Annotated in this window: 49 protein-coding genes, 1 tRNA gene and 3 pseudogenes (1 of these 53 cut by a window edge); 28 read left to right on the forward strand and 25 right to left on the reverse strand. The window is 70.4% G+C overall.

Translation table 11 applies throughout. The annotated features are described in order from the left end of the window. Positions 1-261 precede the first annotated feature (261 nt). From ACIBB8_RS17410 to ACIBB8_RS17420, 3 genes are all read right to left on the reverse strand, one after another. A complete protein-coding gene (locus ACIBB8_RS17410) occupies positions 262-780 on the reverse strand; it encodes a YbaK/EbsC family protein (RefSeq protein WP_398952931.1) in 519 nt (172 codons plus the stop codon). A gap of 81 nt (positions 781-861) precedes the next feature. Further along, complete coding sequence (locus tag ACIBB8_RS17415) at positions 862-2,499, reverse strand: penicillin-binding transpeptidase domain-containing protein (protein ID WP_398952933.1); 1,638 nt, start codon at positions 2,497-2,499, stop codon at positions 862-864. 396 nt (positions 2,500-2,895) lie between these two features. After that, a complete protein-coding gene (locus tag ACIBB8_RS17420; RefSeq protein ID WP_398952935.1) occupies positions 2,896-3,237 on the reverse strand; it encodes a hypothetical protein in 342 nt (113 codons plus the stop codon). 234 nt (positions 3,238-3,471) lie between these two features. Between ACIBB8_RS17420 and ACIBB8_RS17425 the strand changes: the two genes are divergently transcribed. Continuing rightward, entirely contained in the window at positions 3,472-4,221 is a 750-nt protein-coding gene (locus ACIBB8_RS17425; RefSeq protein WP_398952937.1) for a hypothetical protein, read from the forward strand. A 147-nt stretch (positions 4,222-4,368) separates the two neighbouring features. On the opposite strand, the gene ACIBB8_RS17430 is transcribed toward ACIBB8_RS17425, so the two are convergent. Next, on the reverse strand, positions 4,369-4,974 hold the full coding sequence (locus ACIBB8_RS17430; protein WP_398952939.1) for a hypothetical protein: 606 nt from the start codon (positions 4,972-4,974) through the stop codon (positions 4,369-4,371). 564 nt (positions 4,975-5,538) lie between these two features. Here ACIBB8_RS17430 and ACIBB8_RS17435 point away from each other — a divergent pair. After that, on the forward strand, positions 5,539-5,745 hold the full coding sequence (locus ACIBB8_RS17435; RefSeq protein ID WP_398952941.1) for a hypothetical protein: 207 nt from the start codon (positions 5,539-5,541) through the stop codon (positions 5,743-5,745). 195 nt (positions 5,746-5,940) lie between these two features. Then, positions 5,941-7,473, forward strand: coding sequence for an alpha/beta hydrolase (locus ACIBB8_RS17440; protein WP_398952943.1), 1,533 nt, complete (start codon positions 5,941-5,943; stop codon positions 7,471-7,473). A 202-nt stretch (positions 7,474-7,675) separates the two neighbouring features. On the opposite strand, the gene ACIBB8_RS17445 is transcribed toward ACIBB8_RS17440, so the two are convergent. Then, positions 7,676-8,071 (reverse strand): hypothetical protein, encoded by a 396-nt coding sequence (locus ACIBB8_RS17445; RefSeq protein WP_398952945.1) that lies wholly within the window; start codon positions 8,069-8,071, stop codon positions 7,676-7,678. Positions 8,072-8,191: 120 nt separating this feature from the next. Here ACIBB8_RS17445 and ACIBB8_RS17450 point away from each other — a divergent pair, with 120 nt between their 5' ends. Next, positions 8,192-8,362: a hypothetical protein gene (locus ACIBB8_RS17450; protein ID WP_366690884.1), complete on the forward strand. Its 171-nt coding sequence runs from the start codon at positions 8,192-8,194 to the stop codon at positions 8,360-8,362. On the opposite strand, the gene ACIBB8_RS17455 is transcribed toward ACIBB8_RS17450, so the two are convergent. Beyond that, positions 8,359-10,137 carry a dolichyl-phosphate-mannose--protein mannosyltransferase gene (locus tag ACIBB8_RS17455; RefSeq protein WP_398952947.1) on the reverse strand — a complete coding sequence of 593 codons (1,779 nt, stop codon included), beginning with the start codon at positions 10,135-10,137 and terminating at the stop codon, positions 8,359-8,361. The two genes, ACIBB8_RS17450 and ACIBB8_RS17455, sit on opposite strands and share 4 nt — an antisense overlap. A gap of 53 nt (positions 10,138-10,190) precedes the next feature. Between ACIBB8_RS17455 and rsmI the strand changes: the two genes are divergently transcribed. The 6 genes and pseudogenes from rsmI (at position 10,191) to ACIBB8_RS17485 (ending at position 14,759) form a co-directional block, all read left to right on the forward strand. Continuing rightward, positions 10,191-11,084: a 16S rRNA (cytidine(1402)-2'-O)-methyltransferase gene (gene rsmI, locus ACIBB8_RS17460; RefSeq protein ID WP_398952949.1), complete on the forward strand. Its 894-nt coding sequence runs from the start codon at positions 10,191-10,193 to the stop codon at positions 11,082-11,084. 159 nt (positions 11,085-11,243) lie between these two features. Further along, positions 11,244-11,624, forward strand: a complete 381-nt coding sequence (locus ACIBB8_RS17465; protein WP_398952951.1) for a hypothetical protein — start codon at positions 11,244-11,246, stop codon at positions 11,622-11,624. Positions 11,625-11,665: 41 nt separating this feature from the next. Beyond that, complete coding sequence (locus tag ACIBB8_RS17470) at positions 11,666-12,532, forward strand: TatD family hydrolase (RefSeq protein ID WP_366690880.1); 867 nt, start codon at positions 11,666-11,668, stop codon at positions 12,530-12,532. 216 nt (positions 12,533-12,748) lie between these two features. Next, a pseudogene (locus ACIBB8_RS17475) lies at positions 12,749-12,970 on the forward strand (transglycosylase family protein); the annotation flags it as partial. Continuing rightward, complete coding sequence (gene rsmA, locus ACIBB8_RS17480) at positions 12,967-13,869, forward strand: 16S rRNA (adenine(1518)-N(6)/adenine(1519)-N(6))-dimethyltransferase RsmA (protein WP_398952953.1); 903 nt, start codon at positions 12,967-12,969, stop codon at positions 13,867-13,869. The pseudogene ACIBB8_RS17475 and the gene rsmA, both read left to right, overlap by 4 nt. Next, the gene (locus ACIBB8_RS17485) at positions 13,866-14,759 is read left to right on the forward strand and encodes a 4-(cytidine 5'-diphospho)-2-C-methyl-D-erythritol kinase (protein WP_398952955.1); all 894 of its coding nucleotides are present in this window, start codon (positions 13,866-13,868) and stop codon (positions 14,757-14,759) included. Before rsmA ends, ACIBB8_RS17485 begins: the two co-directional genes overlap by 4 nt. A gap of 56 nt (positions 14,760-14,815) precedes the next feature. On the opposite strand, the gene ACIBB8_RS17490 is transcribed toward ACIBB8_RS17485, so the two are convergent. Next, positions 14,816-15,457 carry a lipoprotein gene (locus ACIBB8_RS17490; RefSeq protein WP_398952957.1) on the reverse strand — a complete coding sequence of 214 codons (642 nt, stop codon included), beginning with the start codon at positions 15,455-15,457 and terminating at the stop codon, positions 14,816-14,818. Positions 15,458-15,666: 209 nt separating this feature from the next. On the opposite strand from ACIBB8_RS17490, the gene ACIBB8_RS17495 reads away from it, so the two are divergent. From ACIBB8_RS17495 to ACIBB8_RS17515, 5 genes are all read left to right on the forward strand, one after another. Continuing rightward, positions 15,667-17,484, forward strand: a complete 1,818-nt coding sequence (locus ACIBB8_RS17495) for an ABC-F family ATP-binding cassette domain-containing protein (protein WP_366690876.1) — start codon at positions 15,667-15,669, stop codon at positions 17,482-17,484. A gap of 90 nt (positions 17,485-17,574) precedes the next feature. After that, positions 17,575-19,254, forward strand: a complete 1,680-nt coding sequence (locus tag ACIBB8_RS17500) for a PQQ-binding-like beta-propeller repeat protein (RefSeq protein WP_398952959.1) — start codon at positions 17,575-17,577, stop codon at positions 19,252-19,254. Between the two features lie 438 nt (positions 19,255-19,692). Beyond that, positions 19,693-21,489 (forward strand): PQQ-binding-like beta-propeller repeat protein, encoded by a 1,797-nt coding sequence (locus ACIBB8_RS17505; protein WP_398952961.1) that lies wholly within the window; start codon positions 19,693-19,695, stop codon positions 21,487-21,489. An 85-nt stretch (positions 21,490-21,574) separates the two neighbouring features. After that, positions 21,575-23,485: a PQQ-binding-like beta-propeller repeat protein gene (locus ACIBB8_RS17510; RefSeq protein WP_398952963.1), complete on the forward strand. Its 1,911-nt coding sequence runs from the start codon at positions 21,575-21,577 to the stop codon at positions 23,483-23,485. A 245-nt stretch (positions 23,486-23,730) separates the two neighbouring features. Further along, positions 23,731-24,426: a LuxR C-terminal-related transcriptional regulator gene (locus ACIBB8_RS17515; RefSeq protein WP_398952965.1), complete on the forward strand. Its 696-nt coding sequence runs from the start codon at positions 23,731-23,733 to the stop codon at positions 24,424-24,426. Positions 24,427-24,458: 32 nt separating this feature from the next. On the opposite strand, the gene ACIBB8_RS17520 is transcribed toward ACIBB8_RS17515, so the two are convergent. Beyond that, positions 24,459-24,743: a hypothetical protein gene (locus ACIBB8_RS17520; RefSeq protein WP_398953102.1), complete on the reverse strand. Its 285-nt coding sequence runs from the start codon at positions 24,741-24,743 to the stop codon at positions 24,459-24,461. Between the two features lie 322 nt (positions 24,744-25,065). On the opposite strand from ACIBB8_RS17520, the gene galT reads away from it, so the two are divergent. The 3 genes from galT to galK are packed head-to-tail and all read left to right on the forward strand — an operon-like array spanning position 25,066 to position 28,249. After that, a complete protein-coding gene (gene galT, locus ACIBB8_RS17525) occupies positions 25,066-26,109 on the forward strand; it encodes a galactose-1-phosphate uridylyltransferase (protein WP_398952967.1) in 1,044 nt (347 codons plus the stop codon). Further along, the gene (gene galE, locus ACIBB8_RS17530) at positions 26,106-27,086 is read left to right on the forward strand and encodes a UDP-glucose 4-epimerase GalE (protein ID WP_398952969.1); all 981 of its coding nucleotides are present in this window, start codon (positions 26,106-26,108) and stop codon (positions 27,084-27,086) included. Before galT ends, galE begins: the two co-directional genes overlap by 4 nt. Continuing rightward, positions 27,083-28,249, forward strand: coding sequence for a galactokinase (gene galK / locus ACIBB8_RS17535; protein ID WP_398952971.1), 1,167 nt, complete (start codon positions 27,083-27,085; stop codon positions 28,247-28,249). Before galE ends, galK begins: the two co-directional genes overlap by 4 nt. Before the next feature lie 4 nt (positions 28,250-28,253). Here the strand turns inward: galK and ACIBB8_RS17540 are convergent. Beyond that, positions 28,254-28,685 (reverse strand): annotated as a pseudogene (locus tag ACIBB8_RS17540) (GNAT family N-acetyltransferase); the annotation flags it as partial. A gap of 281 nt (positions 28,686-28,966) precedes the next feature. On the opposite strand from ACIBB8_RS17540, the gene ACIBB8_RS17545 reads away from it, so the two are divergent. Then, positions 28,967-29,752 (forward strand): LuxR C-terminal-related transcriptional regulator, encoded by a 786-nt coding sequence (locus ACIBB8_RS17545; protein WP_398952973.1) that lies wholly within the window; start codon positions 28,967-28,969, stop codon positions 29,750-29,752. Here the strand turns inward: ACIBB8_RS17545 and ACIBB8_RS17550 are convergent. Further along, a complete protein-coding gene (locus tag ACIBB8_RS17550; protein WP_345517702.1) occupies positions 29,711-30,208 on the reverse strand; it encodes a MarR family transcriptional regulator in 498 nt (165 codons plus the stop codon). The genes ACIBB8_RS17545 and ACIBB8_RS17550 overlap by 42 nt on opposite strands. 88 nt (positions 30,209-30,296) lie before the next feature. Here ACIBB8_RS17550 and ACIBB8_RS17555 point away from each other — a divergent pair, with 88 nt between their 5' ends. Then, the gene (locus tag ACIBB8_RS17555; protein ID WP_398952975.1) at positions 30,297-31,094 is read left to right on the forward strand and encodes a trans-aconitate 2-methyltransferase; all 798 of its coding nucleotides are present in this window, start codon (positions 30,297-30,299) and stop codon (positions 31,092-31,094) included. Next, complete coding sequence (locus tag ACIBB8_RS17560) at positions 31,094-31,459, forward strand: VOC family protein (RefSeq protein WP_398952977.1); 366 nt, start codon at positions 31,094-31,096, stop codon at positions 31,457-31,459. The genes ACIBB8_RS17555 and ACIBB8_RS17560 overlap by 1 nt, the downstream gene beginning before the upstream one ends. A 68-nt stretch (positions 31,460-31,527) precedes the next feature. On the opposite strand, the gene ACIBB8_RS17565 is transcribed toward ACIBB8_RS17560, so the two are convergent. From ACIBB8_RS17565 to ACIBB8_RS17580, 4 genes are all read right to left on the reverse strand, one after another. Beyond that, positions 31,528-33,303: an FG-GAP repeat domain-containing protein gene (locus tag ACIBB8_RS17565; RefSeq protein ID WP_398952979.1), complete on the reverse strand. Its 1,776-nt coding sequence runs from the start codon at positions 33,301-33,303 to the stop codon at positions 31,528-31,530. Positions 33,304-33,531: 228 nt separating this feature from the next. After that, a complete protein-coding gene (locus ACIBB8_RS17570) occupies positions 33,532-33,936 on the reverse strand; it encodes a hypothetical protein (RefSeq protein WP_398952981.1) in 405 nt (134 codons plus the stop codon). 103 nt (positions 33,937-34,039) lie between these two features. Continuing rightward, positions 34,040-34,726, reverse strand: coding sequence for a TetR family transcriptional regulator (locus ACIBB8_RS17575; protein ID WP_398952983.1), 687 nt, complete (start codon positions 34,724-34,726; stop codon positions 34,040-34,042). Then, positions 34,723-35,721 (reverse strand): acyl-CoA desaturase, encoded by a 999-nt coding sequence (locus tag ACIBB8_RS17580; protein WP_398952985.1) that lies wholly within the window; start codon positions 35,719-35,721, stop codon positions 34,723-34,725. Before ACIBB8_RS17580 ends, ACIBB8_RS17575 begins: the two co-directional genes overlap by 4 nt. A 314-nt stretch (positions 35,722-36,035) precedes the next feature. Between ACIBB8_RS17580 and ppc the strand changes: the two genes are divergently transcribed. Further along, the gene (gene ppc / locus ACIBB8_RS17585; RefSeq protein WP_398952986.1) at positions 36,036-38,765 is read left to right on the forward strand and encodes a phosphoenolpyruvate carboxylase; all 2,730 of its coding nucleotides are present in this window, start codon (positions 36,036-36,038) and stop codon (positions 38,763-38,765) included. Between the two features lie 69 nt (positions 38,766-38,834). Here ppc and ACIBB8_RS17590 read toward each other — a convergent pair whose 3' ends face one another. The 7 genes from ACIBB8_RS17590 to ACIBB8_RS17620 form a co-directional block, all read right to left on the reverse strand. Next, a complete protein-coding gene (locus ACIBB8_RS17590) occupies positions 38,835-39,602 on the reverse strand; it encodes an LPXTG cell wall anchor domain-containing protein (RefSeq protein WP_398952988.1) in 768 nt (255 codons plus the stop codon). A 239-nt stretch (positions 39,603-39,841) separates the two neighbouring features. Continuing rightward, complete coding sequence (locus tag ACIBB8_RS17595) at positions 39,842-40,312, reverse strand: hypothetical protein (RefSeq protein WP_398952990.1); 471 nt, start codon at positions 40,310-40,312, stop codon at positions 39,842-39,844. An 86-nt stretch (positions 40,313-40,398) separates the two neighbouring features. Then, positions 40,399-40,992 (reverse strand): aminoacyl-tRNA hydrolase, encoded by a 594-nt coding sequence (gene pth, locus ACIBB8_RS17600; protein ID WP_398952992.1) that lies wholly within the window; start codon positions 40,990-40,992, stop codon positions 40,399-40,401. Between the two features lie 127 nt (positions 40,993-41,119). Then, positions 41,120-41,704, reverse strand: coding sequence for a 50S ribosomal protein L25/general stress protein Ctc (locus ACIBB8_RS17605; RefSeq protein ID WP_398952993.1), 585 nt, complete (start codon positions 41,702-41,704; stop codon positions 41,120-41,122). A 183-nt stretch (positions 41,705-41,887) separates the two neighbouring features. Beyond that, complete coding sequence (locus tag ACIBB8_RS17610; protein ID WP_366135762.1) at positions 41,888-42,862, reverse strand: ribose-phosphate diphosphokinase; 975 nt, start codon at positions 42,860-42,862, stop codon at positions 41,888-41,890. Positions 42,863-42,982: 120 nt separating this feature from the next. Beyond that, positions 42,983-44,416 carry a bifunctional UDP-N-acetylglucosamine diphosphorylase/glucosamine-1-phosphate N-acetyltransferase GlmU gene (gene glmU, locus ACIBB8_RS17615; protein ID WP_398952995.1) on the reverse strand — a complete coding sequence of 478 codons (1,434 nt, stop codon included), beginning with the start codon at positions 44,414-44,416 and terminating at the stop codon, positions 42,983-42,985. Positions 44,417-44,579: 163 nt separating this feature from the next. Continuing rightward, positions 44,580-44,650 (reverse strand) — tRNA-Gln (locus ACIBB8_RS17620). Positions 44,651-44,811: 161 nt separating this feature from the next. Between ACIBB8_RS17620 and ACIBB8_RS17625 the strand changes: the two genes are divergently transcribed. After that, positions 44,812-46,128: a sensor histidine kinase gene (locus ACIBB8_RS17625; RefSeq protein WP_398952997.1), complete on the forward strand. Its 1,317-nt coding sequence runs from the start codon at positions 44,812-44,814 to the stop codon at positions 46,126-46,128. Positions 46,129-46,216: 88 nt separating this feature from the next. Here ACIBB8_RS17625 and ACIBB8_RS17630 read toward each other — a convergent pair whose 3' ends face one another. Beyond that, positions 46,217-46,753: an SUKH-3 domain-containing protein gene (locus ACIBB8_RS17630; RefSeq protein WP_398952999.1), complete on the reverse strand. Its 537-nt coding sequence runs from the start codon at positions 46,751-46,753 to the stop codon at positions 46,217-46,219. 10 nt (positions 46,754-46,763) lie between these two features. Next, on the reverse strand, positions 46,764-47,288 hold the full coding sequence (locus ACIBB8_RS17635; protein WP_398953001.1) for a YwqJ-related putative deaminase: 525 nt from the start codon (positions 47,286-47,288) through the stop codon (positions 46,764-46,766). Positions 47,289-47,578: 290 nt separating this feature from the next. Between ACIBB8_RS17635 and ACIBB8_RS17640 the strand changes: the two genes are divergently transcribed. The 3 genes from ACIBB8_RS17640 to ACIBB8_RS17650 all read left to right on the forward strand — a co-directional run bounded on the left by ACIBB8_RS17640 (position 47,579) and on the right by ACIBB8_RS17650 (position 52,281). Then, positions 47,579-48,556 (forward strand): SMI1/KNR4 family protein, encoded by a 978-nt coding sequence (locus ACIBB8_RS17640; RefSeq protein WP_398953003.1) that lies wholly within the window; start codon positions 47,579-47,581, stop codon positions 48,554-48,556. Positions 48,557-48,561: 5 nt separating this feature from the next. Further along, entirely contained in the window at positions 48,562-51,198 is a 2,637-nt protein-coding gene (locus ACIBB8_RS17645) for an SUKH-4 family immunity protein (protein ID WP_398953005.1), read from the forward strand. Between the two features lie 189 nt (positions 51,199-51,387). After that, positions 51,388-52,281: a cellulose-binding protein gene (locus ACIBB8_RS17650; RefSeq protein ID WP_398953007.1), complete on the forward strand. Its 894-nt coding sequence runs from the start codon at positions 51,388-51,390 to the stop codon at positions 52,279-52,281. Positions 52,282-52,296: 15 nt separating this feature from the next. On the opposite strand, the pseudogene ACIBB8_RS17655 reads toward ACIBB8_RS17650, so the two are convergent. Next, positions 52,297-52,731: pseudogene (locus ACIBB8_RS17655) on the reverse strand (hypothetical protein); the annotation flags it as partial. A gap of 463 nt (positions 52,732-53,194) precedes the next feature. Here ACIBB8_RS17655 and ACIBB8_RS17660 point away from each other — a divergent pair. Further along, positions 53,195-53,914: a hypothetical protein gene (locus ACIBB8_RS17660; protein ID WP_398953008.1), complete on the forward strand. Its 720-nt coding sequence runs from the start codon at positions 53,195-53,197 to the stop codon at positions 53,912-53,914. A 266-nt stretch (positions 53,915-54,180) separates the two neighbouring features. Then, entirely contained in the window at positions 54,181-54,597 is a 417-nt protein-coding gene (locus ACIBB8_RS17665) for an ATP-binding protein (RefSeq protein ID WP_398953104.1), read from the forward strand. A gap of 113 nt (positions 54,598-54,710) precedes the next feature. Here ACIBB8_RS17665 and ACIBB8_RS17670 read toward each other — a convergent pair whose 3' ends face one another. Next, a protein-coding gene (locus ACIBB8_RS17670; RefSeq protein ID WP_398953010.1) for a cation acetate symporter crosses the window boundary here: on the reverse strand, positions 54,711-56,255 show its 3' portion. The gene runs 66 nt beyond the window's last position; the window shows 1,545 of its 1,611 coding nt (coding positions 67-1,611); its start codon lies beyond the right edge, outside the window — the gene reads right to left on this strand; it ends in the stop codon at positions 54,711-54,713.

The following is a 56,255-nucleotide window of genomic DNA, read 5'->3' on the forward strand; positions in this document are numbered from 1 at the left end:
CTGTCGGGTGACCTTCGATCAGAGGTCGCCCGACAGGCTCTGCGCCCGTCGGGCGGACCGGCGGGCTGTGCGGGTTGCACCGGCACCGGCGCCTGCTGTCCGCGCCGGTGCTTCTCCGGACGCCGCCGCGTTCAACTCGCCCGCAGCGTCAGCCCGATCCCGACCACCATCAGTCCGGCCGCGGCGATCCTCGGTGCGCCGAACCGTTCCAGCCGGCGTGCGTGATCGCCGCGATCAGAACCGCGCATGCGACCAGTGGCGTCACCTGGACTGCTCGCGCACGTCCACCACGGTGCCGCCGGCATGCCTGATGACTGCCTGGGGATCGAGTGGGAAGACGGTGTGCGGGGTGCCTGCCGCAGCCCACACCACGTCGTGGTCGAGCAGCCCGCGGTCGGCCAGTACCCGGGTCTTCGTACGGTGGCCGAAGGGCGGCACACCGCCGATCGCGTAGCCGGTGGTCTCCCGGACCAGATCGGCCCCGGCGCGCTTGACCTTCCCGGCGCCCAGCTCCCGCCGTACGAGCTCCACGTCGACCCGCGAGGAGCCATCCATCAGGACCAGCACGGGAGCCCCGTCGGCCTCGAAGATCAGGGACTTGACGATGGCGCTGAGCTCGCAGCCGATGGCCGCGGCGGCCTCGGCGGCGGTACGGGTGGCGTCCGGGAAGCGGCGGATCTCGACATCGAGACCCAGCTCGCGCAGGGCCTCGGCAAATCGGGGGTGTGCGGCCGAAACGGTGGCTTCGGTCGCGGGAGCGGTCGCGTCGGGAGTACTCATGCCCCGCACGCTAGCGCCCCTCCCGGCACGAGCGTTCGTGCTGCGGGGCACGCGATCCGGTTTCGGGCACCGGGGTGCGCGTCACGGCCCCGCGCGCAGTACCTGCGCCACCACCGGCCCCGCCGCGTCGCCGCCGTGGCCGCCGGACTGGACGACCGCCGCGGCCGCGAGGTCGTTGCTGAAGCCGGTGAACCAGCTGTTGGACGTGGCCTGTCCGTCGACCTCCGCCGAACCGGTCTTCGCACCCTTGTCGCCGCCGACCGAGGCCATCGCCGCCCTTCCGGTGCCCCAGCTCGCGGTCTGCCGCATCATGGTGGTCACCTGCTGCGAGACCGACCCGGGCAGCGAGCGGGACGCGGTGGCGAGCTGACGGCCGTCCAGGTCCTGGGGTACGAGGACCGGCTGGCGGAAGGTGCCGTTCTTCGCGGTGGCGGTGATCGACGCCATGGTGAGCGCGTTCATCTGGATGGTGCCCTGGCCGATGTACTGCGCGGCGGCCTCACCGCCGGAGGCCTCGGGCACGCTGCCGTCGAAGGACGCGGCGCCGGTTTTCCAGTCGAGGCCGATACCGAAGACGTCGCGGGCCTCCTTGGCCAGTGCGGCGTCGTCCTCGGTGTCGTCGATGAGCTTGATGAACGCGGTGTTGCACGACCGGGCGAAGCTGGTGGTGAGGGTGCCGTCCGGGATGGAGAACCCGTCCAGGTTCTGGAACGTGCGGCCCTGGTACATCGCGGTCTTCGGGCACTCGATCTTCTGGTTCGCGCCGGCGAGTCCCTTCTCGATCAGCATCGACGCGGTCACGATCTTCATCGTCGAACCGGGCGCCTGCTTGCCGAGCATGGCCGCGTTGAACCCGGTCGCAGGGTTGTTGGCGACGGCGCGGATCGAGCCGGTGGACGGCCGGATGGCGACCACCGAGGCCTGGGTGTACCGCTTGACGGCTTGCTCGGCCGCCGCCTGGACCCGCGCGTCCAGCGTGGTCTGCAGTGTGCCCGGCTTCCCCTTGGACAGCGTCAGCAGTGTCTTGTCCGGGGTGTTCTCGTCCGCCGACTCGATCCAGGTCTCGATACCCGCGGTGCCGCCGGCCTTCTGCCCGTACTTCTCGCGCAGCGTGTCCAGGATCGGCCCCAGCGACGGGTACTTCTCCTTCGTCAGCACCCGGCCGTTGTGGTCGAGCGCCTCGATGGACGGGGCCGACGCCTCGCCGGTCTTCAGCGTTTCGCCGTCCGCCAGGTCCGGATGAATCACGGACGGCTTCCAGTCGATCAGCGCCCGGCCGGTGGTCAGGCCGCGCACGACGGTCAGCTCCGAGGAGTACGACCAGGGCTTGGACTTCCCCTCGAAGCTCACCGTCGCCTTCACGGTGAACGGGACCTTCGAGCCGGTCGCCGGGCCCGGGGTGATCACGGCCTCGGTGACGTGGGCCAGTGCGCTGTAGCCGCTGAGGGCCGGTTCGGCCTCGACGGCGTTGTTGGTGAGCTGGGACGCGGCGGACGCCTGGCCGGCCGCCCAGGCCTTGAGGAACTTCGTCGACGTCTCGCTGATCTCCGTCTTGCTCGGCGGCCCGGTCTTCACCTCGGCGGAGGTGGAGCGTCCGTCCGTGCCGCCGCCCCCGCTGCCGCCGAACCCGTCGAGGACGTTGTACGCCCCGTACCCCACCCCGCCGACCACCAGCATGAACACTCCGCCGATGACAGCGACCTTCGCTCCACTGCGCATCTGTGCAGTCACCCTCCCCAGGAGACTCTCTTGAACAGGTTCAAGAGAGCGCTTGTGGGCACCCTACGGGACGGTGGTGACAGCGGGGGCTGTTGTTATCGGAACGCGATCCACAAGGGTGTGAACAGGCCGGTCAAATCCAGGTATCCAGCCACATGTGGTTGCGCCAGGAATTCTCCGGAATGGGCGTTCCCGTATACAGCGGCCAGAAATGGATGAAGCCTCGCGAGTCGCGGAGAGGTAGGTCCCGACCAGTAATTTCCTTGCCGGACGGGGCAGTTTGGGGCCCACTGGGCCGTGATCATGGTTCCTTGCCCCATGTAAACGCGTAGGGGCCCGTTCTACTGGCTAGTGGCAAGCTGGCAGTAGACAGTAGACGTACGTGCTCTCGCCCAGCTAGGGCGTGCCATTGCCCTGCCGATTACCACCCGTGCGATAGCTCAATGCCATCAGGGTGAGGCCGGTCAGCAGAAGCGCGCCGCCTGCCAGGGTCCCCCACTCCCGGATGTTGGGGCCGAGGGTGTCGGGGTCGTTGAGCACCAACCAGAAGACCATCTGCCAGCACAGGGCGAAGGCACCCACCAACTGGCCCCAGCCGTAGAGGCGAGGGCGGTGGACCGGTCGCCGGCTCCCGGGGAGCACCCAGCCACGGGTAACCGCAGCTACGCCGGAGACGGAGAGGAGCAACGCCACCAGAACAGCAGGTATAACAACAAGTATGGCGATGTAGAGCTCCACGGTCCCTCCTTGCGCGCCGGACCCGCGCCGGACGCCCGCGTGATCATGGCATCCGCCGTGCTGCGCGTCCACGCGCTTCCTGAAGACCCTCATGATCGGCCAGACGGGCTCTAGCTAGTGCTGTGACCACATAGGTTCACCGTGCCCGGGATCCGTCTGCCCGTCTCTGCGGGGGCAGAGTCAGTGCTGCGATCATCATGACGCAGGCGGAAGGCGCGGCGGAGGGGGAGCAGGATGATTTCTGAGCCGGAGATGGCGGGGGAGTTCGGTGCGGTTGAAACCCGCGAGGTGATGGGCGACTTCGACGGGAAGTTCGTTGGGGAACGTCGGCCGCGAAGGCCGTGGCTGTGGGCGCTGGGCGGGGGTGTAATGGCGTCGGCCCTCTGGACGGCAGCGCTGTTTCTGTATGGAGTAGGTGATCGGATGCCGGACATGCATGGGTACCGGCTGGTCCAAGACCCTTGCCCATCCATACAGCTGAAGTCGATCGGCGCGGCGATCGCACCGAGAGAGTCCACCACCAAGGTCGAATCAGGGCTGTTGAACCATGCTGCCCTCGACCAGGTCCAGTGCTTCATTCCTCTTCGGTCTCGGGCCAGGGCGGAGCGGCCCGGGAACGGCTGGTCCATCGACTACAGCGTCGGAATCACGGTGGCACTGCACAAGAAGATGGACCCCGGCACTGAATTCGAGGCGCGCCGACGAGTGACCGAATTCGGCGTTGATCCTGAAGCGAAGCTGGAGACGGTTGCGGACCTTGGCGACAAGGCGTATCTGCTGACCCGGGATGACGGTAACGCGGAGCTGCGGGTGCTGGAGGGTGGAGCGGTCCTCTCGCTGAGTCTCTCCGCCTTCACCCAGTACCAGAGCGACGACCACAGCGAAGCCGAGGCCGGTGATGGGTCGGACATCCCTGACCTGTCCCCGTACCAATCGGCCATGATCAGCGACATGCGTGACGTTATGTCAAGCCTCAAGCAGTGAGCTTGAGATTCAACCTCTGCGAACATCGACCGGCGTGTCACCAGACCCGGTGAACATTCTTGGTCACCGCACTGGGCGGGGTGGACTTCGGCGGAGTGAGCGCTGCGGCTGGGACCCGCGCTCTCAGAGAGGGGTCTCATCAACTGGTTACTGTCGCCGCGCCGGCCGTTGGTGACTGCCTGCCTTCCAAGTGGCGAGTGGTGACGGGTCCTGCGACTGCTCGTCACCACCACTCGCAGTAGCGGAGTTTCCAGTTTCCTGGCATCTGACCGGGCCTTCTTCGGGCTCGGGGATGATGCCCACGGCCGCGAGGGCGGGCTTCCACATGAAGTCGTTGAAGTAGCTCACCCTGACGTGACTGCCGGCAGAGTCGGTGAAGAGGAGCGACTTCGTCACGAGGGGCCCGTCCGGCGTTCGCCAGGGCAGCGTGACCCTGATGGGCGGATGTTCCTTCGAGTGCGTCTTGAGAGCGTCAGCCACGGTAGAGGGCAAGGGAACGTCGCGGTCCTTGCCACCCTTCGGGAGCGCGAAGACGAACTTCCCGCGGATGCGCTTGAGCTGGTGCCCGACAGCGAGCCGGCCGCCTTCGTGGTCCAGCTCGTCTTCGGAGAGCCCGAACACCTCGCCCTGTCGGAGACCGCAGCCGCTCGCCACGTCCACGGTCGCCCGCAGATGCTCGGGCAGGGCAGCCCGCACGCCGAAGACCTGGTGAGCGGTCCACGGAATGACGTGAGTGAGGCTCGACTTGGGCACCGGACCGACTTCGCCTTGCAGGGGTTCTTGCTGATCAGCCCGTCGTCCAGGGCCGCACTGAACGCGGCCGAGACCGTGCCGAACACGATCCGGCGATGCCAGGCGGCAGGCACGGCGGTCTCCGACTCGCCCAGCCATGTGCGGATGTGCCCCGGCTGGAACGACGGGAGCGGTCGGGTACCGATGTACGGGTAGGCGAGCAATCGCAGCCGCCGTCTCTTCCGGATCTTGCTGGACGCGCGACGCCGGGCATCCCTCCCCTAACCCCTAGGGGGCAAGGGATCCGCGCGCTGATCCGACAAGCCCGGAAGACAGGGAGGCCGCGCCGAGTGGGCCGACGCGCCGGCCTGGCCCGCCACCGCCGCTCCCGGAGCTCGCCGCCGACAAGAACTTGGCCACCGGTCGGGCGCTCGACCCGCGCCGCTCCACCCGTACCACCGCCCGTGACACGGCCGAACCACTGCATGGGCCGATCACACCGGCCCCTGCTGTCTGCGTGTGGGTGCGGACGGTGGTGGGGCGTCAACTGATTTACACCGCCTTGTCGTTGGCTTCCGTCCGCCGGTGTGGGCGGTCGCGAAGAGCGGCAGCCCGGTCGGCGTGGTGCGCAACAAGGTCGGCGTCGTCACCCACCCCGGCGGATGCCGGAACGCGGCAACCGTGTTCACCCGCTCTTGCCCGGGCGCCGACGACACAGCGATCGGCCGCGCCGTCGGCGCTGCGGCCGCCTGTGCCATCGCCGCGCTGCGGGCCGGGGCGTCCACGGCGTGACGGCCGGCAGGTGGCCGATCGGTCGCCTACCCGGACCGATGAACGACAGGGAGCAGGACTCCAGCAGGACGTCGACGCGTCGTCGTACGCCACAGGTTGGATCACGAGCCCATCCCCGCGTCGTACGAGGTACGAGTGGGGGCGGAACAGAGACTGGAGGCAATCCGAGACACTGATTCTGTACAGGAGACTGGCATGGTTCTACGAGGCGGACGAACGATTTCCGTGCTGACGGTCGGCGCGGTGACGACCGTGATGGCAGCGCTCACCCCCGTGACGGCGTTCGCGGCGGGGGATCCGCTCCAGCAGTACGCGCAGCAGAAACTCCGTTGGGAGCGCTGCGATACGGGCCGGCCGGCGGAGTTCGAGTGCGCGAAGGTCAAGGTGCCGCTGGACTACAGCGACCCCGGGGGCCGGAAGATCGACCTCGCGATATCGCGGATCAAGGCGGGCAGTGCGAAGGAGCGGCACGGCGTGCTGCTGATGAATCCCGGGGGCCCGGGCGTTCCGGGGCTGACCATGCCCGTGGAGATGGAGCCGCTGCTGCCGGCGGAGGTACGAGAGCGGTTCGACCTGGTCGGCTTCGACCCGCGCGGGGTCGGGCAGAGCTCGCCGATCGGCTGCGACCTGACGGGCGACGAACAGACCTTCCAGCACCCCTACACCGCAAGGACGTTCGCGAAGGACGTGGCCCGGGCCCGGACGGTGGCCGACAAATGCTGGGCCAAGGCGGGGGACGTGCTGCCGCACATCACCACCCGCAACACGGCACGGGACATGGACGTCGTCCGGGCGGCACTGGGAGAGAGGAAGATCTCCTACTTCGGGTACTCGTACGGCACGTACCTGGGCGCCGTCTACACGCAGATGTTCCCCCGGCATTCGGACCGGTTCGTGCTCGACAGCGCGCTCGATCCGACGCTCGCGTGGCGAGGGCTGTTCCGGGGGTGGTCGGCGGGGGCCGAACTCGCCTTCACCCGGTGGACCGAGTGGGCCGCCGCGCGCAACGCCACGTACGGGCTGGGCCCGACTCCGGCGGAGGTCCGGAAGACGTACGGGGAGCTCATCGCCCGCGCCGACCGCACGCCCGTCCCGACGACGGGCGGGGCGCTCAACGGCGGCGCCATCCGTTCCGAGTACGGTGCGTTCGTCCACGTCGCGACCGTCACCCCGTGGATCGTCGCGTTGAAGGCCGCGGCCGCGGGCGGACCGCCCGCGCCGGCCACGCCGACCGCGTCGGCGGTGCCCGACTCCGTCCCGGTCCGGTCCGCCGAAGCGGGGGCGGGGGCGTTCGGTGCGGACGTTCCGGCGGACAACCAGTCCGCCGCCGTGTGGGCCGTCTTCTGCGGCGACACCCGCAGTTGGCCGCGCAACCCCGAGCAGTACCGCCGGGACGCGATCCGAGACCGATCCAAGTACCCGCTGGCCGGCGACCTGGGGGCCAACATTCAGCCGTGCGCGTTCTGGAAGTCGGCGGGAAGCGAGCCGGCCACCGTGGTGAGCAACGACGTCAACGCGCTGATCGTGCAGAACCAGTGGGACCCGCAGGCGACGCTGGCCATGGCGCAGGGCATGCGGCGGGCGCTGCACGGTGCGCGGATGGTCACGGTGGCCGGCGGCGAGGGCCACGGCGTGGTGGTGGCCGGCCCGTCCTGTGCGGACGCCGGCGTCACGCGGTACCTGACCACGGGCCGGCTGCCCGCGAAGGACCTGACCTGCGGCGGCTAGTGCCGTGACCGCATTGGTTCACCGGGTTGGTCAGGCTGCGAACTACCGGTCGGCCGGCGCCGCCGAGAGGACCGGGCCCACGGGTGTCAGGGAGTGTCACGCGCAAGTGTCACGCGGGTGTCAGAGCCAGTGTCAGGGCGCGTGACTGACCTGTGACAGTGAAGATTGATCCATTGCCACCGAAGTTTGACCGGTGTCGGTGCTACTCGCTGAGCATGCCGGCATTTCTGCGAGACTTCGATGCTCCGCGGGACAGGTGCGCGAGCAGCTGACCCGCGCCGACGGCCAAGTAGAGCACGACCAGAACCCCGAGTCCGAGGTCGAGCCAGTCATAGGCCGCGCCCCTGAAGAACGAGGCCCACGCCCTGGCCCCCGCGACGGATCCGGCAACCACCAGCAGCACCGACGCCACGGCGTACAGCGCCTTCGCGGCCCTGGGCCGCCGCTCTTTGAGCAGTTCACCACCCGCACCGAGCACGACCAGCGCGGCGAAGGCATCGTGTGGCTCCAGGCGCCCCGTCCCGATCGCGTCCACGATGTTGATCAGAGCGCCGATCGACCCGACGACCAGGACACCTTGGGATATACGGCGGCTCATCGCCCCTCGCCTTGCAGTCAGACTTTGTCGGCAATGTATCAATCTTCGCTGTGAGGTTCCCCCGAGATGCGGGGAGTGGTGACAGCAGGTCAGATGGGTCTCATGAGAGGAGCCCAGACGATGCCTGCCCCGAGGAAGTACCCGCTGGAGTTGCGTGAGCGTGCGGTGCGGATGTCGATGTGGGCCGCCTGTGGGTCGTCCAAGGGCGGCCAACGAACACCAACGATGACCAACAACCACCGAGAGGCCGCAGTCATCGACTGCGGCCTCTCGGTGGTTCTGCCCAGCTAGATCCAGGTGTCCAGCCACATCCGGTCCCGCCACGACCCGTCCGGGATCGGGGTGCCCGTATAGATCGGCCAGAAATAGATGAAATTCCAGAAAATCAGCAGAACCAGAACGCCGGCCGCAATGGCCCCCAAGGTCCGACGCCGCTCACCGGACGGGTCGCCGGACACCAGACCCAGTTCCCGCTTGGTCCCGGTGCCCGCCGCCGGGCCGATCATCGCGCCGATCATCATCGCCACCGCGAGACAGAGGAACGGCACGAAGACGACCGCGTAGAAGAGGAAGATCGTCCGCTCCTGGTAGAGGAACCAGGGCAGCCAGCCCGCCGCCACCCCGCACGCGATCGCACCCGCCCGCCAGTCGCGGCGGAAGAACCAGCGCCACAGCACGTACAGCAGCGCGAAGCACGCGGCCCACCACAGCAGCGGTGTGCCGATCGCCAGGACCTCGCGGGCGCACTTGCCGGTCGCCGAACCCGGGCAGCCGTTCTGCTCCTCGTAGAAGTACGAGACGGGACGGCCCAGGACGATCCAGCTCCAGGGGTTCGACTGGTACGTGTGCCCCGAGGTCAGGCTCACGTGGAACTCGTAGACCTGGTACTCGTAGTGCCACAGGCTGCGCAGCCAGTCCGGCAGCCAGGTCCAGTGGCCGCCCGCTCCGTCGGTCGTCGCCCAGTCCCGGTAGTAGCCGTGGTGCTGGGGGTCGTTCCTGATGATCCAGCCGGTCCAGGACGCGAGGTACGTCAGGATCGCGACCGGCACCGTCGAGACGAACGCCGGCAGCAGATCGCACTTGATCACCGCCTGGTACGGGCGGACCGCACCGGCCGTCCGGCGGGCGCCGACATCCCACAACACCGTCATCAGGCCGAACGCGACCAGGAAGTACAGCCCGTTCCACTTTGTGGCGGACGCCAGGCCCAGCGAGACCCCCGCGGCGATCCGCCACGGCCGCCACCCCAGCCGCAGCGTTTCCGCGACCTGAGCATCCGGGCGCAGCACGCCCTCCGCGTCGACCGGCAGCGCCGCGGCCAGCCTGCGCCGCGCCCAGTCCCGGTCGATCAGCAGGCAGCCGAACGCGCCCAGCACGAAGAACATCAGCACCAGGTCGAGCAGCGCCGTGCGGCTCATCACGAAGTGCAGCCCGTCGACGGCGAGCAGCGCGCCCGCCAGACATCCCAGGAACGTCGACCGGAACAGCCGCCGCCCGATCCGGCACAGCATCAGCACCGACAGCGTGCCGAGCACCGCCACCATGAACCGCCAGCCGAACGGCGTGAACCCGAAGAGCTGCTCACCGAACCCGATGATCCACTTGCCGACCGGCGGATGCACCACGTAACCGGGATCCGTCGGCACCGGCACCAGCGACGGGTCGGCCAGGATCGACTTGTCGACGTCCTTCGGCCAGGACCCCTCGTACCCCTGGTTGATCAGGGCCCAGGCGTCCTTGGCGTAGTACGTCTCATCGAATATCACCGCCTTCGGGCTGCCCAGATGCCAGAACCGCAGCACCCCGGCGACCAGTGCGACCAGTAGTGGCCCGCCCCAGGCCGACCACCGCACCAGCCGGTCGGCCGTCGGCGGGGACACCCCCAGCACGGCCCAGAGCTGCTGTCCCGGCCGGGTGTACGGCGGGACCAGCCGTTCACGCAGCCCGATCACGGACCGGGGCGCATAGCCGTAGCGGCGCAGTCGCTGCTGCCAGGACGACAGCTCTTCACCGTGCTGGTTTCCGGCGTCTTGACCCTGCGGGGTATCGGGCGCAGTACTCGTCACCGCGCCATCGTAGGGAACGCGTCTGTGCGACTGCTGTCGCCCTTGCTGGGAGGATGGCTGATGTGACTGGAACGACTGGAACGCTGGTACTCGCAGGGACCCCCATCGGCGATGTGGCGGACGCCCCGCCACGGCTTGCCGCCGAACTGGAGACGGCCGATGTCGTCGCCGCGGAGGACACCCGTCGGCTGCGCCGTCTGACGCAGGCGCTCGGCATCCACACCACGGGGCGTGTCGTCTCCTACTTCGAGGGCAACGAGTCGGCCCGTACGCCCGAACTCGTCGAGGCGCTGATGGGCGGCGCCCGGGTGCTGCTGGTCACGGACGCCGGGATGCCATCGGTCTCCGACCCCGGCTACCGGCTCGTCGCCGCCGCCGTGGAGAAGGACATCAAGGTCACCGCGGTCCCCGGCCCGTCCGCCGTGCTCACCGCGCTCGCCCTGTCCGGGCTGCCCGTCGACCGGTTCTGCTTCGAGGGCTTCCTGCCGCGCAAGACCGGCGAACGGCTCGGCCGGCTCCGAGAGGTCGCCGACGAGCGCCGCACCATGGTCTTCTTCGAGGCCCCGCACCGGCTCGACGACACCCTTGCCGCGATGGCCGAGGTGTTCGGCAGCGACCGCCGGGCTGCCGTGTGCCGGGAGCTGACCAAGACGTACGAGGAAGTGAAGCGAGGCCCGCTGGGCGATCTCGCGGTCTGGGCGGCCGAAGGCGTACGCGGCGAGATCACCGTCGTCGTCGAGGGCGCTGCGGAATCCGTGGAGGAACTGGACGCCGCCGAGCTGGTACGCAGGGTGCGGGTGCGCGAGGAGGCGGGGGAGCGGCGCAAGGAGGCGATCGCCGCTGTCGCCGCGGCCGCCAGGCTGCCCAAACGCGACGTTTTCGATGCGGTCGTCGCGGCAAAGAACGCGGCTCGGACCGGCCCGGCAGACGGCAAAGGTCTATCGTGAATTGCAAAGCGCGAGCCGCGCACCGGCCACTTTTTCCACGAGAGGGCCAAGACCGCTCCAACACTCGACAGGACCTGGTGCGCTCCCGCCGGTAAAGGCGTCCACTGAATCAGGGACGCATTCTCCGGAGTGCTTGTCCGACGGACAAGAGGAGCAGGCATGAGCGAGATCGCAGCAACCATCGGGCATGAGGCGTATGCCTTCGCCTGCATGAGTTGCGGACACGGTTGGGAACAGGTCTACGACATCGAGCACCACACGGACGGCCGCGGTCAGCCCTTCGTCGTGTACCGCGTGCAGGGGGAGCTCGTTCCCTCACCGCTGAACCGGCTCACCTGCCTCAACTGCGACGGGCACAAAGTCCGCATCATGCGCGCCGGGCAGGTTTCCTCCATCGCGGAAACCCTGCGACGCCTGAATTTCGCGACGCCGACCGGCGCCACCGCCGGGCCCATACCGTCCTCGGAGAGCGCGTCGGAGCGCGCCCCGCACCAGTGGCGTTTCGTGCATGCGTTCCGCGCGTGGCAGCGCCGTAAGTGAGGTCCGGGCCCGGTGACACCGGGCTCTCATAGGATCGCCCTATGAGCTCCAAGGACGCCCCGCCGCTGCCCGAACCCCTTCGGGTACCGGTCGCCGATTCGCATACCCATCTGGACATGCAGGACGCCACCGTCGAGGAGGGCCTGGCCAGGGCCGCGGCGGTGAACGTCACCACCGTGATCCAGGTGGGCTGCGACGTGAAGGGCTCGCGCTGGGCCGCCGAGACCGCCGCCGCGCACCCGAGTGTGTACGCGGCGGTGGCGCTCCACCCCAACGAGGCGCCTCGCATTGTGCACGGGGACCCGGAAGGCTGGTCGCGGCAGGGTGGCCGCGAACCCGGCGGGAAGGCGGCACTCGACGAGGCGCTCGCCGAGATCGACCGGCTTGCCGCCCTCGACCAGGTCCGCGGCGTCGGTGAGACCGGGCTCGACTACTTCCGCACGGGCCCCGAGGGCATGGCCGCCCAGGAGGAATCCTTCCGGGCCCACATCGAGATCGCCAAACGGCACGGCAAGGCGCTCGTCATCCACGACCGCGAGGCGCACGCCGATGTGCTGCGCGTCCTCGCCGACGCGGGCGCCCCCGAGCGGACCGTGTTCCACTGCTACTCCGGTGACGCCGAGATGGCCCGGATCTGCGCGGACGCCGGGTACTTCATGTCGTTCGCGGGCAATGTGACGTTCAAGAACGCCCAGCCGCTGCGGGACGCGCTGTCCGTGGCGCCGGTCGAGCTGGTCCTGGTGGAGACGGACGCGCCGTTCCTCACCCCCGCCCCGTACCGCGGACGCCCCAACGCGCCGTATCTCATTCCCGTCACGCTCCGTGCCATGGCGGAGGTGAAGGGCGTCGACGAGGACACCCTGGCGTCGGCGATCAACGAGAACACGGCTCGCGCGTTCGATTACTGACGCATCGTGCCGTGACGGTGCGCGGTCGCGCCGCTTTGGAGGGTGACGGAAGGATCATCGCCCCCCGCGTGGCAGTGAGCTCGAACACGGCGACGAGGTCACCGTCCGGCACGGCCGCCCGGTGACCCTCACCCTCGACGGGGTCCGGCGCAGGGTGTTGGACCACCGCCGGCACGGTCGACGGCGCCCTGCGCCGGCTCGGGGTGCGCGCCGAGGGGGCTCGCGGCCTGCGAGTCCGGCGGCCGGCCCGGGGCGGTCGATGCCAGCGGCACGTACGGCGGGCTGTACCAGTTCGACGCCCAGACCTGGCATGCCCTCGGCGGCAGAGGGCGCCCGCAGGACGCACCGGCGTCCGAGCAGACGTTCCGGGCGAAGAAGCTCTACGTGCAACGGGGGGCGAGCCCGTGGCCGCACTGCGGCCGTAGGCTTACCGGGTGAGCAGCACAGAGCCCGACGCCCTCCTGGGGCCCGCAGACATCCGCGACCTGGCCGCGAAACTGGGCGTACGCCCCACGAAGCAGCGCGGTCAGAACTTCGTCATCGACGCCAATACGGTCCGCAGGATCGTACGGACCGCGGAGGTCCGCCCGGACGACGTGGTGGTGGAAATCGGGCCGGGGCTGGGTTCGCTGACCCTGGCGCTGCTGGAGGCGGCGGACCGGGTCGTCGCCGTCGAGATCGACGACGTGCTCGCGGCGGCGCTGCCCGCCACGGTCGAGGCCCGGATGCCGGGACGCGCCGACCGGTTCTCGCTCGTCCACTCCGACGCGATGCTGGTCACGGAGCTGCCGGGCCCGGCGCCCACCGCCCTCGTCGCCAACCTGCCGTACAACGTCGCCGTGCCGGTCCTGCTGACGATGCTGGAGCGGTTCCCGACCATCGAGCGGACCCTGGTCATGGTGCAGGCCGAGGTCGCCGACCGGCTGGCCGCCCGGCCGGGCAACAAGGTCTACGGCGTGCCCTCGGTGAAGGCCAACTGGTACGCGGACGTCAAGCGGGCCGGGTCCATCGGCCGCACCGTCTTCTGGCCGGCCCCCAACGTCGACTCCGGTCTGGTCTCGCTGGTCCGGCGCACCGAGCCGATCACGACGACCGCGAGCCGCGCCGAGGTCTTCGCCGTCGTCGACGCGGCGTTCGCCCAGCGCCGCAAGACGCTCCGGGCGGCCCTGGCCGGCTGGGCGGGTTCCGCGCCCGCCGCCGAGGCGGCCCTGGTCGCGGCCGGGATCTCGCCGCAGGCCCGGGGCGAAGCGCTGACGATCGAGGAGTTCGCGGCCATCGCCGAGAACAAGCCCGCCCTGAAGACCGATGAGGACCAGCCCGCCGGGAGCAACGAGTGAGCGTCACCGTCCGCGTCCCCGCCAAGGTCAACGTCCAGCTCGCGGTGGGTGCCGCGCGCCCCGACGGTTTCCATGACCTGGCCAACGTCTTCCTCGCCGTCGGCCTGTACGACGAGGTGACCGTCACCCCCGCCGACGAGCTGACGGTCACCTGCTCGGGCCCGGACGCCGCCCAGGTCCCGCTGGACGCCTCCAACCTCGCAGCCCGCGCCGCGATCGCGCTCGCCGAGCGCCACGGCATCGCGCCCCACGTGCACATCCACATCGCCAAGGACATCCCCGTCGCGGGCGGCATGGCGGGCGGCAGCGCCGACGGCGCGGCAGCGCTGCTCGCCTGCGACGCCCTCTGGTCCACCGGCGCCACCCGGGACGAGCTGCTCGCCATCTGCGCGGAACTCGGCAGCGACGTGCCGTTCTCCCTGGTCGGCGGCGCCGCCCTCGGGGTCGGCCGCGGTGAACAACTGACCACGATCGACGTCGGCGGCACCTTCCACTGGGTCTTCGCAGTCGCCGACGGCGGGCTCTCCACCCCGGCCGTCTACGGCGAGTTCGACCGGCTCGCCGCGGACACCGACGTCCCCGCACCGGCGGCCTCCCCGGCGCTCCTCGACGCCCTGCGCACCGGCGACACCCACGCGCTCGCCGGTGCGCTCTCCAACGACCTGCAGCCCGCCGCGCTGTCCCTGCGGCCCTCGCTCGCCGACACGCTCGCCGCGGGCACCGGGGCGGGCGCCCTGGCCGCCCTGGTCTCGGGCTCCGGGCCGACCACCGCGTTCCTGGTGGCGGACGCCGGGTCGGCACGGAAGGTCGCGGACGCGCTGCTGACGTCGGGGACTTGCCGGACCGCGCGCGTCGCGGTGTCCCCGGCGCCGGGCGCCACGGTGCTCTGACCGCGGGCGCCGCCGGCCGGGTCGCGACCCGGCCGGGGCCCGCGCCCGACAGGCGCTCAGCCGAGCCGCACGCTCTTCTTCGCCAGCTCGTACGCCGGAAGCATCTCCTGCTGCTCCTGGGAGTCCAGCCCGCCGAGGTGCACCACGACCGGTCCGCTCGGGGTGGAGACGGCGAAGGCCCGCTCCTCCTTGGGCTCGTCCAGGAGCTCGCTGCTGACGGTGTAGCCGACCTCGGCCGCGGTCAGGGAGCCGGCCTTCAGGTCGGTGTACGTGGCCCGGCCGGCGTTCGGATCGGCGGCCAGGAACGCCTTCAGGATCTGGCGCGGGGTGCTGTCGGTACGGTCCCCCGTCCACACCCGCAGGAAGCCGATGTTCCCGGCGGGCTTCGCGTCGATCTCGCAGACGAGCGCGACCGGGCCCTGCTCGGCCAGTCCGCCCAGTGCGTCGTCCTCGACGGCCTGGACGGCCGCCGGCTTCCAGGAGGCCGCGAGGTCGAAGGTGACGGGCAAGGCGCAGGCAGAACCGGGGCCTCCGATACTGCCGCCCTTCACCGCGCTCTTCGCCGCGGTCCTCAGCTTCGGCGCCGTCCTCTCGCCGGTCCCGCCGTCGTCCGGGGCGGACGACGTGCAGCCGGTCACCGCCACCGACACCGCCGCCAGTACGGCCGTGACCGTGCCCCGTACCGAATTGCGCACCATGGAAGTCCCCTGTCCCCGCCCTTGATCGATCGCCGCACGACAACGGCCTGCCCCACGATAGAGAGTGGGCGCGCGACGCCCTGCGACTGCGTGTGCGGCGTTGCCGCATGACGCCGCTCGCTGATCCGCTCCCCATCGTGGGCGAGGCCGTCACCCGCCCGCGTGGCGATTACCCTGGGAGGTCGATCGATCCCCCAGTCAGGAGTGAAATGGCCGTCAATCTGGTCAATGTCGAGCAGGTCAGCAAGGTGTACGGCACCCGTGCCCTGCTCGATGGTGTGTCCCTCGGTGTGTCCGAGGGGGACCGGATCGGTGTCGTGGGCCGTAACGGCGACGGCAAGACGACCCTCATCCGGATGCTCGCCAGGCTGGAGGAGGCGGACAGCGGCCGGGTCACCCACAGCGGCGGGCTGCGCCTCGGCGTCCTCACCCAGCACGACTCGCTCGACCCCGGGGCGACCATCCGCCACGAGGTGATCGGCGACCTCGCCGACCACGAGTGGGCGGGCAGCGCAAAGATCCGCGATGTGCTCACCGGACTCTTCGGCGGGCTCGCCCTGCCGGGCTTCGAGCACGGCCTGGACACCGTCATCGCCCCGCTCTCCGGCGGCGAGCGGCGCCGGATCGCGCTGGCCAAGCTGCTCATCGCCGAACAGGACCTGATCGTCCTCGACGAGCCGACCAACCACCTCGACGTCGAGGGCATCTCCTGGCTGGCCGGCCATCTGCGGGCACGCCGCTCGGCGCTCGTCTGCGTCACCCACGACCGCTGGTTCCTCGACCAGGTCTGTACGCGCATGTGGGACGTTCAGCGTGGCACGGTCCACGAGTACGAGGGCGGCTACAGCGACTACGTCTTCGCGCGTGCCGAGCGGGAGCGGATCGCCGCGACGGAGGAGTCCAAGCGGCAGAACCTGATGCGCAAGGAGCTGGCCTGGCTGCGCCGCGGCGCCCCCGCCCGTACCTCCAAGCCGCGCTACCGCATCGAGGCGGCCAATGAACTGATCGCCGACGTGCCGCCGCCGCGCGACACCAGCGAGCTGATGAAGTTCGCCAACGCCCGGCTGGGCAAGACTGTCTTCGACCTGGAGGACGTGACCGTCCAGGCAGGCCCCAAGACGCTGCTCACCCACCTCACCTGGCAGCTCGGCCCCGGTGACCGGATCGGTCTGGTCGGCGTCAACGGCGCGGGCAAGACCTCACTGCTGCGGGCGCTCGCCGAGGCGGCCCGCACTCAGGGCGACGCGCAGCCCGCCGCCGGGAAGGTCGTCGTCGGCAAGACCGTCAAGCTGGCCTACCTTTCCCAGGAGGTCCACGAGCTCAACCCGAATCTGCGGGTGCTCGAAGCGGTTCAGCAGGTACGGGACCGGGTCGACCTGGGCAAGGGCCGGGAGATGACCGCGGGCCAGCTCTGCGAGCAGTTCGGCTTCTCGAAGGAGAAGCAGTGGACCCCGGTCGGCGACCTCTCGGGCGGTGAGCGGCGCCGGCTCCAGATTCTGCGCCTGCTGATGGACGAGCCGAACGTCCTCTTCCTCGACGAGCCCACCAACGACCTCGACATCGAGACCCTGACCCAGCTGGAGGACCTCCTCGACGGCTGGCCCGGATCGATGATCGTGATCTCCCACGACCGGTTCTTCATCGAGCGGACCACGGACCGGGTGATGGCACTGCTCGGCGACCGAACGCTGCGGATGCTGCCGCGCGGGATCGACGAGTACCTGGAGCGCAGGCAGCGGATGGAGGAGGCGGCCACCCCCTCCGCCGCACCCGCGACGACGAAGGAGAAGACGGCGCCGGCCGCGAGCGTCTCCCCGCAGGCCGCACGTGCGGCGAAGAAGGAACTGCAGAAGGTGGAGCGGCAGCTCGACAAGATGTCGACGCGGGAAACCGCGCTGCACGCACAGATCGCGGAGAACGCCACGGACTTCGAGAAGGTGGCGAAACTGGACGCGGAGCTGCGGGAACTGGTGGCGGAGCGCGACGAGTTGGAGATGCGCTGGCTGGAACTCGCCGAGGACGCCTGACAGCTGGCCAGTGGCCGGTGGCGCTGATGGCGTGTTCGATACGGGTGGTACAAAGGAGGCCCGTTCGACCGCACCAAGGGGGACGTCCCGATGACCTGGCCGCCCGGCCCGCAGCCACAGCAGCCGCAGCCGCCGCAGGGGGAGTTCGGGGCTCCGTTCGAGCCGGTGGAACCCATGCGGCCGACCCAGGGGTACGGCCCGCAGGCCCCGCCCCCGGCGCAGCCCCAGCCCGGTCCGTACGGATACGGATATGCGCCTCAGCAACCGCCGCACTCCGCCGGGCCGCCGGCCGGCGGCCCGGGAGGGCGCACCCCCTCCCGGCGCCGCCGCACCGCGTTCGTCGCCGCGGTGATCGCCGTGGTCCTGGTGGCCGGGGGCGGCGTCTGGTTCGCCGTCCGCGGGGGTGACGACGGCGGCAAGCCCGCCGCACACGGCAGCGCCGACGCCAAGCCGCCCGCCGCCTCGCAGCCCGCCCCGCCCGCCGAGGAGGCCGATGCCGTCGACACCTCCGCACCGGTCGGCAAGCTCAACGCCGGGCGCAAGCCGGGCGAGGCCAAGGTCCTCTGGATGCGTGACAATGGCATCGACGTACCCCGGCTCGGCGCCGACGTGTATGGCCCGTGGCTGACCGGGGACACCCTCGCCAAGGGCATGTACCGCACGGTCTCCGGCTACTCCGCCGCCGACGGCACCCGGAAGTGGAAGCTGGACCTTCCCGCCCCCCTGTGCGCCGCGCCGACGCTGCCCACCACCGACGGCAAGACGGTCGTCGCCCTCAACGACAGCATGGCGTCGGACGCGGACTGTGCCGTGCTGCAGATGATCGACCTCACCACCGGCAAGGCGGGCTGGAAGAAGACGGTCGAGCGCAAGGGCGTCGTCGACCTGCTCTCGGACGTCGCCATGGGCATCAGCGGAGACCTGGTCACCTTCGGGCGGGCCGGTAACTCGGTGGGATACCGGGTCAGTGACGGCACGGAGGTGTTCGGTAAGCGGGAGGGCCTCTGCCAGCCGTTCGCGTTCACCAGCGGTCCCCGGCTGATCGCCGCGACCAACTGCCGCACCGACGCCGACACCCAGGACAAGGAGCGGGTCGAGGGGATCGACCCGGCCACCGGCAAGCCGAAGTGGACGTATCGGGTCAAGACCGGCTGGCGGGTCGCGCAGGTCTACTCGACGGATCCGCTGGTGATTTCGCTGAAGAAGGGCATGGGCGAGAGCGGGGCGTGGGCCATCGTCACGCTGCGGGACAACGGCACGTACCGCTCCCAGATGATCGGCGGCACGAACGAGAACTACGCCGTCACCTGCGACGTGGACCTTGCGGTGAGCGGCAGGAACCTCGACGGCTGCTCCGGGGTCGCGGCCGACGACGACACGTTCTACCTGGCGACCAAACCCGTGACCGTGGACTCCGCTCTCACGAACAAGGTCGTCGCGTTCGACCTGAACACCGGCAAGGCCAAGTGGAGGGCCGCCGCCCCGGCCGGGCAGATCATGCAGCCGCTTCGGATGGACGGCCGGAACGTGATCGTCCGGGTGGAGGGCACGTACCGGAAGGGCGGAGCCGTCGCCACCCTCGCACCGACGGGCGGCGCCCCGACGATGCTGCTGCGGCATCCGGCGTCGGCGTCCAAGGTCGAGAGCTCCTTCGGCGATGCGAGGCTGGTCTATGCCGACGGCCGCTCCATCCTGGTGTGCGCACGCGTCAGCGCGATCAACGACAAGGAGGAGAAGAAGGTGAAGACCATCATGGCCTTCGGTCCCTGACGGTCCGCGGGTCCACGAGGTCTCTGATGGTTTGTTACGGATTCTTGCGGTCCTGACGGTCCGTCCAGGTTCCTGGCGATACGTGATGATGCGCGACGGTCCTTGATGCGCCGGACGCCCGCCGCCCGAAGTGATGGCAGTGTGCGAAGAGTTGGCACCCGCACATCGAGTGGCGCCCGGTGCGGCGCACCGGCCGTAGTCGTCCGGGGCTCGTTCCGGCTGCGTAACGGCGGCATCACGAGGCGGTTCTCCCTTGGGAACAGGGGGTGAACCGACCCGGTGTTCGAACACGTGCGGGTGGTACAAAGAAGCCCCGCTCGACTGTCGTGACGCCGCGGGAACCATGCCTGATTCGCTCCTTTCCGAAGGGAATTCAGTCCTGCGGAATCGCGGGGGAGACCGGAACGGGCACCGGACCGCACGAAGGGGGACGTGCTGATGACCCAGCCGCCCAGCCAGCAACCGCCGCAGGGGAGTCCTCAGCCGCCCGCGCAGCCGCCGCAGATGCCGGCCGCGCCGCCTGCTGCCCAGCCGGGGTACGGCTCTCCGCAGGCACCGGGCCAGGAGCCCGGCCAGGCACCCGGCTACGGCTACCCGCAGCAGCCCGGCCCGTACGGCCAGCCGGGCCCGTACGGCCAGCAGCCCGGACCGTACGGCCAGCAGCCCGGACCCTACGGTCAACAGTCCGGCCCGTACGGTCAGCCGCCGCAGCCCGGTTACGGCTACCCGCAGCAGCAGTACCCCGGTGCCCCGGTTCCCGGCGCCCCGGCGGGTCCCGGCGGCGGCAACCCCTTCAAGGGCAAGCCCGCAGTGATCATCGGTGCCGCGGTCGCCGCGCTGCTGGTCATCGGCGGTGGCGTGTTCCTCGCCACCAGCGGCGGTGACGACGACAAGAAGCCCGTCGCGCACGGGAGCGCCGACGACCAGCAGGCGAGCGCCTCGCCCTCCGTCAACGAGGGCGACGGCAACGGCGACGGCCGTGACGCCGTCGACGACCTCAACGCCGGGCGCAAGGCAGGCGAGGCGAAAGTCCTCTGGTTGCAGAAGAACGACGTCGACCTGCCGCGCAACGGCTCCGACGTGTACGGTCCGTGGTTCGTCGGCGACACCGTCGTCAAGGGCATGTACCGGGCGATATCCGGCTACTCCGCCGCCGGCGGCAAGCAGAAGTGGACGCTGAAGCTGCCCGCGGACCTGTGCGCCGCGCCTGCCCAGGCCACCACGGACGGCAAGATCGTCATCGGGGTCAAGAACGGCACGACCGACAAGGCCGACTGCGCGGACCTGCAGATGATCGACCTCAACACCGGCAAGGCCGGCTGGAAGAAGCCGATCAAGCAGAACGGCATCTGGGACATGATGTCGGACATCTCCCTCGCCATCAGCGGCGACACCGTGACCGTCGGACGCACCGGCAACTCCAACGCCTACCGCGTCAGCGACGGCAAGGATCTGTTCGGCAAGCAGCCGGGCAACTGCCAGCCGTACGCCTTCGCCGGCGGTACGAAGCTGATCGCCGCCTCCAGTTGCCGCACTGCCGACATCGAGAAGCCCCAGAACCAGATCCAGGAGCTCGACCCGGTCACCGGCAAGCCCAAGTGGACGTACCGCCCCGCCGTGGGCTGGGAGGTCGACCGGGTCTACTCGGTGAGCCCGCTCGTCGTCTCGCTGACCCAGAGGGAGAAGAAGAAGTGGAGCATCCTCGCCATCAAGGAGAACGGCACGCTCCGTTCCCAGCTGGTCGGCGACAAGGGTGACAAGTTCGCGCCGGACTGCGGCAGCGCGTTCGCCATTTTCGGCAAGTCGCTGGAAGGATGCGTCGGCGTCGCCGCCGACGCCAACACCTTCTACATGGCGACCACGGCCGACTCCAGCGGCACCGCCCGTACGAACAAGGTCGTGGCGTTCGACCTCAACACCGGCAAGCCCAAGTGGAAGGCCGCAGCCCCCCCAGAGCGGATGATGACGCCGCTGCGGATGGAGGGCGGCAACGTGCTGCTCTACCTGGAGGCCTCGTACAACAAGGGCGGCGGGATCGCCACTTTGGCGCCGACCGGTGGTACCCCACGGGTGCTGCTGCAGCACCCGGCGTCGACGTCCCAGATCGAGAGTTCGTTCTACAACCCGAAGATCGTCTACGCGGACGGCCGTTCCTTCATCGCGAGCGGGCGGGTCAGCGCGGCCAACGACAAGGCAGAGCTGGAGACGAAGACCATGATGGCCTTCGGCAAGTGACGGCTCACACAGGCACCCGACGGACCATGACCGACCACGCCAGGTCCCGACCGACCGGCTCCCTTTCCCCCGAGGTACGTACGCCATGACACAGCCGCCCCAGCCGCCCAACGAACCGCACCAGGGCGGGTTCGGCGCCCCGCAGGACCCACCGCCCGGAGGGTTCGGGGCACCGACCCCGCCGCCCGCCGACGCGTTCGGCAAGCAGTCGGCCCCGCAGCCCGCGTCGCCGCAGACGCCTCCCGCCGGTGGGTTCGGCGCTCCGCAGGCGCCTCCCGCCGGTGGGTTCGGCGCTCCACAGGCGCCTCCCGCGGGCGGGTTCGGCGCTCCGCAGACGCCGCCCGCGGGTCCGTCGCAGCAGCCCGGCTACGGCTACCCGCAGACCCCGCAGCAACAGCCCGGCTACGGCTACCCGCAGACACCTCCGGGCGGCGGGTACGGAATGCCGCCCGGTCAGCCGCCGCAGCAGGGGTACGGCTACCCGACCGCTCCGATGCAGCCGCAGTATGTGCCCCCGCAGCAGGGCGGGAACGGCGGCAAGAAATTCGGCACCCAGACGCAGATCATCGTCGCCGCGGTGGCCGCTGTGGCGCTGATCGTCGGCGGTGGCGTCTGGTTCTCCTCCAGCGGGGGCGACGGCGGCAAGAAGAAGGAGGCGTCCAACTCCACCGGCACCACCGGTGAGGACAAGGGCGGCTCGGGCGGCGGTCTCGGCGGCGGCAAGGAGAAGGCCCCGGCGAACACCAAGGCCACGGCCGCCTTCCAGCTCCCGGAACCGAAGGTCACCGACGTCACGTCGGTCGACGGTTCCTGGCTGACCGACAAGGCGTTCGTGAAGACCGGCGTGAACGAGATCGTCGCCTACGACAAGGTCAAGGGCACCAAGCTCTGGTCCATTCCGCTGGACGGCCAGCTCTGCGCCGCCTCCCAGCACATGTCCAAGGACTTCAAGACCGCCATCGCCTTCCAGGCGGGCAAGGCGACGAAGGCGAACAAGTACCCGCCGTGCACCCAGGTCGGTGCGCTCGACCTGACCACCGGCAAGCTGATGTGGAGCAAGTCGGTGACCGCCGCCAGCGGCGGTGACGATCCGATCCGGTTCGATGAGATCACGCTCAGCGGCACCACGGTCGCTGCGGGCGGCACCGAGGGCGGCGCCGCATTCGACCTGGCGACCGGCGCCGAACGCTGGAAGCCGAAGGTCAGCGCCGACGGGTGCTACGACAAGGGGTACAGCGGTGGCGACGCGCTCGCCGTGGTCCGCAAGTGCGGTACGTACGACTCCCCGCAGCTCGTCATCCAGGCACTGAACCCGACCACCGGAGCCCCGCTCTCCTCGTACAAGATGCCGCCCGGCGTCGAGTACGCGAGCATCGTCTCCACCAAGCCGCTGGTCGTCGCCGCCGACGTCGGCAACACCGCCGGTGACGGCAGCGGGATCTCGGACTTCTTCTCGATCGACGCGTCGACCGGCAAGCTGCTCACCAAGATCGCCGCGGACGGCGCGAAGTACGCCGCCCGCTGCGGCTCCACCGAGGTCGAGACCTGCCAGCATCTCGCGGTCGGCAACAACCGCATCTACCTGCCGACCGAGCAGCACGAGGGGAGCACGGGCGAATACGGCGACACCAACGAGATCGTCTCGTTCGACCTGACCACCGGCAAGCCGACCAGCGACAAGGCCGACGCGGGTGACCGGTACACGATGTTCCCGATCCGTATGGACGGGTCCAACATCATCGCGTACAAGGAGCCCCCGTACGACAAGGGCGGCCAGATCGTCTCCATCGACGGCTCCACCTTCAAGCAGACCGTGCTGCTGGAGAACCCGGCCGACGAGGCCAACCGGAACGCGGAGACCAGCTTCTCCGCGGACTACGCCGAGTTCCTCTACTCGAGCGGCCGGCTGTTCATCTCCGAGACGATGGTGAGCAAGCGGGGCAACAGCTCGCTCGATGCCGATCGGCACCTCGCGGTCTCGTTCGGCGCCGGCTGACGCCGTCACGGGAAGCACCACGCACCACAGCCCTGCCGGTCGATCGTCCGACCGGCAGGGCTGTTCGTTTGCCGCCCGGTTCCTGCTACCTTCTGCCCGCTCGGCATCGGCCAAGTGCCCCTGAATGGCGCATGATTCGGCATTCCGGGGGGCTTCTGCCTGGTAAGGGGCACACGAGGTCGAACAAGCGTGTAGCTTGCCGGGTCAAGAGGGCCGGGGGGCCTGGGTCCTGAAGGGGGTTCTCGATGGGCGTGCGGCTCATGGTGGTCGATGACCACCGACTGCTCGCCGAGGCACTCGCCTCGGCGCTGAAATTGCGGGGCCACCGGGTGCTGGCGGCGGCCGCGCCCACCGCCGGCGCGGCGGACATCGTGGTGAGCCGCGCCCCGGAGGTCTGCTTGTTCGGTACCGCGACGCCCGCCGACCCGGGCGCCTTCGACCCGATCGTCCGGATCAAACGGGAGCGCCCGCAGGTGGCGGTCGTGGTGCTCGGACCGGTGCCCAGCCCGCGCGGGATCGCGGCCGCTTTCGCCGCCGGCGCCGCCGGATACGTCAGGCACGACGAGCGGATAGAGGGCGTCGAGCGGGCGATGGTCAAGGCGCGCGCCGGGGAGACGGCGGTCGCGCCGCAACTGCTCCAGGGCGCCTTCGCCGAGCTGCTCAACCCGGCCGTCCAGCCGGACGACGAAGGACAGCGGCTCCTGCAGATGCTCACCCCCCGCGAGATCGAGGTCCTGGTGCGGGTCGCGGAAGGCGAGGACACCCGGCTGATCGCGGCCGGGATGCGGATCGCGCCGAGCACCGCCCGTACACATGTGCAGCGGGTGCTGATGAAGCTGGGCGTCGGCTCCCGGCTGGAGGCCGCGGCGCTCGCGGCCCGCACCGGGCTGCTGGAACGGGCGGCGGCAGACACAGGGCAGAAGGGGCCGGACCCTGTGTGACATCCGGTCCCCGTGGGCAGTGCGCCGACTGCTCAGGAATCGGTGCCGGAGCCGCCCGGAGCCTCGGCCGCGCGCAGCTTCTGCCACACCGCGAAGAACAGCACGAGGACCAGGGTCGGCCCTGTCCAGAGGTTGATGTGGACGCCCTCGGCCTTCTTCGGGTCGACGCCGGACGGGTTGATGCCGGCGATCGTGACGATCACCCCGTAGACCACGAAGAGGCCGCCGGAGATCCGCTGGATGTCGAAGAGGCGGACCGCGGTCGCGGATGCGCGCTCCGGTTCGGAGACTTCCGTGTGCCGGCCGGAGAGGGTGATGCCTCCGTTCGGACCGAGTGGGGCAGGCAGCAGAGAGCGGCGAGGCGTCCTCGCCCCCGTTCGTGGGGAGCCGGAGCCCTTCGGCCGGGTAGCGCATGTGGGGGTACTCGCTTCGTTGCGCGAACTGAACCCGAAGCAACCGCGTTCTTACGCAAACAAAGATTCTTCCTGGGGTTCCTTGTTTGATGGTGATCGAATGAGAGGGAAGGTCCAGATTCAACCGCACGCGACCTCGCAAGAAGTGCAGGAGCGATGGTGCCGCATCATTGACGCACATGTTGACTTGTGGTTTGTTGTGGTTGGTTATGTTTGGAGGAATCTCGTGAAGAAGACGGTTACCACGCTCGCCGACGGCCGGGAGCTGCTCTATTACGACAGTCGCGACGACGTGGTCCGGGGCGCTGTCGACCGGCGGCCGCTCGATGCCGTCTCGACCTCATCGGAAGTCCGCCGCGACCCCCTTCTCGGGGACAGCGTCGCCATCGCCTCGCACCGCCAGGGGCGCACGTACCACCCGCCGGCCGACGAGTGCCCGCTCTGCCCGTCCCGGGACGGGCGGCTCAGCGAGATCCCCGACGACAGTTACGACGTGGCCGTCTTCGAGAACCGCTTCCCCTCGCTCGCCGGGGACTCCGGCCGCTGCGAGGTCGTCTGCTTCACCTCCGACCACGAGGCGTCCTTCGCCGACCTCACCGAGGAGCAGGCCGGCCTGGTCCTGGAGGCATGGACCGACCGCACGGCCGAACTCGCCGAGCTTCCGCAGGTCAAGCAGGTGTTCTGCTTCGAGAACCGGGGCGCCGAGATCGGTGTGACGCTCGGCCATCCGCACGGGCAGATCTACGCGTACCCGTTCGTCACCCCGCGCACCGAGCTGATGCTCCGCTCGATGGAGGCGCACCGCGGGCGGACCGGCCGCAACCTCTTCGACGACGTCGTGGCCCGCGAGCTGACCGACGGCGAGCGGATCGTGCTGACCGGTGAGCACTGGGTGGCGTTCGTGCCCTACGCGGCCCACTGGCCGTACGAGATCCACCTCCACCCGCGCCGGCGCGTCCCCGACCTGCGCGAACTCGACGATGCCGCGCGCACGGAGTTCGCGCAGATCTATCTGGAACTCTTGAGGCGATTCGACCGGATCTTCGGCCCCGGTGAGCCGCCGACGCCGTACATCTCGGCCTGGCACCAGGCGCCGTTCGGGGTGCCGGGGCGGGAGGAGTTCGGGCTCCACCTCGAGCTTTTCACCATCCGACGTACTTCCGGCAAGCTGAAGTTCCTCGCGGGTTCCGAGTCCGGCATGAATGTGTTCATCAACGATGTGCCGCCGGAGGCCGCGGCACAGCGACTGCGAGAGGTAGCGAGCGAGTGAGCAAGCCCCAGAAGAAGTACCTGGTCACGGGTGGCGCGGGATATGTCGGCAGCGTGGTGGCCGCGCATCTTCTGGAGGCCGGTCACGCGGTGACCGTCCTCGACGACCTGTCGACCGGGTTCCGGGAGGGTATCCCGGCCGGGGCCGAGTTCATCGAGGGCCGTATCCAGGAAGCCGCCCGCTGGCTGGACTCCTCCTACGACGGGGTGCTGCACTTCGCCGCGTACTCCCAGGTCGGCGAGTCCGTCACCGACCCGGAGAAGTACTGGGTGAACAACGTCGGCGGATCCGTCGCGCTGCTCGCCGCGATGCGTGACGCGGGGGTCCGCACCCTGGTCTTCTCCTCCACCGCCGCGACCTACGGCGAACCGGTCTCCAGCCTCATCACGGAGTCCGACCCGACCGCTCCCACCAGCCCGTACGGCGCCACGAAGCTGGCCGTCGACCACATGATCACCGGCGAGGCGGCCGCGCACGGACTGGCCGCGGTCTCGCTGCGGTACTTCAACGTGGCGGGTGCGTACGGCAGTTGCGGCGAACGCCACAGCCCGGAATCGCACCTCATCCCGCTCGTGCTTCAGGTCGCGCTCGGGCAGCGCGAGTCGATCTCCGTGTACGGCGACGACTACCCGACCCCCGACGGGTCCTGCGTACGCGACTACATCCACGTCGCCGATCTTGCCGAGGCCCACCTCCTCGCCCTGGACGCGGCCACCGCGGGCGAGCACCTGATCTGCAACCTGGGCAACGGAAACGGTTTCTCGGTGCGCGAGGTCATCGAGACCGTCCGCAAGGTCACCGGCCACCCGGTCCCCGAGACCATGGCCCCGCGCCGCGCCGGCGACCCCGCGGTGCTGGTCGCCTCCGCCACCACCGCCAGGGAGCGGCTCGGCTGGCAGCCGTCCCGCGCCGACCTGGCCGGAATCGTCTCCGACGCCTGGACGTTCGCCCGCCGAGAGGAGCCCACCGCCCCATGACCGACAACGCAGAGCTGATCACCGCTTTCACCGAGCTGTACGGCACCGCCCCCGAAGGAGTCTGGGCGGCCCCCGGCCGGGTCAACCTGATCGGCGAGTACACCGACTTCAACGACGGCTTCGTGATGCCGCTCGCGCTGCCGCACACCGCGCGCGCGGCCGTCGCCCGCCGCACCGACGGCGAGCTGCGGCTGCACTCCACCGACGTGCCGGGCGGTGTCGTCCAGCTGCGGGTCGACGAACTCGTACCGCACGAGGGCCACGGCTGGGCGGCGTACCCGGCCGGTGTCGTCTGGGCCCTGCGCGAGGCGGGCCACCAGGTCACCGGCGCGGACATCCAGCTGACCTCGACCGTCCCGACCGGCGCCGGGCTCTCCTCGTCGGCCGCCCTCGAAGTGGTCACGGCGCTCGCGCTGAACGACCTCTTCGAACTCGGCCTGTCCGCTGCCGAGCTGGCGGTGCTGGCGCAGCGTGCCGAGAACGCGTTCGTCGGCGTGCCGTGCGGGGTCATGGACCAGATGGCGTCGGCGTGCTGCGTCGAGGGCCACGCCCTGCACCTCGACACCCGCGACCTCACTCAGCGCCAGGTCCCGTTCGACCTGGCCGCGCACGGTCTGCAGCTGCTGGTGGTCGACACCCGGGTCAAGCACGCGCTGGGCGACGGCGCGTACGCGGAGCGGCGGGCCGGCTGCGAGGCGGGCGCCCGGGCGCTGGGCACAGGGACGCTGCGCGACCTTCCGTACGAGGGTCTGGGTGCCGCGCTCAAGACGCTCGCCGAGTCCGGCGCGGACGAGTCGGTCGTGCGGTACGTACGCCATGTGGTCAGCGACAACGCGCGGGTGGAGCAGGTCATCTCACTGCTCGACGCGGGCGAGGTGCGGGCCGCGGGACCGGTGCTCACCGCGGGGCATGTCTCGCTCCGAGACGATCTGCGGGTCTCCTGCCCGGAACTGGACCTGGTGGTCTCGACGGCGAACGCGTCCGGGGCGCTCGGTGCGCGGATGACCGGCGGTGGCTTCGGTGGTTCGGCGATCGTGCTGGTGGACGAGGCGGACGCGGACGCGGTCACCAAGTCGGTGCTGGAGGCGTTCACCTCGGCCGGGTACGCGACGCCCGGCGTCTTCCCGGCGGTCCCGTCGGCAGGCGCCCGTCGCATCGGGTGAAGGTCTTCGTCAGGATGAACTCGGTGACGCCGGGCGGGTAGTTGTCGACCTGCCCGATCACCTCGTAGCCCCGTTTCCGGTAGAAGTCCGGAGCCTGGAAACCCCAGGTCTCCAGCCGGGAGCGGGCGCAGCCGCGGTCCGTCATGGCCACCCGTTCCGCCTCGGCGAGCAGGCGCGAGCCGAGACCGGAACCGCGGTGGAGCGGGTCGACCCAGAGCAGATCCACATGGAGCCAGCAGGCCCAGGTGCGCCCGGCCAGTCCACCCGCCAGCGCACCTTCGCCGTCCATCGCCCAGACCTCCAGCGGGAGTTCGCGCTGGGCGGGCGTGGCGCACAGCGCGCGGAGCTCCGGGGAACTTTCCGTATTGCTGTGGTGCAGCCGCTCACCCAGCAGAAGGCGACGATCTTTGTCTACTTCTGTCTCAAGACGAAACATGAACCACACCCTAAACACCGAGGTTCATCAGTTCTGTGAATTGCCTTCCGCTCCGGGCCTCCGGCCGTACGCTGATGCTCAGCACCGGTGGGGGCCGGTGCTGATTCAGGGGTACGAGACAGTCGGGCACGACGCCCGGGGCGGGGTGGCAGTCGGCACACGGCGGCGGCCGTGGAACTGCGGTTCATCCTCATCGCTCCGGGCGTCGTGCCCGCACTGGTCCGTCCCGTTCGGGGGGGTCCTGGGGTGGCCCCGGAACTGATGCAGTGTGGGGGGTCCCTGTGGTTCGTATCCGGGTTCTCGTGGTGGACGACCACCGCATTTTCGCCGAGTCGCTCGCGGCTGCACTCGCGGCGGAACCGGACGTCGAGGTGGCGGCGGCGGGCAGCGGCCCGGCCGCGCTCCGGTGTCTGGAGCGGGCGGCCGCCGAAGGCCGTAGGTACGACGTGATCCTCGTCGATGCCGAACTGGGCATCCTGGCGACGGCCGCGGGACGCACCGTCCCCGGCCCGGTCCCGGTCCCCGCCCCGAGAAGTGGGGAACACGCCCCGGTCGACGGGATCTCGCTGGTCGCCGGGGTCCGCGCGGGCCAGCCGTCCGTGCGTACGGTGGTGCTCGCCGAGAAGGACGACCCGCGCCGGGCCGCGCTGGCGCTGCAGGCCGGGGCCTCCGGCTGGGTCGCCAAGGACTGCTCGCTGCAACGGCTGCTCGCGGTCATCCGGGGGGTGCTCCGCGACGAGACGCATCTGCCTCCGGCGCTGCTCACCGGTGTGCTGCGCGAACTGACGGCAGCCCGCAAGCACCGCACCGAGAGCGAGCAGCTGGTCGAGTCGCTGACCCCGCGCGAGCGCGAGGTGCTGCGCTGCATGGTGGCGGGGCTGGGCCGCAAGGCGGTGGCGGAGCGGCTGTACCTCTCCCCGCACACGGTGCGTACGCATATGCAGAACGTGCTGGGGAAGCTGGGTGTGCACTCGACGCTGGCCGCGGTGGCGCTGGCCCGACGCGCCGGTGTCGGACCGGCCGAGCTATCCGGGGATGTTGTCGAACGGGGCGGTCAACTGGCGTAGCAGGCCGGCCAGTTCGCCGCGTTGGTGGCGGGAGAGCTCGCCGAGGATGGCGCGCTCCTGGGCGAGCAGTCCGGCCAGCGACTGGTCGGCCTTGTCGCGCCCCTCCGCGGTGAGCCGGACCAGCACGCCGCGCCGGTCGCTGGGGTCGGGGAGCCGCTCGACGAGGTTCTTCTTGGTCAGCCGGTCGATGCGGTTGGTCATCGTGCCCGAGGTGACCAGCGTCTGGGTGAGCAGCTGACCGGGGGAGAGCTGGTACGGGGCCCCGGCGCGGCGCAGCGACGTCAGTACGTCGAACTCCCACGGCTCGAGATCGTGCTCGGAGAAGGCGATCCGGCGGGCCCGGTCGAGGTGACGGGCCAGGCGTGAGACGCGGCTGAGCACCTCAAGCGGTTCCACGTCGAGGTCGGGGCGCTCGCGACGCCATGCAGCGACCAGCCGGTCAACCTCGTCCTCCATGTGGATCAGTGTAATGGGTCTGTCGACATGAAGTCTCTTGAATCCGAGTGTCTTGACATCAAGATAACTTCCGCTGATCATGGCTGCCATGACGACACCGGCCTGGGATCCGCAGCAGTACCTGCGCCACGCGGACCACCGCACCCGCCCGTTCCAGGATCTCCTGTCCCGCATTCCGGAGCCCCCGGCCGCCCCTGCGCCCCGTATCGCGGACCTGGGCTGCGGCGCGGGAAACGTCACGGCACTCCTCGCGGCCCGCTGGCCGGCAGCCCGGATCACCGGGTACGACAACTCCCCCCAGATGCTGGAACAGGCCCGTGCCCACGCCACACCCCTCCTGGACTTCGCCGAGGCCGACGCGACGACCTGGACGCCGGTGGAACCGTACGACCTGATCGTCTCCAATGCCCTGCTCCAGTGGGTCCCCGGCCACGCCGGCCGCTTCCCCGACTGGCTGGACGGCATCACCCCGGGCGGCACGTTCGCCTTCCAGGTCCCCGGCAACTTCGACCAGCCGACCCACACCCTGATGCGCGAACTGGCGGAGTCCCCGCGCTGGCGCTCCCGCCTGACCGGCGTCCTGCGCCACGCCGACGCGGTCCTCAGCCCCACCGCCTATCTGGACGCTCTGACGGCCCCCGGCATCACGGCGGACGTCTGGGAGACCACGTACCTCCACCTCCTCCAGGGCGAGGACGCCGCCCTCGACTGGGTGAAGGGCACGGCTCTGCGCCCCGTCCTGACGGCGCTCGCGGACGACCCGGAGGCGCACGAGGCGTTCCTCACCGAATACCGGGACCTGCTGCGCACCGCGTACCCGAAGGGTCCGCACGGCACCGTTTTCCCGTTCCGCCGCATCTTCGCCGTCGCCCACAAGGAGAAGTGATGATCGCCGCCCTGGACCACGTCCAACTGGCCGCCCCGGCAGGCTCGGAGCCCGCCCTGCGCACGTACTACGTGGACGTCCTGGGAATGACCGAACTTCCCAAGCCCCCGGTCCTGGCGGCCCGCGGCGGCTGCTGGTTCCAGGCGGGCCCGGTCCAGCTCCATCTGGGCATCGAGAAGGATTTCCGCCCGGCGAGGAAGGCCCATCCCGGTTTGCGCGTCACGGACATCGAGGCGTACGCGTCCCGACTGGAGGCCCATGACGCGGAGGTCCGCTGGGACACCGGCCTGCCGGGCCACTTGCGCTTCTTCTCCCATGACCCGGTGGGCAACCGGCTGGAGTTCCTGGAGCCGGTGGGGGCCTGAACGCGCGAGGGCCCCGCCACCGGGTCTACCGGTGACAGGGCCCCGCCCGTGCGATGACGCGCCGCTGATCAGTTCAGGATGGAGTACGTTCCCCAGCCGCCGCCGATCCTGACCGGGGCGGTGAACTGGCCGCTGCCGTTCGAGGTGTAGAGGTAGAGGCTGCCGTTGCGGTCGACACCGACGAGGTCGGCCTTGCCGTCCCCGTTGAGGTCGCCGGGCGTGGCCAGCTTCGTGTACGTGTTCCAGCCCTTGCCGACGGGGAACGGCGACTGGAAGGGCCGGTACTTGTCGCCGGTGCCCCGGTACATTTTGAGGACCCCCGCGGAGTCGCGGGCCAGCAGGTCGGCACGGCCGTCACCGGTGAAGTCACCGGAGCCGATGATCACGTTGTACGTGTTCCAGCCGCCGCCGACCTTGATCCGGGCACCGAAACCGCTGCCCGTGCCGTTGCCGGGGTGGACGTACAGGTAGCCGCTGCTGTCGCGGGTCAGCAGGTCACCCTTGCCGTCGCCGGTCAGGTCGCCGGGGCCGACCGTGATGTTGTAGCTGCCCCAGCTGCTGCTGATCTTGGGAACGTCGTTCGGCGAGTAGCTGTAGTTGTAGACCCCGCCGTCGAACACCTCCAGCAGATCGACCAGGGTGTTCTCGTTGAGCGAGGAGACGTAGAGGGGCTTGGCACCCTTCCAGCTGCCGTCGTCGCTCGTCTTGTAGCGCGGGCTGAGGGTGCCGTTGTTCAGCGACCAGTAGGACCAGAGCGTGCCCTTGGTGTCGAGCCCGAGAAGGTCGTTCTTGCCGAAGTCCGGGTTGCCACCGGCACCGGCGAGGAGCGACGCCACGTTCAGGCCGGTGCCGCTCGCGACACGGGTCGCGAGTTCGCCGCCGTCGCCGGTGGCGAGATAGACGAAGACGTCACCGTTCACCGCGCGGGCGAGCAGGTCACCGCGGCCGTCACCGTTCAGGTCGTCGGCGCCGATGACCTGGTTGTAGATCTTCCAGCCGTGACCGACCCGGACGCGTTCCGCGAACGGGGCGGCCTTGGAGCCGGTGCCCGTGTAGAAGTACAGGTCGCCGGAGACGGTCCGCCCGTAGAGGTCGGCGATGCCGTCCCCGTTGACGTCGTTCGCCCCGATGAGCTGGTCGTACGTGCCCCAGCCCTTGCCGATCAGGACCCGCGCGGAGAACGGGGCGGTGGTCGTGTTGCCGGTGGCCGCGTACAGGTACAGCTCGCCCGCGGGCGTGCGGGCCAGCAGGTCGGACCGTCCGTCGCCGGTCAGGTCACCGGGGGAGAGGACCTTGTTGTAGATCTGCCAGCCCTTGCCGGTCCAGGCCACGTTGCCGGTGCCCGCCGCCGACATGCCCGCCCGGAACGAGAGCGAGCCGTACGGCGACAGGGTCAGGACGTCCGCGACCCCGTCACCCGTCTGGTCGCCGACCGGAATGATGTCCTTGTGCGCCGACGGAACCTTGCCGGGGATCTCGAACGCATACGCCTGATCGGCGGTGCTCGGCGAGATGGAGAGTTCGGCGTCGTACGTCCGGTAGATCAGGTCGGAGTAGCCGTCATCGTCGAAGTCCGCACGGGGCTTCGCCGCAACGACCGCGCCGCCCGCACCCTCCGCCGCTGCTGCCTTCTGCTTCTGGGCGGTGTGCTTCGGCAGGGCCAGGGTCGGCCGCAGGCCCGCCGAGGACGTGGGCCGCTCGGTCACGGTGCGGTGCGGTGCGGGAGCGTCATCGGCCGAAGCCGGGGCGGCCAGCAGCATGCCGGCCGAGAGAACAAGAGCGGTGCAGGCCGCGATCCGGCGCGCGCGCTTCGGGCGCGCCGGGACGGACCGGGTGGGTTCCACAGAAGACAAAGCCCCCCCAGGGGTAAGTGGTGGAACAGGGTCGAACGAGTTCACGGATGTGTTACATGCGTAGCGAACTGTTCCCGGGATGTTCACCGACTCTATAGCTGTCACGCACAGGATTGAAGTGGTTTAACGATGAGCAATCAGCGGGGTTTCTGCTGCTCGGAGCGGTAGGGCGGCAGTACAGAAGCCGCGGAGGCCGCAGCGGTGCGGCGTCACGGTGGGCTATGCGCCGCTCACGGCCTCGGTCACCAGCTCCAGATCCACCGGCATGACCGCGATCAGGACAGTCCCGTCCGATGACGCGCACTCCACGATCCGGGAACCCGGATTGATGACCAGACCCTCACGTGTCGATGCCGCGCGCACCGCGGTCCGGTGCAGATCCTCGGGGAGGACGACCACCGACCTGCCGTAGGCGGGGCGCCAGGTCAGGGGCTTCGCGTTGATCAGCAGCTGCCCGGGGCGCCAGCGGTTGCCGTGGGACGCCCGCTTGATCATGCACGGGATCCCGGTCGGTGCTCCGTCGGCCGCCCGGGCCGACCTCCGCCGGTGTCTGCGGCGGATCAGCATGCCGACGAGAGAACCGACGACGCCGAGCACCACACAATCGATCACGAATTCGATCACACCTGTATTGAAACAGGTGGGGACGCCGAGGGGATGAGCTCAGGCCGGCTCGCCGCTCGCCCGTCCGGCGCCGGCGTACCGCGTGCGGCCGGCTCCCGTCGGGTCAGTTCTTCCGGTGACCCATCAGGCGCGGCTTCGACTCCAGGTTCTCCAGGCCGTGCCAGGCCAGGTTCACCAGATGCGCCGCCACCTCCGCCTTCTTCGGCTTGCGGACGTTCAGCCACCACTGGCCCGTCAGCGCCACCATGCCGACCAGCGCCTGCGCGTACAGCGGGGCGAGTTTCGGGTCGAAGCCGCGGGCCTTGAACTCCAGCCCCAGGATGTCCTCGACCTGGGTGGCGATGTCGCTGATCAGGGAGGCGAACGTGCCGGTCGACTGGGCGACCGGGGAGTCACGGACCAGGATGCGGAAGCCGTCCGTGTACGTCTCGATGTAGTCGAGCAGCGCGAACGCCGCCTGTTCCAGGAGTTCGCGCGGGTGGCCGGCGGTCAGGGCGCTGGTGACCATGTCGAGGAGCTGGCGCATCTCGCGGTCGACCACGACGGCGTACAGGCCCTCCTTGCCGCCGAAGTGTTCGTAGACAACCGGCTTGGAGACGCCGGCGCGGGCCGCGATCTCCTCCACCGAGGTGCCTTCGAAACCCTTGTCGGCGAAGAGGGTGCGGCCGATGTCCAGCAACTGTTCGCGGCGTTCCTTGCCGGTCATCCTCACGCGGCGGGTACGCCGGGTGGAGGAGGGACGGTTCTTCTCATTGCTCGTGCTGCCGTCGGTCGCCACGTCGTCAATCATGCCGCGTCGGCGTGCGCGGACTCGCGCCGGGAGCCGATCCGGCGGGACTCGATCCGGGCGGAGTCCGGCCAGCGCACGTCGTACGCCCAGCCGAGCTTCTCGAACCAGCGGATCAGCCGGGCACTGGAATCGACCTGGCCCCTCATCACCCCGTGCCGGGCACTCGTCGGATCCGCGTGGTGCAGGTTGTGCCACGACTCGCCGCAGGAGAGGACCGACAGCCACCACACATTCCCGGACCGGTCACGGGACTTGAACGGGCGCTTGCCGACCGCGTGGCAGATGGAGTTGATCGACCAGGTGACGTGGTGCAGCAGCGCCACCCGTACGAGAGAGCCCCAGAAGAACGCCGTCGCCGCTCCCCACCACGACATCGTCACCAGACCGCCGACCAGCGGCGGGATCGCCAGCGACACGATCGTGAGGGTGAGGAAGTGGCGGGAGATCCCGCGGATCGCCGGGTCCTTGATCAGGTCCGGGGCGTATTTCTGCTGCGGGGTCTGCTCCTCGTCGAACATCCAGCCGATGTGCGCCCACCACAGCCCCTTCATCAGGGCAGGGAGCGTCTCGCCGAACCGCCACGGTGAGTGCGGGTCGCCCTCGGCGTCGGAGAAGCGGTGGTGCTTGCGGTGGTCGGCCACCCAGCGCACCAGCGGGCCCTCCACGGCCAGCGATCCGGCAACGGCCAGGGCGATACGGAGCGGGCGCTTCGCCTTGAAGGAGCCATGGGTGAAGTAGCGGTGGAAGCCGATCGTGATGCCGTGGCAGCCGATGAAGTACATCGCGACCAGCAGACCGAGATCGAGCCAGCTCACACCGCGGCCCCAGGCCAGCGGCACCGCCGCGACCAGGGCCATGAACGGCACCACGATGAACAGCAGCAGGGCGATCTGTTCGATCGACCGCTTGTTGTCGTTGCCGAGCGTGGCGGAAGGGAGGGCCGGACCGTCGGCCGCCGCCGGGGCGTCGTCGATCACATCGGGGCTGGTGTTCATGGGGAGTCCCCTGGAGGGTGAGGAGTACGAGGACAACTCTGGCTACGCATCCGTAACCTACGGTTTCGTAAGTATGGCAGCGCGGAGGCCCGCAGCACGAGAGCTGAGCCGACGGAGCCACCGCTCCACCGCGCCGACGAGGGCTGCGGGCAGCGCCGGCGGCACGGCACCTATCCTGGAAGCGTCGGACAGCGCGGTCCGCACTCTGCTTTCCCGGGGCGGCGACAGCACCGCTGTGCCCGCGGTCCCCGGACCCCCTTGTGGGGAGACGCTTCGCGACGCACCTCCTCAATCACTGCAAGGAGCCGCACACAGTGAGCAGTGCCGACCAGACCCCCGCCGCCAGCCCGGAGCTGCGCGCCGACATCCGACGCCTCGGCGATCTGCTGGGCGAGACCCTCGTACGTCAGGAGAGCCAGGAACTCCTCGACCTCGTCGAGCGTGTCCGCGCCCTGACCCGTACCGACGGTGAGGCAGCCGCCGAACTCCTCGGCGACACGGACCTGGAGACCGCCGCGCAGCTGGTGCGCGCCTTCTCCACCTACTTCCACCTCGCCAACGTCACCGAGCAGGTCCACCGCGCCCACGAGATGCGCGACCGGCGCGCCGCCGAGGGCGGTCTGCTGGCCCGTACCGCCGACCGGCTGAAGGACGCGGACCCCGAGCACCTGCGCGCGACCGTCAAGAACCTCAACGTACGGCCCGTCTTCACCGCGCACCCGACCGAGGCCGCGCGGCGCTCCGTGCTGAACAAGCTCCGCCGCATCGCCGAGCTGCTGGAGACCCCCGTCATCGAGGCCGACCGGCGCCGCCACGACCTGCGGCTCGCCGAGAACATCGACCTCATCTGGCAGACCGACGAGCTGCGCGTCGTCCGCCCGGAACCGGCCGACGAGGCCCGTAACGCCATCTACTACCTCGACGAGCTGCACGCCGACGCCGTCGGGGACGTACTCGAGGACCTCGCCGCCGAGCTGGAGCGGGTCGGCGTCGAACTGCCCGCGGGCACCCGCCCGCTGACCTTCGGCACCTGGATCGGCGGCGACCGCGACGGCAACCCCAACGTGACGCCCGCCGTCACCTGGGACGTGCTGATCCTGCAGCACGAGCACGGCATCACCGACGCGCTGGAGCTCATCGACAATCTGCGCGGACTGCTCTCCAACTCCATCCGCTACACGGGCGCCACCGACGAGCTGCTCACCTCCCTCCAGGCCGACCTGGAGCGGCTCCCCGAGATCAGCCCGCGCTACAAGCGACTGAACTCCGAGGAGCCGTACCGCCTCAAGGCCACCTGCATCCGGCAGAAGCTCCTCAACACCCGCGAGCGGCTGGCCAAGGGCACCCCGCACCGACCCGGCTGCGACTACCTCGGCACCGCCGAGCTCATCGAGGACCTGGTGCTCATCCAGACCTCGCTGCGCGAGCACCGCGGCGGTCTCTTCGCCGACGGCCGGATGAACCGCACGATCCGCACGCTCTCCGCGTTCGGTCTGCAGCTCGCCACCATGGACGTACGTGAGCACGCGGACGCCCACCACCACGCCCTCGGCCAGCTCTTCGACCGGCTCGGCGAGGAGTCCTGGCGGTACGCCGACATGCCGCGCGACTACCGGCAGAAGCTGCTCGCCAAGGAGCTCCGCTCGCGCCGCCCGCTCGCCCCGACCCCGGCCCCGCTGGACGCCGCGGGCGCGAAGACCCTCGGTGTCTTCCTCACCGTCAAGGAGGCGTTCGAGCGGTTCGGCCCCGAGGTCATCGAGTCGTACATCATCTCGATGTGCCAGGGCGCCGACGACGTCTTCGCCGCCGCCGTCCTCGCCCGCGAGGCCGGTCTGATCGATCTGCACAGCGGCTGGGCCAAGATCGGCATCGTTCCGCTCCTGGAGACCACCGACGAGCTGCGCGCCGCCGATGTGATCCTCGACGAGATGCTCGCCGACCCCTCGTACCGGCGGCTCGTCTCGCTCCGTGGCGACGTCCAGGAGGTCATGCTCGGGTACTCCGACTCCTCCAAGTTCGGCGGCATCACCACCTCGCAGTGGGAGATCCACCGGGCGCAGCGCCGGCTGCGTGACGTCGCACACCGCTACGGCGTTCGGCTGCGGCTCTTCCACGGCCGCGGCGGCACCGTCGGCCGTGGTGGCGGCCCTTCGCACGACGCGATCCTCGCGCAGCCGTGGGGCACGCTGGAGGGCGAGATCAAGGTGACCGAGCAGGGCGAGGTCATCTCCGACAAGTACCTCATCCCGGCGCTCGCCCGGGAGAACCTGGAGCTGACCGTCGCGGCCACCCTCCAGGCCTCCGCGCTGCACACCGCGCCCCGCCAGTCCGACGAGGCCCTGGCCCGCTGGGACGCGGCGATGGACACCGTCTCCGACGCCGCGCACGATGCCTACCGCAAGCTGGTCGAGGACCCGGACCTGCCGGCGTACTTCTTCGCGTCCACCCCGGTCGACCAGCTCGCCGAGCTGCACCTGGGTTCCCGCCCGTCGCGGCGCCCGGATTCCGGCGCCGGTCTCGACGGCCTGCGGGCCATCCCGTGGGTCTTCGGCTGGACCCAGTCGCGGCAGATCGTGCCGGGCTGGTACGGCGTCGGCTCGGGGCTCAAGGCGCTGCGCGAGGCCGGCCTGGACAGCGTTCTGGACGAGATGCACGAGCACTGGCACTTCTTCCGGAACTTCATCTCGAACGTGGAGATGACGCTCGCCAAGACCGACCTGCGGATCGCCCGCCACTATGTCGACACGCTCGTCCCCGACGAGCTGAAGCACGTCTTCGCCGACATCGAGGCCGAGCATGCGCTCACGGTGGAGGAAGTCCTGAAGGTCACCGGTGGGACCGAGCTGCTCGGCACCAGCCCCGTGCTCCAGCAGACGTTCGCCATCCGGGACGCCTACCTGGACCCGATCTCGTACCTCCAGGTCTCGCTGCTGGCCCGCCAGCGCCGTGCCGCCGAGCGCGGCGAGGAAGCCGACCCGCTGCTCGCCCGGGCGCTGCTGCTCACGGTGAACGGGGTCGCCGCGGGTCTGCGCAACACCGGCTGACCCTCTCACCCGCAGTACGACAGTGCCCCCACCGGACGTTTCCGGTGGGGGCACTGTGCTGCGCGGACGTCAGTGCTGCTGGGCCTTGCGGCGACGCATCACCAGGAAGCCGCCGGCCGCGGCGAGCACCGCGGCGACCGCCGCCATCGTGCCGACCGGGGCACTGCTTCCGGTCTCGGCGAGGTTGCCGGACGCGCCGCCCTGGGTGGCCGGGGCACCGGCCGGGGTGCTTTCCGAGGGGGACGGGGCGCCGGACGGCTGCTCGCCGCCGGGAGCGGACGGACTGGTGGACGGCGTGGCCGAGGGCTCCTCGCCGGGCTTCGTGGGCTCTTCGCCGGGCTTGGTCGGTTCCTCGCCGGGCTTGGTGGGCTCTTCGCCGGGCTTCGTGGGTTCTTCGCCGGGCTTGGTGGGTTCTTCGCCGGGCTTGCCCGGCTCGCAGTCGGTCTTGAAGACCTTGTGCTTGGCCTTGCCGTTCTCGCCCTCGAAGTTCCAGAACAGCTTGTACTGGCCGTTGGGCAGGGTCATGTCGGAGGTACGGCCGTGGCCGGAACCATCGAGCGCGAAGGCGCCCGTCTTGACCGTTTCGCCCTTGTCCAGGTCATTGTTGGCCCAGGCCTCGATGTGCCACTGGACCTTCTGGGCGGCGTCGAAGCCGAAGGCGTCGAGGTAGAAGGAGCAGACCTTCGGCTCGTTCCTGCGAAGCTCCTCGCCGGTCTTGGCGTCGTGGATCTTCACCGTGCCGTTGTCGCCCTTGGGCGTCGCGAGGGCGGAAGGTGCCAGCAGCAGCGAGGCGGTCACCGCGGTGACCAGAGCGCCGGCGGGAATGAATATGCGCATGGGCAGTCCAACGTAGGAGATGAGGGATGCCGTGGGGGGGTGGGGTCGGTCAAGCCTCTTGTGGTTGCTTCCGCCCGTCAAGGTTGATGTGTTCACATCCGTCCCTTGTGTAGCGCTCTGCCTCAATGGTTCCGGATAACGATCGGGCGACATCCGGTTCCGGTACGGGAGTCCACGCCTCGGGGCGTCCCGGGGGAAGGGCTCGGAGCGCGCGGTCCGGGAGCCGCTCAGAGCGAGGCTCAGAGGGCGACGAACGTCGCCACCAGCAGGGCCGCGCCCGCGATCCCGGTTCCCCACGCGGTCCGGGTGAGCCGCAGGCCGCCGCCGATGATCAGGGCGGCGAGCAGCAGTGCGCCGCCGAGCGGCACCCAGGAGTGCAGGAAGCCCGGCACCCCGGTGCGTACGGCCTCGTCGGTGCCGGGCTTCACGACGACCGGGAACCTGCCGCCCTTCTGCACAGCGACGGACCGCTCGATCGTCACACGCGAGCGCGCGGTGGCGTGCTCGGCGGGGGCGAACGGTCCCGTGCAGACGTCGGCGCCGCAGCCGGTGACGTTCATCGTGCCGTGCTCACGGCCCTTGGCGAGGACGATGTGCTGCGCCGAGGACCAGGACGACAGGACGCCCGCGACGAGCAACAGCAGGACGACGCAGCCCAGGGCGGCGCTGCGGCCGTAGAACAGTGCGCGGTGGGAGGTGCTCCGCTTCATGGGGAGCGATCCTTGGGCAGACGAACGCTGTCGGTCAACTTCCCGTCCGGCCCTGGTCGGAAATGGTCCGGGATCGCCCTGCTATCTCATGAGTTGTACGCGCTCTGTGCGCGCTCAAGACCCTCTGCGAGCAGGCACTCCACCGAGTCCGCCGCCCGGTCCACGAAATAGCCGAGCTCCTTGCGCTCGGTGGACGAGAAGTCCTTCAGGACGAAGTCGGCGACCTGCATCCGGCCCGGCGGGCGGCCGATCCCGAACCGGATCCGGTGGTAGTCGGACCCCATTGACTTGGTCATCGACTTGAGCCCGTTGTGCCCGTTGTCGCCGCCGCCCAGCTTCAGCCGGAGCGTCCCGTAGTCGATGTCCAGCTCGTCGTGGATCGCCACGATGTGATCGGTCGGCACCTTGTAGAAGTCGCGGAGCGCGGTGACGGGGCCGCCGGAGAGGTTCATGTACGACATCGGCTTGGCCAGGATCACGCGGCGGTTGGCCGGTCCGGGCGGGCCCATGCGGCCCTCGACGACCTGCGCCTGCGCCTTCTGGGCCCGCTTGAACTTCCCGCCGATCCGCTCGGCGAGGAGGTCGGCGACCATGAAGCCGACGTTGTGCCGCTGTGCCGCGTGCTCGGGGCCGGGGTTGCCGAGGCCCACGATGAGCCAGGGGTCGGTGGCGTCGGACATCTGCGCTCGGTCTCCTTCGCGTACGGATGGTTCCGGATGGCCCGGATACAGGCGGACGGGGCGGCGGGTCCCTGGGGAAGGAACCGCCGCCCCGTCAGTGAAGCAGGTGAAGCGGGGAGAACGAGGCTCAGGCCTCGGCGCCCTCGGCCTCGGCCTCGGCGGTCGGCTCCTCGGCCTGCGCGGTGACGACCTGCAGCACGACGGCGTCCTCGTCGCCGGCCAGCACGGAGCCGGCGGGCAGCGGGATGTCCTTGGCGACGATGGAGTCACCGGCGTCGAGGCCCGCGATGGAGACCGTGACGGACTCGGGGATGTGGGTGGCCTCGGCCTCGACGAGCAGGGTGCTCTGCACGTACTCGAGGAGGTTGCCGCCCGGGGCCAGCTCGCCCTCGACGTGCACGGCGACCTCGACGTTGACCTTCTCGCCGCGCTTGACGGTCAGCAGGTCGACGTGCTCGATGTCGCCCTTGAGCGGGTTGCGCTGCACGGCCTTCGGGATGACCAGCGTGTCCTTGCCGTCGAGCTCGAGGCCGATCAGGACGTTGGCGGTGCGGAGCGCAAGGAGCAGCTCGTGGGCCGGGAGGGTGACGTGGACCGGCTCGGCACCGTGGCCGTAGACGACCGCGGGGACCTGGTTGTCACGACGGGCGCGGCGGGCGGCGCCCTTGCCGAACTCGGTACGGGGCTGGGCGGCGAGCTTGATCTCGGCCATGACTGCACTCCTCGTGGGGTGACGAAAACTGGATGGTCACCCGGCCCACGACAGGCCTGCTACGAAGAGCGCGTCGATAACGGACCACCGTACCCATGAGTACGGCCTCCCTCGCCGAGCAACTCGCTGAGTCTACCCGGCGGGGAGGCCGCACCCAAAGTGGATCTTCTGGGTCAGGTGTTTCTACTGCTCCTCGAAGAGGCTCGTGACCGAGCCGTCCTCGAAGACCTCGCGCACCGCGCGCGCGATCGTCGGCGCGATCGAGAGCACCGTGATCTTGTCGAGCTCCAGCTCACCCGGGGTCGGCAGGGTGTCCGTGAAGACGAACTCGCTGACCTTGGAGTTCTTCAGCCGGTCCGCGGCCGGGCCGGAGAGCACACCGTGCGTCGCCGTCACTATGACGTCCTCGGCGCCGTGCGCGAACAGGGCGTCGGCGGCGGCGCAGATGGTGCCACCGGTGTCGATCATGTCGTCGACCAGGACGCAGACCCGGCCCTTGACGTTGCCGACGACCTCGTGGACGGTCACCTGGTTGGCGACGTCCTTGTCGCGGCGCTTGTGGACGATCGCCAGCGGGGCGTCCAGGCGGTCGCACCAGCGGTCGGCGACGCGCACGCGGCCGGCGTCCGGGGAGACGATCGTCAGCTTCGAGCGGTCGACCTTGGCGCCGACGTAGTCGGCGAGGATCGGCAGCGCGAAGAGGTGGTCGACCGGGCCGTCGAAGAAGCCCTGGATCTGGTCGGTGTGCAGGTCGATCGTGAGGATGCGGTCGGCACCCGCGGTCTTCATCAGGTCGGCGACCAGGCGGGCCGAGATCGGCTCGCGGCCACGGTGCTTCTTGTCCTGGCGGGCGTAGCCGTAGAACGGCACGATCACCGTGATGGAGCGGGCCGACGCGCGCTTCAGCGCGTCCAGCATGATCAGCTGCTCCATGATCCACTTGTTGATCGGAGCCGTGTGGCTCTGGATCAGGAAGCAGTCGGCGCCGCGTGCGGACTCCTGGAAGCGGACGTAGATCTCACCGTTGGCGAAATCGAAGGCCTTCGTCGGCACGAGGCCGACACCCAGTTGGTGCGCGACCTCCTCGGCCAGCTCGGGGTGGGCGCGGCCGGAGAAGAGCATCAGTTTCTTCTCGCCGGTCGTCTTGATCCCGGTCACAGCACAGTCTCCTCAGACGTGTTCCTGGCGCTGCACGCATGTGTCCCGATGTGCAACGAGCCAGCCGAAATGGGGTGAGCATCTATCACGGTACGCCGTGCGCGGCGTACCCGTTTCCGGTCAGCTTTCGCTGTCGGTCTCCTCCGCGGCGGCCTGAGCCGCCTGCGCGGCGGCGCTGCCCGGACGCTTACGGGCCACCCAACCGTCGATATTCCTTTGCTGGCCGCGGGCGACGGCCAGTGAGCCGGGCGGTACGTCCTTGGTGATGACCGAGCCGGCGGCAGTGTAGACGCCGTCCCCGACCGTGACAGGAGCCACAAACATATTGTCCGACCCGGTGCGGCAGTGTGACCCGATCGTCGTGTGGTGCTTCGACACCCCGTCGTAGTTCACGAAGACGCTGGCGGCACCGATGTTGGTGTGGTCGCCGATGGTCGCGTCGCCGACATAGCTCAGGTGCGGCACCTTCGTGCCCTCGCCGATCGTGGCGTTCTTCATCTCCACGTACGTACCCGCCTTGGCCTTCGGGCCGAGCGTGGTGCCGGGGCGCAGATACGCGTACGGGCCGACCGTCGCGCCCGGGCCGATCTCCGCCCCGACCGCGACCGTGTTGTCCACGCGGGCGCCCGCGTGGACGGTGGTGTCCGTCAGCCGGCTGTTCGGGCCGACCTCGGTGTCCTCGGCGAGGTGCGTGGTGCCGAGCAACTGGGTGCCGGGGTGCACGATCGCGTCCTGCTCGTACGTCACCGTGGCGTCGATCAGCGTCGTCGCCGGGTCCACGACGGTCACGCCGGCGAGCATCGCCCGCTCCAGCAGCCGCTCGTTGAGCAGGGTGCGGGCCTGGGCGAGCTGGACGCGGTTGTTGATCCCGAGGATCTCGCGGTGGTCGGCAGCGACGGAGGCGCCGACGCGGTGCCCGGCCTCACGCAGGATGGACAGCACGTCGGTGAGGTACTCCTCGCCCTGGCTGTTGTCGGCGCGGACCTTGTCGAGGGCGTCCGTGAGCAGCCGTCCGTCGAACGCGAAGACCCCGGAATTGATCTCGCGGATGGCGCGCTGCGCGTCGGTGGCGTCCTTGTGCTCGACGATCTCGGTGACCGCGCCGCTTGCGGCGTCGCGGACGATCCTGCCGTAGCCGGTGGCGTCCGGGACCTCGGCGGTCAGCACGGTGACGGCGTTCGCATCGGCGGTATGGACGGCGGCGAGCGCGGTGAGTGTCGCGCCGGAGAGCAGCGGGGTGTCGCCGCAGACGACGATCACGGTGCCCTCGACGGTGCCGCCGAGTTCTTCGAGCGCGGTGCGCACGGCGTGGCCGGTCCCGCCCTGGACGGCCTGGTAGGCGGTCCGCACCTGGTTGTCGACGGTGGCGAGGTGTGCGGTGACCTGCTCGCTCGCATGGCCGACGACCACGACGAGGTGCTCGGGGTTCAGCTCGCGTGCGGCGGTGACGACATGCCCGACGAGTGAGCGCCCGGAGATCTCGTGCAGAACCTTCGGGGTCTTCGACTTCATGCGGGTGCCCTCACCCGCTGCGAGGACGATGACGGTTGCCATGGGGGCCTCCCCTGATCGAGCGGCGCCGGGGGCCTGAGGAGGTCCGGCGCACACGGATGTGCCCTTCGGCTTCGGATGGTGGACATCCGCAGGATACCGGGGGAGCTACGGGCAGAAACGGGCGCGGGCCCCGACCGTCATGGTCGGGGCCCGCGCGTGCATGCTCCCCTGCCAGGATTCGAACCCGGACAAATGGCACCAAAAGCCACTGTGCTGCCGTTACACCACAGGGGACAGCGAAGCCGATCGACTGGACAGACCGTCAGGTCGTCGACCGGGCAGACAACACTATGCCGTACCACCGGCCTTCGACGCGACGGTTCAGTGTGCCCGGCGAGGCGCGCTGTGTCCGCGTAGTCCGAAAATGAGGTGCGCCCGCCCGTAGGCTGGGTGCCATGACCGTAACGGGGGCATACCGGGAAGGCGCAGGAACAACTACTCGCGGCTATGGGTGGTGGGAACGGCGGCGCAGTGTCGCCCTGGATGTGGGGCTGGCGCTCCTGTCGGCGCTGGAGTGCGCGCTGGAAGGTGTGGCGTTCGCGGGGGACACCGGGCTGCCGGTGCCCGTCGGGGTGGTGTTCGGCCTGCTCGCCGGGGCCGTTCTGGTGGTGCGGCGGCGCTGGCCGATTGCCGTGGTGCTGGTCGCGATCGCGACGACGCCCGCCGAGATGGGCTTCCTGATGGGCCTGGTCGGCCTCTACACGCTGGCCGCGTCCGACGTACCGCGCCGGATCACCGTGGTGCTGATGGGAATGTCGCTGGCCGGGACGTTCATCGTCACGTACGTAGGGCTGCGGCAGAGCGTCTCCGTGCAGTCCGGGGACTTCGGGCCGGGCGACTGGTACGTACCGCTGACGTCCCTCTTCATGTCGCTGGGCCTCACGGCTCCGCCCGTGCTGTTCGGCCTCTACATAGGGGCGCGGCGCCGGCTGATGGAGAGCCTGCGGGAGCGGGCGGACTCACTGGAACGGGAACTGTCGCTGCTCGCCGACCGGGCCGAGGAACGGGCGGAGTGGGCGCGCACGGAGGAACGGACCCGGATCGCGCGCGAGATGCACGACGTGGTCGCGCACCGGGTCAGTCTGATGGTGGTGCATGCGGCCGCCCTGCAGGCCGTCGCTCCGAAGGACCCGGCGAAGGCGGTACGGAACGCGGCGCTGGTCGGCGACATGGGCCGGCAGGCCCTGACCGAACTGCGGGAGATGCTCGGCGTGCTGCGGACGGGGGATCCGGCGGTGAGCCGGGGCGCGAAGGTTCCGCTGGCCGCGGTGGGCGAGGCGGCAGCCGCTGCGGCCGCCGCCGCCACCGAGGACGGGCCGCGGCTGCACGAGGTGGAGACGCTGGTCGGGCAGTCACGGGCGGCCGGGATGACGGTGGAGCTGTCGGTGGACGGCGAGGCGTGCACGTACGCCCCCGAGGTGGAACAGACGGCGTACCGGGTGGTGCAGGAGGCCCTGACGAACGTCCACAAGCACGCGGCGGGCGCGAAGACGTGGGTACGGCTGGCGCACCGGGGCTCGGAAGTCGCGATGCAGGTGGAGAACGGCCCGTCGGACGGCGCCGCGACGGACGCGGGGCTGCCGAGCGGCGGCAACGGCCTGGTGGGGATGCGGGAGCGGGTGCTGGGCCTGGGCGGCGTATTCGTCTCGGGGCCGACGGACGCGGGGGGCTTCCGGGTGTCGGCGGTACTTCCGGCCCGCGGGGCCGCGTAATCCGCCTGCGGTCCCGCCCCGTCCGGCGATGAGGACGCGGCGCTCACCCCGCGCGGGAGGCCGTTACCGCCCCCGCCCCGGAGCCCGCTCAGCCCGGCGTCAGACGCTCCGGCTGGAACCCGCCGACCAGCATCGCCAGGGCCTCGTCGATGTCCGCGCCCAGGAACCAGTCCCCGGTGTGGTCGATGCTGTACACCCGCCCCTCGGCGTCGATCGCGAGGACCGCCTGCCCGTCCCCCTCCTCGCCCAGCGGGCTGACCTCGGTCTGCAGCGCCCGCCCGAGGTCACCGAGGGTGCGGGCCAGGTGCAGTCCGCTCATCGGGTCGATCCGCACCGACGCCGGTGCGATCTGCCGGCCCGGCGCGGGCGCCGTGATGTGCAGGCCGCCGAACTCCGCCCACGCCTCCACCGCCGCCGGGAACACTGCGTGCTGGTGTCCGGCCGGCGATGTGTGGGCGCACAGCGCGTCCGCCCACTCCTCCGCCTGCCGGATGTCCCAGCGTCCCGGCTGCCAGCCCGCGGTCCGTAGGGCGGCGTCGACAGCGATGGGAAAGCGGGTGGCGGAGGCGCGGTCCGCACGGGTCGCGCGGTCGCTCTGCTGGGGAAGGTCGGTTCGGTCGTGCATCGGCGCGCGATCAGCCCTTCTCGGCGGTGGTCACCGCGCTGGTGGTGGTGAGGTCGACGGGACGGACGCCGAAATGGGCGAGCATCGCCGTGCAGGAGCGGCACGGTGGCGCGTAACTGCCGTGCAGCGGGTCGCCGTCCTCGCGGATCCGACGCGCGGTCAGCCGCGAGTGCTTCAGCGCGCGCCGCGCCTCCCCGCTGGTCAGCGGCTTGCGCTGGGCCCGCTTGGACCGGCTGGTCTCCGCGGCGGTGAGCTGCCGCGAGAGCAGGATCGCCTCGGGGCAGCGGCCGGTGAAGCGTTCGCGCTGCCCGCTGGTGAGCGTGTCGAGGAAGTCCTGGACCAACGGGTGCAGTACGGGCGGCTGGTCACCCTTGCCCGCCGTGCAGGTCAGCGTCTCACCGCGGACGGACAGCGCCGCGGCCACGGCCGGCAGGATGCCGTCGCGGCGTTGGTGGAGACGAGGTGTGCTGCTCGTTTTGGTGCTGCTCCAGTTGAGGCGCGGATCACCGGATGTGACTGACTGTGCTGTATGCATGGTGCGAATGTCCCTCCCGTGCAATCCCCCCGAGTTGCGGTGACAGCCTGCCAAATGTGCCAGTCGGTGGGGAAGCTGGGTCGGTGAAACGTGTCTGCGTGTCGCGGACAGTGGCCTGACCGACGCTCGTCCGTCACCCAGTTGTGACGGTTCGTGACCGAGGGGGAGGGGATGGCGGAAGGGAAGCGGAGGGGCGAGACCCCCTGTTGCGCCACCGCATAGGCTGTGCCCGGACCGTCCCCATGGGCAGGTCGGTCCTCACCAGACAGACGCAGCAGGGGGCAACCGCCATGACGACAGGTCGGCTCGGGCAGCAAGCCGCGCCACCGAACGCGGCCTACGCCGGGCAGGTCGTGCACTTCCCGGATCCGGTCCGGGCGTCCCGCCACCCCAGAGGTGTGCGCGTGGACGAGAACGGCTGCCCGGTATTCGCGCCGTACGCGCGCGCCGCCGCCGAGATTGCCGAGCCTCCGCAGGGTTTCGGCGTCGATGAGCTGCGGCTCACCGACTACGTCTCGGCCAACGCGGCGCTGGCCGCGAGCGGCCACGAACTGTGGGACACGATTCCGGCGGTCGCCACCCCGCACGGCTGGACCTGGCACCACGTGGCGGGCGGCCGGCGGATGGAGCTCGTCCCGGTCGAGGTCAAGGCACTGCTCCGGCACCACGGTGGTCTCGCGACCACCGCGGTCGACCAGAACAAGCGGGGCACGCGTCCGCTGCAGGAGACCCGGCCCGCGCACTTCCGGCTCCCGAAGGGCGCGGTCGCGGTCAGTGAGCAGCAGATCCAGGGCGTCGAGGAGGACCTCGGCTACCGGCTGCCGGGCGCGTACCGCTCGTTCCTGAAGGCGGCCGGCGGCTCGGCCCCGGTCGGTGCGGCGCTCGACGCGGAGCTCGGTCTCCTGGTCGATCAGCCGTTCTTCACGGTGCGTGACGAGGCCGCGGTGAACGACCTGGTGTACGTCAACAAGTGTCTGCGTGACCACCTCACCAAGGACTACCTGGGCGTCGGCTTCGTCCAGGGCGGCCTGCTTGCGGTGAAGGTCCGGGGCGACGGCGTCGGCTCGGTCTGGTTCTGCGCGTACGACGATGCCCGGGACCAGGACGGCTGGAGCGTGCAGGTGCGCGTGGACCGCCTGTTGCTGCCCTGTGGTGCCGACTTCGACGCCTTCCTGCAGCGGCTGGCGGGCAACCCGCCGGAGCTGGAGACCGTGGCGAACCTGATGGTGGACGGCGGCTTCGCGCGGGCCGTCCCGGTGGAGGGGTGAGCGCAATGGTGACCTTTGCGCAGGCGCAGGAGCGCGCGGAAGAGTGGGTCAACGCAGACGTGCCCGCGTACCAGCACCGCGAGGTGCGGGTCCGCGAGTTCGAGCTGGGCTTCGTGGTGTGGGCCGAGGACCGCGCGGAGGGCCCTGTCTCGGACGGCGGCCGGCAGCGGCTGGTGATCGCCCGCGACAGCGGTGAGGCGACGCTCTGGCCCGGACTGCCGGTGGGCGAGGTCATCCGGCGGTACGAGGAGGAGTACGGCACGGTTGCCGCGGCCCCGGCCCCGGCGCCGTCGGCGCGCGTCGACCTGAATCAGACGTCATTCCTGCTGAGCCCGCCGGAGTGGCTTCAGGAAGCGGCGGACAAGCTCGGGATACCGGACCGGCGGGCGGAGCGCGACGGGAACCCTTCTCCCGCGCCTTCTCCTCCTTCGGCTCCTTCTGTTCCCGCGCAGGCGGCCCCTTCCGGGACGCCGTCCGGCGAGCCGCCCTGGCAGGGCGCCGAGGCGCAGGACGAGCACGAGCCCACCGCCCCCGACGGCGTTCCGGCCTCGTCGCCGAGCGTGCCCACCGGGGCCACCCCGTGGACCGGGACCGACACCAACGCGGACTCCGACGACGGGGCGGTCGCGCTGCCGGCCACCGTGTTCGCGCCGCCGCTCTCGGGCGCCGATGACGACGGCACCCCGCCGCCGGTGGTCTCCGCGGAAGCGCCGACCGCGCTGATGTCGGGCGGCAGCCGGCTGCCCCGGACGGCGATCGTCCCCGGCCTGAACCCACAGGGCCCGGGTGCGCCCGGTCCCGGCGCCCCCGTGCCGGGTGCCCCCGGGGCTCCCGACAGCGGTGACATCGCCGACGCCACCACCAGCAAGGCCGCGATGCCGCCGCGCGGTGCGCGCGCCGGCGGGTCGGCCACTCCGCCGCCGCCCGGCGCCCCCGGCACGCCGGGCGCCAGGCCGGGTGCGCCCGTGCCGCCGCCCTCGGGTCCGGGCGCGCCCGGCGCCCCGGCGGGCGGATATCTGCCGACACAGCTCGTCTCGCAGGCCGGCCCGCCCGGTGCACCTCAGCCCCCCGGGCCTCCCGGACAGCCCGCGCCTTCCGGACCTCCCGGACCTCCCGCGCCTCCTGGACCTCCCGCGCTTCCCGGACAGCCCGCGCCCCCCGGACCTCCCGGACAGCCCGCGCCTCCTGGACCTCCCGCGCCTCCCGGACCTCCTGGGGCGACGCCGCCGCCCGGTGGCGGTTTCGACCACGCCGCGACCATGCTCGCCGACCCGGGCATGGGTGGCCCGAGCGCGCCCAGGCCCCCTGGCCCGCCCGGATCTCCCGGCTCCACCCCAGCCCCGCCCGGTGGCGGAGTGCATCAGGCAGCGACGATGTTCGCCGACCCGGGCATGGGTGGCCCGAGCGCGCCCAGGCCCCCTGGCCCGCCCGGCGCCCCCGGCGCCCCGCAGCCTCCCGCCCCGCCCGGACCTCCCGGGTCGACTCCGCCCCCGCCCGGTGGTGGCGCGCACCATGCCGCCACGATGCTCGCGGGACCTGCCCAGGTCGGCCCGCCCGGCCCGCCCGGGGCCCCCGGCATGCCGCCGGGGGGCGCCCCCGGTCCCGTGCCGCCGAATCCGCACACCCCGCCGCCCCCGGCGTACGGCTATCCGCAGGCGCCGACGGGTCAGCCGACCGTCGGCCCCGGCTACCAGGCCGTGCTGCGCTTCCGTGCGCCCGACGGCAGCGAGCAGCAGCTGATCCGCCGCTCGGCGCCCGGCACCCCGCACCCCGAGTGGCAGATGCTGCACGAGCTACGGGCCATGAACGTGCCACCGCAGCAGGTCATCGAGCTCCACACCGAGCTGGAGTCCTGCGAGCTGCCGGGTGGCTACTGTGCGCGGATGATCCGGGAGACGTGGCCGCAGGTGCGGATCACCAGCGTCGCCCCGTATGGGACCGATCACGCCAGCCGCCAGCAGGGCATGCAGCATCTGCTCACCCATCAGGGTGAGCTGCACCAGGTCGCGGACGGGCCGGCGCGCCCGGCGCCGGTGCGGGCCCCGCTGCCGCAGATGCCGCCTGCGATGCCGATCCCGCCGGAGGCCATCGCGGAGGAGCTGATGCAGGCCTTCGGGCCGCAGGGCGTGCTCCGTTTCGACCAGCGCGCGGTGTCCCGCCAGGGCGTGCCCGAGATCGTGGCGCGGACGCTGGTGTGGGCGGGTCTGCCCGCCGACTTCGGGCCGTTCTTCTGGGCGCAGCCGGGTCAGCCGGTGGTGCCGACGCTGGCCGAGCTGGCTGCGCAGCGGCAGGTGCAGCCGGCCACCGACGCGGGGTCGTACCTCGTCGTGGGGTCCGACTTCGGGCGGGCGATCTGTGTCCAGTACGGCACGGCGAACATCGTGGCCGTGCCGGTGGAGGCGGGTCCCGGCGGGCAGCCGGTGCCGCCGCAGTTCGTGAACACCGGCCTGCCGGAGTTCACACGCTCGATGGCGCTCCTCGGTCGGATGTGGCGGCTCCGCTTCGGCCTCAACCCGGAGCAGGCGGGCCGCTGGACGGTCGACTTCCAGGCGCAGCTGGTGGCACTGGACCCGGCGGCGCTCGCGTCGCCGGAGAGCTGGTGGTCGGTGCTGCTGGAGCAGATGTGGGACGGCCTGATCTGACCTGATCCGACCCGACCCGCCGAGCACGAGGCGCCCGGACTCCCCGCCAGGGGATCCGGGCGCCTCGTTGCATGTGACACCTGTCGCTTCCCCCCGGGAAACCACCGAATGGATTCGGACTTCTCTGCCAATTGCCGCATCCTTGACGTCATTGCTTGGTGGTCGGAGAGTCGGAGAGAGGCTTCAAGGATGAGTGCTGCACCGGTGTCCGCGCACGGCTTCGTCGTGGTGCGAGGACGTGGCTACCGCCCGGAGCAGGTGGACGGGAGAGTGGCCGATCTGTCGGCGGACCGGGACGAGGCGTGGGAGAAGGCGTCCCGGCTGACCGCGCTGGCGGAGGAGCTGGAGGCCGAGTCGGCACGGCTGACCGAGGTCGTCGCCACGCTCGCCCCGCAGACGTACGCCTCGCTCGGCGACCGGGCCCAGGAGATCCTGGCGCTCGCCTACGAGGAGGCGCAGGCCGTACGCAGCACTGCGCAGGAGGAGGGGCGGGCGCTGCGGGACGCGGCGGACGCGGCGGCCCGAATGCTCCGCGACAATGCTCGCGCGGACTCCGACGCCCTCCGGTCGGCAGCCGGGTCGCACGCCGACGAGACGGTGGCCGCGGCGCAGCAGAGCGCCGACTCCATGCTTGCCGCCGCCCGCACGGAAGCCGAGGAGGAGCGCGACCAGGCGGAGGCCGCGATGGCGGAGACCCGCAGCCGTACCGCGAGCGTGCTGGCCAGCCAGGAGCACGAGCACACCGAGCGCTGGAAGACCGCCGAACGTCAACTGGCGGATGCCGAAGCAGCCCAGGCCGCGCGGCACGACGAGCTGATCGACCGGGCGGAGGCCCTGCAGGCCGAGGCGCGCCGGGCCCTGGCGGAGGCCGAGGAGGCGGCGCGGCACGGCCAGGAGGACGCGGAGGCGCAGGCCGCCGAGCTGATCACGGCGGCCAGGGTGCGCGAGGACCGGGTGGTCCGGGAGACCGAGCGGATCCTGCGGGAGCACGAGGAGGGCCGCGACGAGGTGCAGGCGCACATGACGCACGTACGCAACTCGCTCGCGGCGCTCACCGGGCGTGTGGCGCCCGCGGGAAACTGATCCGTAGGCCACCGGAGGCCGTTCAGGCTGCCTGCCTGTCCTTCGCGCTGCGCAGTGCCGCGCGCATGGTGTCGATGGACTCGGCTCGGGCCGGTCTCCCTGGCCGGGCACGTCGTGGAAGTACGTCCGGGTGTGGATCAGGCCGTTGGCCCCGCGCACCCGGCGGCGCTCCAGATAACCGGCGTCCTCCAGCTCCCGGAGTGCCCGCGAGATCAGGATCTCGCCCTCGGTGAAATGCGCACACAGCGCGGCGACGCTCACGCGGGCGCCGTCCGGCAACGAGAGGATGTATGCGGCGACGCCGACCGTGACCGCGCTTCCGGGGCGCTGCGCAAGGGCGTTGGCGATCACGGTGAAGTGGGCGGTGAGGCGCGTGCGTACATGAATCACGCCGGAGGTCGGAGCTCCGGCTTCGGCGCGCGGGCGCGCGTTAGACTGCGAATCAGCCATCGGGAAGCGCTACTTCCTGGTTGGTCAGGCCCTCGATCGGGATTGCCGTCCCGGCCGGGGGCCGTCTTCATGTGTGAGGTTGTCGCGGCGAACGTAACCGGCCCCGCCCTGCATATGCAACCAAGTCACCCGTGAGGGTGACGAGTTGGGAGGGGAGGGAGGGCAGGTGGTTCTTTCCCCGAGTCCTTTGGGGAGGTCAGTGGCCCACCGGGCCCTCGGAGACGAGCCCTCGGTGACACCGGAGCACCGCTCGCAACCGGTCCCCGGCCGGTCCGGACCCGGTGGCGTGCCGGTACAGGCAGCCTTCACAGGCGCGGCCCGGACGGTGGGCGGGGTATCCGACAATCCATGAATTGTCCGGCTCGGTGGCCGCAGGTGTCACCGCGCGAACTGTCGCGTCGCTGCAGTCGGGCTGGGAACGCGGAGTCGCCCCCTGGCCGCCTCGGGAGGGTTCAATGTCCAGGTGGTGAACTGGGCACAGATACGCGACTGCAGGTTCGACGTCGATCGCGTTCCTGAGCTCCTGGAGCGGGTGGAGCTCCAAGACGACCCTGAAGCGTGGAAGGAGCTGGGTTGGCGGCTCGTCCTTGAGCATGACCTGGTGTCCCCGGCCAGTTTCGCTGCCCTGCCGCGTCTGGTGCGCCTCGCGGAACGCAGCGCGGAGGCGCGCGGCCTGGCCGGGAGGATCCTGGAGCGCGCGGCAGGGCACCACGGCTGCGATGATCGGCTGGCGGACTGCGCTGATGCGATCAAGGAGTTCCGTGAGGTGCTGGACCGGCACCTGCGGGCGCGGCCAGCTGACTACCTCGTGCCCTTCCGCGCCCTACTCGCGGTCGAAGAGGAGTATCACTGGGCGAACGCCCTGGAGGGCTTCACGGACGACATCAATCACGTGGACTGTCCCCACTGTGGAGTGGGGGTGACGATCGTCATCGGCGATTTCGGGTGCTACTCGCAGGTGTGGGACGGGGGTGAGGAGATCCGACGGGACCTGCGGCCGGTGGCGGCCGAGGTACTCACCGGAACCGGCCGGTGGATGCATCAGATCACTGTCCGCGATGGGCAGGAGGTGCTCGCCAACGGAATTTCCTACCTGTTTGGTAAAGCGGAGTGCCCGGGCTGTGCCAGCATTTTCACCGTCGCGGACGAGTACACGTCCGCCAACCGTCCGGTCTTGCGGTAGACCACGGCGAATCCGCAACGACCTGGCTGTGCCTTGCGGGAGGAGCCACAGCCGGATCGCGACCGCGCCAGGTGGGGACCTGCCTGGCCAGGGCTCCGATTACCTGGGAGATCAGCGGCCCGGCCGCGTTCAGACGCTACCCTGCGCCCTCTGGGCTCAGCCGCGTGGTTCACCACTTCGGTACAGACCGCCCCACGGCCGAGCAGTACGAGGAGCGCCTTGCCGCTTCATATGAGGCTGCGAGCCACGAGGAGCACGAGCGGAGCCTGCTCGGCGAGTTCACGTCGTCTCCCCGGGGCGCCCGGCTTGCCCGGCGGACCGCCGTGAGGCACCTGGATCAGTGGGGGTTCCCGCCGATGTCGGACGCTTCCTGCACCATCGCCCTGCTGGTGGCGGAGCTCACCGCGAACGCCGTACGTCATGGCCGGGTGCCCGGCCGTGACTTCCTCCTGAGCCTGGTCTACGAAGTGCGGGCGAGCCTGTTTCGCGTCGAGGTCTCAGACGCCTGCCCGGACCGGCCGCTTGCCGATCCCGTGGCACCTGCGGACGAGGAGGAGTCGGGGCGTGGACTGTTCCTCGTCGACATCCTTGCCAGCCGGTGGGGCTCGGTTCCTCGCACTCCCGTCGGGAAGACGGTGTGGGCGGAGTGTCACGCCTCAACAACTGGCGCCGTAGAGACCTGACGTACTGATAACCGGCGCACACAGACGAAGCAGTCGCCGACGACACCGGCGCCGCTGTGGCTCGTACACGACGGCGGCGACGCCGGGGCGGACACGGCCGGTGGCGGCGGTGTTCAGCGGCGGGAGGCCGGCGGCGCGCCCGCGAGGATCCATGGCTCCTCCACCTCGTACCGCCGGCGCGCCTCGGCGGAGGTCCGCCGGGGCAGCACCGTGCCCAGCCAGCCCGCCAGGAATCCGGCCGGGATCGAGACGAGGCCGGTCGTGGTGAACGGGAACCAGTTGAAGTCGTGTCCGGGGAAGACCGACCCGGGCGATCCCGACACCAGATTTGTGCCGGTGATCAGCACGAGGGCCGCGACGGTGCCGCCGATGAGGGTGCAGAGCAGTCCGGTACGGGTGAAGCGCCGCCAGAACATGCTGTAGACGAGCGCCGGGGCGAGCGCCGACGCCCCGATGCAGAAGGAGAGCGTCACCAGCGCCTGGAGGTTCCAGTGCCGGGCCGCCACGGCGAGGACGATGGCGATCAGCCCGACGCCAGCCGCCGCGGCCTGCGCGGCGCCCATCTCCGTCCGGTCCGCGACCGGCTGCCTGCTCCCGTCGCGCATCCCGTGCACGAACAGGTCGTGGGCCAGCGAGTTCGCACAGGCCAGGATCATTCCGGCGACCGAGGCGAGGAGGGTCAGGAAGATCGCCGTCGTCATTGCCGTGAGCACCAGTGCGCCGACCTTCCCGCTGCCCGAGACCACACCGCTGACCTGGAGCACCGAACCGTTGCCCTGTGCCCCGGCGGCGACGATGAGGTCATGGCCGACCAACGCGGCCGCACCGAAACCGATCACGGTGAGCAGCAGCGAGATGACGACGGTCACGGAGACCGCCCAGGACATGGAGCGGCGGACGGCCCGCGCGCTGCGGGCGCCCGTCATCCGCATGGTGACGTGCGGCAGCGCGGCGATGCCGAGCACCAGGGTCAGTTCGGAGCTGACCATGTCGAGGCCGCTGCCGCCGAACTGGAGCCCCGACTGCAGATAGGCGGCCCCGTCACCGCTGCCCTGCTGGGCAGCCGCGAGCAGCGCGGCGACGGACCAGTCGAAGTGGTTCATGACCAGTGCGGAGATGGTGAGACAGGCGACGACGAGAAAGACCGTCTTGACGATCTGGATCAGGGCGGTCCCCTTCATCCCGCCGATCGCCGCGTAACTGATCATCATGATCCCGAGCACGATGATCGAACCGGTACGGAAGCCGGAACTGTCGAATCCCAGGATGAAGGCCATCAGATCGCCGCTGCTGGCGAGCTGGACGACCATCAGCGGCAGCAGGGCGGCAAGGGTGACGCCGCAGGAGGTGATCCGGATCGCGCGGCCGGAGGCGCGGCGGGCGAACACGTCGCCCATGGTGAACCGGCCGGCGTTGCGCAGCGGTTCGGCGAGCAGGAACATCAGCAGGACGAGTGAGAGCGAGGTGCTCAGGCCGACCACGAGCCCGTCGTAGCCGGTGAGGGCGACGAGTCCGCTGGCGCCGAAGACGGTCGCCGCGGAGAGGTAGTCCCCCGCGATGGCGAGGCCGTTGCGGACGGGGGAGAGCGAGTGGTAGCCGGTGTAGAACTCGGCGAGGTCGTCATGGTCGGGTCCGGTCATCACGCAGAGCAGCAGAGT

The organism is Streptomyces sp. NPDC051286, from assembly GCF_044455345.1.
In the GTDB taxonomy this organism is placed as follows: domain Bacteria; phylum Actinomycetota; class Actinomycetes; order Streptomycetales; family Streptomycetaceae; genus Streptomyces.

Excerpts from the sequence above, each read along its gene's own strand:
- ACIBB8_RS17410 (WP_398952931.1), bottom strand. The coding sequence starts at position 780 with ATGAGTACTCCCGACGCGACCGCTCCCGCGACCGAAGCCACCGTTTCG.
- ACIBB8_RS17415 (WP_398952933.1), bottom strand. The coding sequence starts at position 2,499 with ATGCGCAGTGGAGCGAAGGTCGCTGTCATCGGCGGAGTGTTCATGCTG.
- ACIBB8_RS17425 (WP_398952937.1), top strand. The coding sequence starts at position 3,472 with ATGATTTCTGAGCCGGAGATGGCGGGGGAGTTCGGTGCGGTTGAAACC.
- ACIBB8_RS17440 (WP_398952943.1), top strand. The coding sequence starts at position 5,941 with ATGGTTCTACGAGGCGGACGAACGATTTCCGTGCTGACGGTCGGCGCG.
- ACIBB8_RS17445 (WP_398952945.1), bottom strand. The coding sequence starts at position 8,071 with ATGAGCCGCCGTATATCCCAAGGTGTCCTGGTCGTCGGGTCGATCGGC.
- ACIBB8_RS17450 (WP_366690884.1), top strand. The coding sequence starts at position 8,192 with ATGCCTGCCCCGAGGAAGTACCCGCTGGAGTTGCGTGAGCGTGCGGTG.
- rsmI (WP_398952949.1), top strand. The coding sequence starts at position 10,191 with ATGGCTGATGTGACTGGAACGACTGGAACGCTGGTACTCGCAGGGACC.
- ACIBB8_RS17465 (WP_398952951.1), top strand. The coding sequence starts at position 11,244 with ATGAGCGAGATCGCAGCAACCATCGGGCATGAGGCGTATGCCTTCGCC.
- ACIBB8_RS17470 (WP_366690880.1), top strand. The coding sequence starts at position 11,666 with ATGAGCTCCAAGGACGCCCCGCCGCTGCCCGAACCCCTTCGGGTACCG.
- ACIBB8_RS17490 (WP_398952957.1), bottom strand. The coding sequence starts at position 15,457 with ATGGTGCGCAATTCGGTACGGGGCACGGTCACGGCCGTACTGGCGGCG.
- ACIBB8_RS17495 (WP_366690876.1), top strand. The coding sequence starts at position 15,667 with ATGGCCGTCAATCTGGTCAATGTCGAGCAGGTCAGCAAGGTGTACGGC.
- ACIBB8_RS17500 (WP_398952959.1), top strand. The coding sequence starts at position 17,575 with ATGACCTGGCCGCCCGGCCCGCAGCCACAGCAGCCGCAGCCGCCGCAG.
- ACIBB8_RS17505 (WP_398952961.1), top strand. The coding sequence starts at position 19,693 with ATGACCCAGCCGCCCAGCCAGCAACCGCCGCAGGGGAGTCCTCAGCCG.
- ACIBB8_RS17510 (WP_398952963.1), top strand. The coding sequence starts at position 21,575 with ATGACACAGCCGCCCCAGCCGCCCAACGAACCGCACCAGGGCGGGTTC.
- ACIBB8_RS17515 (WP_398952965.1), top strand. The coding sequence starts at position 23,731 with ATGGGCGTGCGGCTCATGGTGGTCGATGACCACCGACTGCTCGCCGAG.
- galK (WP_398952971.1), top strand. The coding sequence starts at position 27,083 with ATGACCGACAACGCAGAGCTGATCACCGCTTTCACCGAGCTGTACGGC.
- ACIBB8_RS17550 (WP_345517702.1), bottom strand. The coding sequence starts at position 30,208 with ATGGAGGACGAGGTTGACCGGCTGGTCGCTGCATGGCGTCGCGAGCGC.
- ACIBB8_RS17555 (WP_398952975.1), top strand. The coding sequence starts at position 30,297 with ATGACGACACCGGCCTGGGATCCGCAGCAGTACCTGCGCCACGCGGAC.
- ACIBB8_RS17560 (WP_398952977.1), top strand. The coding sequence starts at position 31,094 with ATGATCGCCGCCCTGGACCACGTCCAACTGGCCGCCCCGGCAGGCTCG.
- ACIBB8_RS17575 (WP_398952983.1), bottom strand. The coding sequence starts at position 34,726 with ATGATTGACGACGTGGCGACCGACGGCAGCACGAGCAATGAGAAGAAC.
- ACIBB8_RS17580 (WP_398952985.1), bottom strand. The coding sequence starts at position 35,721 with ATGAACACCAGCCCCGATGTGATCGACGACGCCCCGGCGGCGGCCGAC.
- ACIBB8_RS17590 (WP_398952988.1), bottom strand. The coding sequence starts at position 39,602 with ATGCGCATATTCATTCCCGCCGGCGCTCTGGTCACCGCGGTGACCGCC.
- ACIBB8_RS17595 (WP_398952990.1), bottom strand. The coding sequence starts at position 40,312 with ATGAAGCGGAGCACCTCCCACCGCGCACTGTTCTACGGCCGCAGCGCC.
- pth (WP_398952992.1), bottom strand. The coding sequence starts at position 40,992 with ATGTCCGACGCCACCGACCCCTGGCTCATCGTGGGCCTCGGCAACCCC.
- ACIBB8_RS17605 (WP_398952993.1), bottom strand. The coding sequence starts at position 41,704 with ATGGCCGAGATCAAGCTCGCCGCCCAGCCCCGTACCGAGTTCGGCAAG.
- glmU (WP_398952995.1), bottom strand. The coding sequence starts at position 44,416 with ATGGCAACCGTCATCGTCCTCGCAGCGGGTGAGGGCACCCGCATGAAG.
- ACIBB8_RS17625 (WP_398952997.1), top strand. The coding sequence starts at position 44,812 with ATGACCGTAACGGGGGCATACCGGGAAGGCGCAGGAACAACTACTCGC.
- ACIBB8_RS17630 (WP_398952999.1), bottom strand. The coding sequence starts at position 46,753 with ATGCACGACCGAACCGACCTTCCCCAGCAGAGCGACCGCGCGACCCGT.
- ACIBB8_RS17635 (WP_398953001.1), bottom strand. The coding sequence starts at position 47,288 with ATGCATACAGCACAGTCAGTCACATCCGGTGATCCGCGCCTCAACTGG.
- ACIBB8_RS17640 (WP_398953003.1), top strand. The coding sequence starts at position 47,579 with ATGACGACAGGTCGGCTCGGGCAGCAAGCCGCGCCACCGAACGCGGCC.
- ACIBB8_RS17645 (WP_398953005.1), top strand. The coding sequence starts at position 48,562 with ATGGTGACCTTTGCGCAGGCGCAGGAGCGCGCGGAAGAGTGGGTCAAC.
- ACIBB8_RS17650 (WP_398953007.1), top strand. The coding sequence starts at position 51,388 with ATGAGTGCTGCACCGGTGTCCGCGCACGGCTTCGTCGTGGTGCGAGGA.